The organism is Candidatus Bathyarchaeota archaeon (genome assembly GCA_026014685.1).
Classification (GTDB): Archaea; Thermoproteota; Bathyarchaeia; order Bathyarchaeales; family Bathycorpusculaceae; genus Bathycorpusculum.
Window position 1 is genome coordinate 57,672 of the sequence record JAOZHW010000023.1, and the last position, 41,572, is coordinate 99,243.

General features: G+C 45.0%; 40 protein-coding genes, 1 tRNA gene and 2 pseudogenes (1 of these 43 running past the window's edge). 20 read left to right on the forward strand and 23 right to left on the reverse strand.

Features of this window, described 5'->3' with window-relative positions:
- A protein-coding gene (locus NWE96_12295; protein ID MCW3984749.1) for a hypothetical protein crosses the window boundary here: on the forward strand, positions 1–1,418 show its 3' portion. The gene continues 454 nt to the left of window position 1, outside the view; 1,418 of the gene's 1,872 nt are visible here — the last part of the coding sequence; its start codon lies off the left edge, out of view; it ends in the stop codon at positions 1,416–1,418.
- On the opposite strand, the gene NWE96_12300 is transcribed toward NWE96_12295, so the two are convergent.
- Positions 1,397–1,475, reverse strand: a tRNA-Pro gene (locus NWE96_12300). The two genes, NWE96_12295 and NWE96_12300, sit on opposite strands and share 22 nt — an antisense overlap.
- Positions 1,476–1,608: 133 nt before the next feature.
- Entirely contained in the window at positions 1,609–1,938 is a 330-nt protein-coding gene (locus tag NWE96_12305; GenBank protein ID MCW3984750.1) for a LysR family transcriptional regulator, read from the reverse strand.
- A 180-nt stretch (positions 1,939–2,118) separates the two neighbouring features.
- Here NWE96_12305 and NWE96_12310 point away from each other — a divergent pair, with 180 nt between their 5' ends.
- Both NWE96_12310 and gltA read left to right on the forward strand, forming a co-directional pair.
- Positions 2,119–3,009, forward strand: coding sequence for a sulfide/dihydroorotate dehydrogenase-like FAD/NAD-binding protein (locus NWE96_12310; GenBank protein MCW3984751.1), 891 nt, complete (start codon positions 2,119–2,121; stop codon positions 3,007–3,009).
- Positions 2,994–4,421 carry an NADPH-dependent glutamate synthase gene (gene gltA, locus NWE96_12315; GenBank protein MCW3984752.1) on the forward strand — a complete coding sequence of 476 codons (1,428 nt, stop codon included), beginning with the start codon at positions 2,994–2,996 and terminating at the stop codon, positions 4,419–4,421. Before NWE96_12310 ends, gltA begins: the two co-directional genes overlap by 16 nt.
- Before the next feature lie 23 nt (positions 4,422–4,444).
- Here gltA and NWE96_12320 read toward each other — a convergent pair whose 3' ends face one another.
- Together NWE96_12320 and NWE96_12325 are read right to left on the reverse strand one after the other, a co-directional pair.
- Entirely contained in the window at positions 4,445–5,479 is a 1,035-nt protein-coding gene (locus tag NWE96_12320) for a phosphate uptake regulator PhoU (protein MCW3984753.1), read from the reverse strand.
- Positions 5,480–5,661: 182 nt separating this feature from the next.
- Positions 5,662–7,293: a hypothetical protein gene (locus tag NWE96_12325; protein ID MCW3984754.1), complete on the reverse strand. Its 1,632-nt coding sequence runs from the start codon at positions 7,291–7,293 to the stop codon at positions 5,662–5,664.
- Positions 7,294–7,440: 147 nt separating this feature from the next.
- On the opposite strand from NWE96_12325, the gene NWE96_12330 reads away from it, so the two are divergent.
- Positions 7,441–8,169, forward strand: a complete 729-nt coding sequence (locus NWE96_12330; GenBank protein MCW3984755.1) for a HisA/HisF-related TIM barrel protein — start codon at positions 7,441–7,443, stop codon at positions 8,167–8,169.
- Here the strand turns inward: NWE96_12330 and NWE96_12335 are convergent.
- On the reverse strand, positions 8,166–8,882 hold the full coding sequence (locus NWE96_12335; GenBank protein ID MCW3984756.1) for a hypothetical protein: 717 nt from the start codon (positions 8,880–8,882) through the stop codon (positions 8,166–8,168). The two genes, NWE96_12330 and NWE96_12335, sit on opposite strands and share 4 nt — an antisense overlap.
- A 102-nt stretch (positions 8,883–8,984) precedes the next feature.
- On the opposite strand from NWE96_12335, the gene NWE96_12340 reads away from it, so the two are divergent.
- The gene (locus tag NWE96_12340; protein ID MCW3984757.1) at positions 8,985–9,311 is read left to right on the forward strand and encodes a thioredoxin family protein; all 327 of its coding nucleotides are present in this window, start codon (positions 8,985–8,987) and stop codon (positions 9,309–9,311) included.
- 71 nt (positions 9,312–9,382) lie between these two features.
- Here NWE96_12340 and NWE96_12345 read toward each other — a convergent pair whose 3' ends face one another.
- Together NWE96_12345 and NWE96_12350 are read right to left on the reverse strand one after the other, a co-directional pair.
- Positions 9,383–9,778, reverse strand: coding sequence for a hypothetical protein (locus NWE96_12345; GenBank protein ID MCW3984758.1), 396 nt, complete (start codon positions 9,776–9,778; stop codon positions 9,383–9,385).
- 292 nt (positions 9,779–10,070) lie between these two features.
- Positions 10,071–10,733, reverse strand: a complete 663-nt coding sequence (locus tag NWE96_12350; protein MCW3984759.1) for a class I SAM-dependent methyltransferase — start codon at positions 10,731–10,733, stop codon at positions 10,071–10,073.
- A 157-nt stretch (positions 10,734–10,890) separates the two neighbouring features.
- Here NWE96_12350 and NWE96_12355 point away from each other — a divergent pair, with 157 nt between their 5' ends.
- The gene (locus NWE96_12355) at positions 10,891–11,208 is read left to right on the forward strand and encodes an RPA12/RPB9/RPC11 RNA polymerase family protein (GenBank protein ID MCW3984760.1); all 318 of its coding nucleotides are present in this window, start codon (positions 10,891–10,893) and stop codon (positions 11,206–11,208) included.
- Between the two features lie 870 nt (positions 11,209–12,078).
- On the opposite strand, the gene NWE96_12360 is transcribed toward NWE96_12355, so the two are convergent.
- The 3 genes from NWE96_12360 to NWE96_12370 form a co-directional block, all read right to left on the reverse strand.
- The gene (locus NWE96_12360) at positions 12,079–12,414 is read right to left on the reverse strand and encodes a hypothetical protein (protein ID MCW3984761.1); all 336 of its coding nucleotides are present in this window, start codon (positions 12,412–12,414) and stop codon (positions 12,079–12,081) included.
- A gap of 51 nt (positions 12,415–12,465) precedes the next feature.
- Positions 12,466–13,560 (reverse strand): mRNA surveillance protein pelota, encoded by a 1,095-nt coding sequence (locus tag NWE96_12365; protein MCW3984762.1) that lies wholly within the window; start codon positions 13,558–13,560, stop codon positions 12,466–12,468.
- 129 nt (positions 13,561–13,689) lie between these two features.
- The gene (locus tag NWE96_12370) at positions 13,690–15,858 is read right to left on the reverse strand and encodes a sodium-translocating pyrophosphatase (protein MCW3984763.1); all 2,169 of its coding nucleotides are present in this window, start codon (positions 15,856–15,858) and stop codon (positions 13,690–13,692) included.
- Positions 15,859–16,020: 162 nt separating this feature from the next.
- On the opposite strand from NWE96_12370, the gene proB reads away from it, so the two are divergent.
- From proB to NWE96_12385, 3 genes are all read left to right on the forward strand, one after another.
- Positions 16,021–17,145: a glutamate 5-kinase gene (gene proB, locus NWE96_12375; GenBank protein ID MCW3984764.1), complete on the forward strand. Its 1,125-nt coding sequence runs from the start codon at positions 16,021–16,023 to the stop codon at positions 17,143–17,145.
- Positions 17,142–18,383 carry a glutamate-5-semialdehyde dehydrogenase gene (locus NWE96_12380; GenBank protein ID MCW3984765.1) on the forward strand — a complete coding sequence of 414 codons (1,242 nt, stop codon included), beginning with the start codon at positions 17,142–17,144 and terminating at the stop codon, positions 18,381–18,383. Before proB ends, NWE96_12380 begins: the two co-directional genes overlap by 4 nt.
- 727 nt (positions 18,384–19,110) lie before the next feature.
- The gene (locus NWE96_12385; protein ID MCW3984766.1) at positions 19,111–19,809 is read left to right on the forward strand and encodes a restriction endonuclease; all 699 of its coding nucleotides are present in this window, start codon (positions 19,111–19,113) and stop codon (positions 19,807–19,809) included.
- A 447-nt stretch (positions 19,810–20,256) separates the two neighbouring features.
- On the opposite strand, the gene NWE96_12390 is transcribed toward NWE96_12385, so the two are convergent.
- Together NWE96_12390 and NWE96_12395 are read right to left on the reverse strand one after the other, a co-directional pair.
- A complete protein-coding gene (locus NWE96_12390; protein MCW3984767.1) occupies positions 20,257–20,475 on the reverse strand; it encodes an ATP-binding cassette domain-containing protein in 219 nt (72 codons plus the stop codon).
- A gap of 122 nt (positions 20,476–20,597) precedes the next feature.
- On the reverse strand, positions 20,598–21,035 hold the full coding sequence (locus NWE96_12395; protein ID MCW3984768.1) for a hypothetical protein: 438 nt from the start codon (positions 21,033–21,035) through the stop codon (positions 20,598–20,600).
- A gap of 1,620 nt (positions 21,036–22,655) precedes the next feature.
- Between NWE96_12395 and NWE96_12400 the strand changes: the two genes are divergently transcribed.
- Positions 22,656–23,072 carry a secondary thiamine-phosphate synthase enzyme YjbQ gene (locus NWE96_12400; protein ID MCW3984769.1) on the forward strand — a complete coding sequence of 139 codons (417 nt, stop codon included), beginning with the start codon at positions 22,656–22,658 and terminating at the stop codon, positions 23,070–23,072.
- Between the two features lie 521 nt (positions 23,073–23,593).
- Here the strand turns inward: NWE96_12400 and NWE96_12405 are convergent.
- A pseudogene (locus NWE96_12405) lies at positions 23,594–24,154 on the reverse strand (nicotinamidase).
- 718 nt (positions 24,155–24,872) lie between these two features.
- Here NWE96_12405 and NWE96_12410 point away from each other — a divergent pair.
- The 4 genes from NWE96_12410 (at position 24,873) to NWE96_12425 (ending at position 28,251) form a co-directional block, all read left to right on the forward strand.
- Positions 24,873–26,411, forward strand: a complete 1,539-nt coding sequence (locus NWE96_12410; GenBank protein MCW3984770.1) for an NAD(P)H-hydrate dehydratase — start codon at positions 24,873–24,875, stop codon at positions 26,409–26,411.
- Positions 26,383–26,961, forward strand: a complete 579-nt coding sequence (locus NWE96_12415) for a DUF367 family protein (protein MCW3984771.1) — start codon at positions 26,383–26,385, stop codon at positions 26,959–26,961. Before NWE96_12410 ends, NWE96_12415 begins: the two co-directional genes overlap by 29 nt.
- 69 nt (positions 26,962–27,030) lie before the next feature.
- On the forward strand, positions 27,031–27,663 hold the full coding sequence (locus tag NWE96_12420; GenBank protein ID MCW3984772.1) for a LysE family translocator: 633 nt from the start codon (positions 27,031–27,033) through the stop codon (positions 27,661–27,663).
- Positions 27,664–27,693: 30 nt separating this feature from the next.
- Positions 27,694–28,251: an O-acetyl-ADP-ribose deacetylase gene (locus NWE96_12425; protein ID MCW3984773.1), complete on the forward strand. Its 558-nt coding sequence runs from the start codon at positions 27,694–27,696 to the stop codon at positions 28,249–28,251.
- On the opposite strand, the gene NWE96_12430 is transcribed toward NWE96_12425, so the two are convergent.
- Positions 28,244–28,513 (reverse strand): hypothetical protein, encoded by a 270-nt coding sequence (locus NWE96_12430; protein MCW3984774.1) that lies wholly within the window; start codon positions 28,511–28,513, stop codon positions 28,244–28,246. The two genes, NWE96_12425 and NWE96_12430, sit on opposite strands and share 8 nt — an antisense overlap.
- A 66-nt stretch (positions 28,514–28,579) precedes the next feature.
- Entirely contained in the window at positions 28,580–28,876 is a 297-nt protein-coding gene (locus NWE96_12435; GenBank protein MCW3984775.1) for an Lrp/AsnC ligand binding domain-containing protein, read from the reverse strand.
- A 108-nt stretch (positions 28,877–28,984) separates the two neighbouring features.
- Between NWE96_12435 and NWE96_12440 the strand changes: the two genes are divergently transcribed.
- A complete protein-coding gene (locus NWE96_12440; protein MCW3984776.1) occupies positions 28,985–29,185 on the forward strand; it encodes a hypothetical protein in 201 nt (66 codons plus the stop codon).
- On the opposite strand, the gene NWE96_12445 is transcribed toward NWE96_12440, so the two are convergent.
- The 5 genes and pseudogenes from NWE96_12445 to NWE96_12465 all read right to left on the reverse strand — a co-directional run bounded on the left by NWE96_12445 (position 29,153) and on the right by NWE96_12465 (position 34,162).
- Positions 29,153–29,680 (reverse strand): adenine phosphoribosyltransferase, encoded by a 528-nt coding sequence (locus NWE96_12445; protein ID MCW3984777.1) that lies wholly within the window; start codon positions 29,678–29,680, stop codon positions 29,153–29,155. The two genes, NWE96_12440 and NWE96_12445, sit on opposite strands and share 33 nt — an antisense overlap.
- A 37-nt stretch (positions 29,681–29,717) precedes the next feature.
- Complete coding sequence (gene mtnP / locus NWE96_12450; GenBank protein MCW3984778.1) at positions 29,718–30,509, reverse strand: S-methyl-5'-thioadenosine phosphorylase; 792 nt, start codon at positions 30,507–30,509, stop codon at positions 29,718–29,720.
- Between the two features lie 190 nt (positions 30,510–30,699).
- Positions 30,700–31,908: a trypsin-like peptidase domain-containing protein gene (locus NWE96_12455; GenBank protein ID MCW3984779.1), complete on the reverse strand. Its 1,209-nt coding sequence runs from the start codon at positions 31,906–31,908 to the stop codon at positions 30,700–30,702.
- 144 nt (positions 31,909–32,052) lie between these two features.
- Positions 32,053–32,724, reverse strand: a pseudogene (locus NWE96_12460) (ABC transporter ATP-binding protein).
- Entirely contained in the window at positions 32,717–34,162 is a 1,446-nt protein-coding gene (locus NWE96_12465) for an FtsX-like permease family protein (GenBank protein ID MCW3984780.1), read from the reverse strand. The pseudogene NWE96_12460 and the gene NWE96_12465 overlap by 8 nt, the downstream one beginning before the upstream one ends.
- Positions 34,163–34,476: 314 nt before the next feature.
- Between NWE96_12465 and NWE96_12470 the strand changes: the two genes are divergently transcribed.
- From NWE96_12470 to NWE96_12480, 3 genes are all read left to right on the forward strand, one after another.
- Positions 34,477–34,779 (forward strand): winged helix-turn-helix domain-containing protein, encoded by a 303-nt coding sequence (locus NWE96_12470; protein ID MCW3984781.1) that lies wholly within the window; start codon positions 34,477–34,479, stop codon positions 34,777–34,779.
- A gap of 30 nt (positions 34,780–34,809) precedes the next feature.
- Positions 34,810–35,247 carry a hypothetical protein gene (locus NWE96_12475; protein MCW3984782.1) on the forward strand — a complete coding sequence of 146 codons (438 nt, stop codon included), beginning with the start codon at positions 34,810–34,812 and terminating at the stop codon, positions 35,245–35,247.
- A gap of 65 nt (positions 35,248–35,312) precedes the next feature.
- Positions 35,313–37,400, forward strand: a complete 2,088-nt coding sequence (locus NWE96_12480; protein MCW3984783.1) for a thioredoxin domain-containing protein — start codon at positions 35,313–35,315, stop codon at positions 37,398–37,400.
- A gap of 36 nt (positions 37,401–37,436) precedes the next feature.
- Here the strand turns inward: NWE96_12480 and NWE96_12485 are convergent, their stop codons facing one another.
- The gene (locus NWE96_12485) at positions 37,437–39,323 is read right to left on the reverse strand and encodes a hypothetical protein (GenBank protein ID MCW3984784.1); all 1,887 of its coding nucleotides are present in this window, start codon (positions 39,321–39,323) and stop codon (positions 37,437–37,439) included.
- A gap of 4 nt (positions 39,324–39,327) precedes the next feature.
- Here NWE96_12485 and NWE96_12490 point away from each other — a divergent pair, with 4 nt between their 5' ends.
- Both NWE96_12490 and NWE96_12495 read left to right on the forward strand, forming a co-directional pair.
- Positions 39,328–39,609, forward strand: coding sequence for a hypothetical protein (locus NWE96_12490; protein ID MCW3984785.1), 282 nt, complete (start codon positions 39,328–39,330; stop codon positions 39,607–39,609).
- A 359-nt stretch (positions 39,610–39,968) separates the two neighbouring features.
- Positions 39,969–40,337, forward strand: a complete 369-nt coding sequence (locus tag NWE96_12495; protein ID MCW3984786.1) for a PadR family transcriptional regulator — start codon at positions 39,969–39,971, stop codon at positions 40,335–40,337.
- A gap of 133 nt (positions 40,338–40,470) precedes the next feature.
- On the opposite strand, the gene NWE96_12500 is transcribed toward NWE96_12495, so the two are convergent.
- Positions 40,471–40,824, reverse strand: a complete 354-nt coding sequence (locus NWE96_12500) for a chemotaxis protein CheW (GenBank protein MCW3984787.1) — start codon at positions 40,822–40,824, stop codon at positions 40,471–40,473.
- A 10-nt stretch (positions 40,825–40,834) separates the two neighbouring features.
- Entirely contained in the window at positions 40,835–41,560 is a 726-nt protein-coding gene (locus NWE96_12505; GenBank protein ID MCW3984788.1) for a methyl-accepting chemotaxis protein, read from the reverse strand.
- Positions 41,561–41,572: the final 12 nt, after the last annotated feature.

Consider the following 41,572-nt stretch of genomic DNA (forward strand, 5'->3'; position numbering starts at 1 on the left):
ATGTAATTTTGATAAAATATACCGCGACAGATTTTGCCCACATGAACGTCGGAGTGAACTTACCTCAAGAACCCGTTTACAAAACCCTGTTTTTCTCATCCACCAGCGTGGAATTTAACAATAAAACTTACTGGACTGCAGAAGCCACCCCTTTAGCAAACTGGAAAGTAGGCGACCAACCGGCCCGCATGGCGGAGACAGTTTACCAAGTCATCCCTATAGAGGACTGCGAGCAGACATCGCCAGGCCAGGTTTCATGCAGTCTATCAACATTATTGCCCATCAAAGTAAGCATTGATTTTTCTTCAGCTCCAAAAGAAACTAATCGCTCTCTGCTGATTTGGGGAACAATAGAGCCAAACATCCCCAACTGCAACGTCACAATCTACGTCAAGAGCGAGGGAAACATACAATACAACAAAACCATCACAGATGAAAATGGAAATTACGCTTTCCTTTGGAATTTCACAAAAGACGGAACCTACTACATTAGTGCAACCTGTAGCGGCAACCAAACATACGCAGGCGCCGACAGCGAAAAAGTTGCAGTCTTGATCGGTCCGCCCCAGCTTTTGCAGTTCCAATCTGAAACCTACAATTATGTCGTCGGTATACCCGTTAGCGACATAGCAATTCGCCCCTACATGGGTGTTAAGGATTTTCTAGCTGCCCCAATAGAAGTTAACAGTTCTTTTAGTTACAGCTTTAACGTTCTCTCCACAGGGCAGAGCACTTCAGAGGTAAAAACTATGACTCTGACTTTGCCCGCAACAGAGCACACAATCAGAAGCCGAAACCGAATCATACAAACCATCCAAGTGCCCGCCAAAACCATCGTGGTTCCAGAGAACATACCACCGGGTTTGCAACCGCTTGCGTTACCCAACGATTTCAACGATACCATAAACAACCAATTCTGCTTTATCTTAAAGAAAACCGCCACTGGACAGTACAATTTTACTGCTCAAGGCTTAGCCAACCGCGACATAACCGCGTTAAAACAAGGCAACCTAAGCACGGTTTTCTTCAATGCCACAGACGCCATAAACATAGGCGAATGGTACACGGTTTTTACTGAAATTTCCAAAGACAGCTTAACGATAAAAGTCCAAGATAAAGAGGGAACAAGTCAACTATCTGAACCAATAAACACACTTGACAACGACCAAGTAGTATTGATAATGGCAAACAACGTGGACAGCGCTGTTGCATTGAAGAATTTTCAAGTTGGTGGCACAACAGAAAAAGCGGATCCCACCACTCAAATAGTTCGCTTTCCGACGCCTCCGCCAAAATCACTGTTGTTCTTTGGTGTTGCAGTAGTCATCATTGCGGCTGTAATGACCGTAACAGGTGCAGCTATCCGTGTTAGGAAGAGCAGAGGTGACCGAAAGGGTGGTGGGGCCGCTGGGATTTGAACCCAGGATCGCATGCGCCCCAGGCATGTATCCTAATCCATGCTAGACGACGGCCCCACGATTTATGCGCCATCGTTTGGGGATTTGAGGGTTTTTCAATACGTATATGAACTTAAATCTTCTGGATACAGCAAGCCCGGTTCTATGCCTGTTAGTTAAAGCCGTCTTGCATTTAGACAAATGTTGAGACTTAAGGCTGGCTTTTTACTGTCTCGCTTAACTTTGCCTGTGTTTTTCTGAAACGCATAACCATGTCTTTGCCGAACTGTGTAACTTCTGAGGAACCGCCGCCTTTTGCGCCTCCACGAACCCTTGTGACCAGTGATTCGCCTAGTCGTTCTTCGGAGAGTGTTAATCGGTGTAGGGCGTATCGGTAGGACATCCCCAATTTTTTGGCTGCTTCAAGGACAGAGTGGTGTGTCTCTATTTCTTCGAGTAGACGTGCTAGGCCGTCTCCGAAGACTGCTTGGTCTTTTTCGTTTACTATCCAGAGTTTGAATCGGTAGTTGGTTTTTTTCATGGGGCTCCCTGAATTTAATTGGTGTTTTGGCAATTAAGGGTAGTGCTGTTTGGTTGTGTGGGTTGTTGTTTTTGTTGTTGTGGTCGTTGGTTGTAGCTAGCAAGACTTTTATAGCATATATATTGTATATACGATTAATACCCGAAAAAGGGTTGCGTGTTAACGGGGAGAACGCAAAAAGTGACAGAAACCAATACGCAAAGTCAACTAAAACTCAACCAAGTTGTAGAAAAAAAAATCCTAAACTCCGTAACCAAAAAAATCACAGTCTACGCCCCAGATATAGCCGCAAAAGCACACGCGGGACAATTCGTGATTTTCAAGGTACGCCAAGACAGCGAAAGAATACCACTCACCTTATCGTCTTGGGACAAAGAAAAAGGCACAATCTCACACATCTTCCAAGAAGTAGGCTACTCAACAATCGAATTAGGTTCACTGCGGGTAGATGACAAAATAATGCACATAGCAGGCCCATTAGGGAACCCCAGTGAAATAAAAAATTTCGGAACCGCCGTTGTCATATGCGGTGGTTTGGGCACAGCAGTTGCGTACCCAGTTGCAAAGGCACTTAAGGAAGCAGGAAACAAAGTCATATCCATAGTCGGCGCAAGAAATGCAGAACTCTTCATTTTAGAAGACGAAATGAAAGCTGTTTCCGACGAAATCTTATTCACATCTGACGACGGATCAAAAGGACAAAAAGGCTTCGTCAGCGACGTCCTCAAAACGCTCATAGCGAAGGGCACCAAAATCGATATAGTCTTCGCCATCGGACCCCCCATTATGATGAGTGTCATTGCAGATATCACTCGTCCGTTGGGCATTAAAACCATCGCCAGCTTAAACCCGATCATGGTGGATGGCATGGGCATGTGCGGTGCTTGTCGTGTTTCCATAGACAACAAGACACAGTTTGCATGTGTAGATGGCCCAGAGTTTGATGCGCACAAAGTTAACTTCAAAGAACTAATCCAGAGGCTTAAATGCTACTGTAACGAAGAGAAAAATCTTTCATTAGCTTATCAGAAACCATCAGGAGAGAAAAGTTGCCAATGTCACGGCCAGTAAACAATACTGCAATCAATAACCGCTTCACAGCGGTAGAAGTCCCAAAACAAGACCCTAAAAATAGAACAAAAAACTTTAAAGAAGTCGTCTTAGGCTACACCGAAGAACAAGCCATAGCCGAAGCATCAAGATGCCTCAACTGTGCTGTGCCTAAATGTGTTGAGGGTTGCCCTGTTGGAGTACCAATTCCCCAATTCATAAAACTCATCAAGCAAAACGATTACGTAGCATCAATCAACAAAATCAAAGAACGCAACAGTTTACCCGCCATCTGCGGACGAGTCTGCCCACAAGAGGAACAATGCCAAAAAATGTGCATCGTCGGCAAGAAAGGTGACCCAGTTTCCATCGGCAGACTAGAACGGTTCGTTGCGGACTTGGAGCGCGAAAGAGGCATAACCGTACCCAAAGTTCCAGCTTGGAATGGCAAAAAAGTTGCAGTCGTGGGTGCGGGGCCTGCAGGCTTGACTGTTGCAGCAGACCTTGCCAAACTAGGCTACAAAGTCACGATTTTTGAGGCACTTCACAAAGGCGGTGGAGTGTTGGTTTATGGCATCCCAGAGTTCCGATTGCCCAAGCAGATTGTTCAAGCGGAAATTGACTACATCACTAAATTAGGTGTGGAATTTCAACCTGACTACTTAATCGGCAGAATATTCACAATTGACGAACTATTCAAGAATGGATACGAAGCAGTCTTCATAGGCACAGGCGCAGGTCTACCAAAATTCCTCTGCGTACCAGGAGAAAACCTAAACGGCATCTACAGCGCAAACGAGTTCCTCATACGCGTCAACCTCATGAAATCATACAATTTCCCGCAATCCAAGACCCCAATACGCATCGGCAAAAAGGTAGCAGTCATAGGCGGAGGAAACGTCGCTTTAGACTCAGCACGATGCGCACTACGCTTAGGCGCTGACAAAGTAACCATCATCTACCGTCGTACACGAAATGAGATGCCTGCCCGCCAAGAAGAAATTGAGAACGCGGAAGAAGAAGGCATAGAGTTCAAGTACCTAACAGCGCCGCTTAAATTCATCGGCGACGAACAAGGCAACGTTAAGGCTATGGAGATCATTTCCATGCGGCTTTGTGACGCAGACGACACAGGCAGACGCCAAGTTGCACCCATTGATGGTTCAGAAGCAACCCTAGACGTAGACACCGTGATCGTTGCCATTGGACGAACCCCAAACCCCATTATACAAAGCACCACTCCCGGACTTAAAACTGAACGCGGCGGCATCATAGCCAGCGACGAATCGTTCAAAACAAGCTTAGATGGCGTTTACGTCGGCGGGGACATCGCAACAGGAGAAGCTACAGTAATCAGCGCTATGGGCTCAGGAAAAATCGCTGCCAAAGCAATCCACGAATACCTATCGACCAAAAAGAAAGCTAAAGCTTAACGCATAAGCGTTGGCTAAATTTTTTATTCTTTTGTTTTTTGTTCTTCTATGTTTTCAGGTGTTTCTTCTTTAAAGGCGCGGTTTACGGCTATTTCAGCGATGCTAAACGTGCAGTGGGCGATTCTTTTTATGTTGTCGCGGATGGAGCATATGCCACAAACGAGTTCTGCGCTTTTCTGTGGGCCTGTGAATGCTTTGGATGTGATTTCTATGTCGAGTTTGTCGAGTTTATTTCGGTACTTCATTATGTCGACGGCTGCGTTTACGTCTTTGGAGAAGAAGGCTTCAAAGGCTTTGACATAGAGTTGGGCTACTTCTTCTCCTGCGGTAACCATAAGTGCACGAACATCGTCAGGTATTGCCTGTTTGGCTCCGTTTAGCATGATTATGTGTCGGGTTATGTCTGCAGCATAGTCGGATGCATGCTCCATGCGGGAGACAACCATCTGATAATCCATGCAATCCAGTGGGTCTATGCGTAACTCGTTGGCTAAATGTGGGTTTTGAGCTGCGTTACGTAGGATTCTGACTATGAAAAAAGCAAAGTGGTCTACGTCGTCGTCGAGTGAGAAACATGATTTCGCCAAAGCAACATCGTTAGTTTTTAGCGAAGTAAAAGCTCCTTCGCACATTGAACGGGAAATAAGATGCATCCGTTGCACAGCTTGGTGGAGGGAGGCTTTGGATTCATCCATTATGCTTTGGATGTATACGCCTTTGGCGTCTGCTTCCATGACTCGCATGTAGAGTCGGCCTGCGATGTTGCGGATAGCTTTTGTTTGGGGTACTGTGAATATGTTTTCTGATTTGAGCTTTATTCCCGTGTAGCCGTTGAGGTACGCACCTAGAACTTTTTGGGTTATGAGAGTTTCTTCTTCGTTGTTGGCTATAGTGAGAGTAATTTCTTTTAGTTCAGTTTTTTTTGCTGTGCTGGGGTAGATAACTAGGGAACGGTCGCGTTGAATGTTGAATGAGACGGTTTCGCCTTTTTTTAGGTCGTTTAGCTGCATCCACTCTTTGGGTAATGATATGACGAGTGAAGATTTTCCTAGCGACATTATTTTTCGTTCCAAACTTTTCCCAACTTAATCTGTGTATTAACTGTTTAATACAGAATCATCCAAATATATACTATGCGATGAATAGTTCACAAAATTCTCACAGAAGAGGCAAAAATATAGAAGCTAAGGGTTTCACTTCACATGCAGCGACATCAATTCCCTAAAAAATGGCTAATGCTTTACTTGTTTCGAAACTTCAAAAACCAGACCACTCCGCCGACCGCGCAACTCACAATCAAAGCAATGAGAATGTATAAGGAATATTTCACGTAAAGGGGGGGTTCTTTTACGTTTACTAGAAATTGTGGGCTTCCTGTTTTCCATAATGTTTCGGTTTCTGGTGATTCTGCAAGTATCGCCCAAGTTCCCGATTCGGTCGGTTGGATGTTGATCGTGAAGGACCCATCTTCTTCTAAGGGGCAGCTTATGGTTTCTGTGGTGTTGCTATTGAAGTACTGGATGTTAATTACAGATTTATTGTCAAATGGCGTTAGGGTTCCCGTGAGGGTTATGTTTTGGCCAAGAACTACTTCTTCGTGGGACACTGTCATCGTTAGGGTCGGTTGAGCTTTGACGGCGTAGCTACCTGTTGTTGAGATTAGGTTTTCTATTATATCTACTGCGTCGACGCGGTATTGCACTTTTGTGCCTGCTGCTTGGCCGGGTATGGTTACGTTGCAAGTTTGGTTGCTGACTTCCATATTTATTAGTTCTGTTGTTGCCCAATCGTCAATAGTGTACGTTAGGTTAGCTTCTCTAAGTACGGCGCCGTCACTTTGAAAAGACAAAGAAACTAGCTCGTCGGGGTGAACTTTTGTTGGCGCTTTAATCACGGGTGTCAAGGCAATTTCATCGAAGCGTGTCTTTATCAGAAATTCCACGTCGCCGGTGCCTTCCTCGCCGATTAACACCAGGTGATAGAGTTTGTTTCCTGTTGCGGTTGTTGTATAGTTGAGGAACATGTCTTGACCCGTGTATTCGCAGCTTGCATATGAGACACCTCGGTATTCTTTGGTTTCAAAGTTGTAGCCACCCACTGCACCCGTTTTGTTGCCGTATAGGCCGGCTTCCCATGGAAGTGGAAAATCGTTTATGCTTGGTGAGTTAGCGCCGCTCATCAGGTAGAGGCGGGCTTCGTACATGTCAAGGGTGTCGGGGATTTTTAGGTAAATCTCTACTTTGGATTCGTTTGTTACAAACTCATAGCTCCAACAGGTATGGAAGCGGGATTGGCTGTTGCTGTCTTTGCCCTCTACAAAGCTGGTGTACCACTTGTTGCACTCCAAGTTTTCAATTACCATAAAGGTAGCTTGCTGTGCACCTTGGCTTTCACGGGCGTCATTTTTTATAACAAATGAATAGTTTCCGCTAAGTTTAGGCGTGAAAAGAGGATCATCGCTTGTAGTGCCTAAGTGTTCAGGGAATCCTGCGGCTTCAGTGTGGGAGCTCTCCAGGTTTCCAGATGGGTCGTAGACGTAGATGTCGTAGTCGGTTTTTGCAGCGGAAGAAGTATTTACCCATGTTCCGTAGCAGTAGACGTGGTAGTTGTGGTTTGCCTCTAAAGGACAGGTGATGGTCCAGTTTTCCCCGATCTGAATCTGACTGTTGTTTATCAGGACGGGGTAGATGGGTTTGTCAATTCGGGTATAGTTTCCGCGTTCGGAGTTTATGTAAGTGTAGACGTGTTCGGTGTATTCTTGGGTGGTGATTAGTTGCAGACTGGAGGCTTGCGCTATGAAAATGGGGCTTATAGTTAAAACTATAATTATTGTTGCAACTATGTTGTTGTGGGGGATTTTTCTATAGCGCATGCCTATCCAGCTTGCAACCCGATATATGTACGTGGATAAGATTAACTGTTATGAACACAGAATCAATATTGTTTATACAACCTTCACTTCCCATTGATGCAGCTATGTTTTTAGGGCAAAAACAGGTTGTTTTTCACAGGGGTTAGCTTGAAAGTTGTTCCAGTAATTGACATCCTAAACGGCGTCGTCGTCCACGCAGTGGGAGGTTTCCGTAGCCAATACCAACCTATACAGAGCGCCATTACAAAATCAGCTGCACCCATTGATGTTGCCCAAGCATTCAAAACGCTTGGATTCAGTGAGTTGTATGTAGCGGATTTGGATGCAATTGTGGATTGCTCAAGCGACTTCGCACCAGTTAAGCGTATTGTAGATGAAACGTCTCTTATTGTGATGGTTGACGCAGGCATAACAAGCCAAAGCAGAGCAACATTACTGCTAAAAACAGGCGTCTCTAAAATAGTAATAGGCACTGAAACCTTAACATCAAAAACCTTCATATCCCAAGCATTAAAGCAGTTTGGTAGCGACCACATGGTAGTCAGTTTAGATTTGAAAGGCGACAAGGTGCTTACTAAACCTCAATTTGGCGAGTGCACCAATCCAATCTGCCTTTTGAAAGAGTTCAAAGCCCTTGGTGTTAAGGAGGTTATCGTTTTGGATTTGACACGTGTGGGCAGCGGTGAAGGCGTAAACATTGCTCTTTTAAAAGAAGCCATCGCTTTGGGTTTGGAGGTTTATGTTGGAGGAGGAGTAAGAGACATCCAAGATTTAATTGAATTAAGATCTTCAGGCGTAAAAGGTGCTTTAGTTGCAACAGCACTCCACAATGGTAAGATATCAATCGAAAACCTAAAGCGAGAAGGGTTTCTTTAAGCGCTATTTGCTAAGCAAACGATTCCGCCGAGTTGCATCAACCGAACTCCAGCAGCGGATTCTGAGTTGATTACGCGGGTTTTGATTTTTCTGTTCTGGGCGATCTGCATTAACCTGTGGAGACGGTTCTTTTGGCGGCATGCAGCGAGGTAACTGTCTGTTAAAAGCAGAAATTCGGGAATTTTGCTATGGGCTTGAGTGTTTAGGATGAGGTTTTCAGCTTCCTCCATTGAGAAAAACACGCGGTTTCCTGGGGCATTGAGGTATTTCTCGAGGATTTCGAGAATGTTTTCGGTTTCTTGTTGAGCGTTTTTTTGGATTAGCTCTTTGAAGGAGGCTTTTTGGGTTAAAGCAGCTACTTGAGGTGCTGCGCTGGCTGAACCAGCGAGTAGTGAGATTGTTGCTTTGTTATTTCCTGACATGAGCCAAGAGTGATGCCCGTGGATATGTATGTGGAGGTCTTGTGCAAAGCTGGTTCTCGGGGGCGCTACAATTATTATGCTTCTGACGCCTTCTTTGATTGTCGAGCGTAGCGCGTTTATTATGGTTTCGTGGAAGTTGTAGAGAGCTTTTTGGTCTCGCCTATCACTGAGCGGTATGGTTTGTTGTGGTTTAGCTACTTTACTGTAGATTTGCCATATTGCAGCGTGGTTTACTTCGACTCCAACGAGAACGGCGACGGGGTAACCCCGCCTGTAATTTTTAGGTTTCAAAGGGTTTCTGCTTATTCTGTACAGGCTGACTTATTTTAGGTATCGCTTCAAAAAAGCAAAGGGTTTATCAAACCCAAATTGGGCTTAACTCTAAGGATGATTATGATTAAAGTCTCCAGCAAACAAGACCTCGCCGCCCACCTAACCCAGAATAAAACCGTTTTGGCGCTGTTTTACTCGTCTTGGTGCCCTTACTGTATGCGGTTTGTGCCGTTTTTTGAAAAGAAAACTGCTGGAGGTAAATTCAAAGTTATTCATGTTCTTTTGGAAGATGATGATAACCCGCTGTGGGATGAATATGATATTCCTGCGGTGCCAACGGTAATTCTCTTTGAAGAAGGAAAAATCCGAGACCGCCTGAATGCACGTTTGGGAACTGGATTAAAGGAAGCGCAGTTCACGAATTGGTTGAATGCAATAGAAGCATGATATGGCTTGTCAATGCAGTTGCTTTATACTTAGGTTGGTTTGGAAAAGAAAAAAGGAAAAAGGTTTGGGTTTTAGAGTTGTTTGATGGGGCCGTCGGCAATTATCAGCATAATGCCTGGAATTACGCCTGCAAATATTAGAGCTAGAACTGCCCAAAGCATATTGCTTGTTGCTTTTAGTGTTGCGATGTCGCCTGCGTTGGCTGCTTTGTACATCTTGTAGATTCTCAGAAATACTATTACTGAAAAAGCGAACAGCACTAGATAGACGATTGCAGGGAGTAATACGAAGATTGCGAGCCCAAATACTGCAAGTGTTGCAAAAGCGGCTATAGTCCAGAGTGCAGCGCCGATCCAGACAATCATGAACAGCAGCGAGAATATGAACGCTATTAGCATGTAGGTTCTTATGCTGCTTAATTTCTCGTTGGATTGTGGTGGTGGAGGTGGGGGTGTTTCATAAGTCATTTTTTATCACTAAATCCGTGAGTACTAGAGTATATGGTTGAGAATTTAATATCTTTCAACCTCAAATGCTGCTGAGATTTTTTGGTATATTTGTGAATATTTAAAAATTTGAACACTGATTAATAATTTTAAACGTGAACTTTTACAGTTAGCTTGCAATAACTGGGTGTTTGCTGAACATGGATGTTTTTCATTCAGAACCTGAATACATTTTACAAAATTGATAATAAAATTGCAATGTATAAGTAACGAAGCAATTAAATAAACAAAAATCTATCAATCAACTAACAAACTATGGCTTAAACCCTGCCAATAGAGCTATCTCAAGCCATTTCCAATAGCAATCCACATCCACAAACCCAATTTTTCTGAGCCACCTCAACTGTGTCTCCACATCCAAAAGCTTGTTAGAGGGATCCTCTGACTCGGGTAACTGCCCAATCGCTAAAAAGAACCTGCGATGTAACCGCTCAGTAGGTGAAGATACATGCTCAAAATTGCAAAACACGCCCCCTGGATTGAGATGCTGGAATACTTCGGTGTAGAGTTGCCTTTTTCTTTGGTGCGTCAAGTGGTGTATCGCTAAACTTGAAACTACAGCATCAAAACAGCCCAAATCCTTTGGAAGCGGCAAGCTAAAGTCATGCTTGACGATTCGAACCCTATTGTCCTCTTGGAACCGCTCTTTTGCGCATCTTAACATCGGTTCAGAAAAATCTAACGCATACCCCTCCTTGATTTTTGGGTTGCTTGATAGAACAAGTGAAAGTAATCTGCCGTCGCCAGAACCTAAATCCAAAACACGCTCAGCACTGGGTGGTATTTGTTCTAGTAGCACCGTTTCCCCTTCAGTTCTATGTGGCAGTTTATGGGCTCGCGATAAATACTTTAACGCGTGCTTTTTGGTTTGCCACTCACTCTTTGAGGAATCTGGGGGGCTCAAGGTACGTCGCATTTCCTTGTTTTAAGAAGTGTTAAATTGTATTTGGGTTATTTTTACCTTAATCTATGGATTCCTACAAAAGAATCCTTATATCTGATCATTTAACACTATGGAAAGATAAAGAGAGGGATTCTTAAGATTGGAGTTTTGTCCCAATTGTGGTTCCCGTTTGGAACCCAAAAAGACTGGCGTGGGCAACGCCTTTGTGCTTTGCTGCGCAAAATGCAACTTCACTAAACAACCCGCAGACAGAAAAGCTGAAGCTCGCACTGGACCGATAATTCAGCCTAAACCTAAGCCTTTCATGACTGTCATAAGCGAGCAGGATCAGCAGATTACGCCTATGCAGACGATTAAGATGAAGTGCGAAAAATGCGATAACAACATGGTGTACGTTTGGCAAGTGCAAACCCGCGGCGGCGATGAGGCGTCCACTCAGTTTATGCGTTGCACTAAATGCGGACACACGTTTAGAGAATACACTTAGATTTGGAAAATTATTTAAATCATCGCAGCTATGGTATTTTGGAGTAAAATCCACAATGCCTAAAAAAGATAAACCGATGACAAAAAAAGAGCGCGACGAGAAAAGAAAAGCAAAGAAGGCACATAAAAGCAAAACCCAGACTTAACATTCTTGGTTTGCGTGTGTTCTTCTTCAAAATTATTTTTTTAACTATTTTTTCAGTCCGTGTGTAGGCGGTTGCTTTTTTGGGTTTTACTTGTATGTTGCTTTGCATTTTGGTTCGGGCAGTACGTAAAAAACAAACAAAGGCGTACCTGGCTCTTTGTTGATTGACTCCTTTATAGGCGTGCGCTCGCTTGTATCAAATGGTGCAATTGAAATCATTTTTGTGTCACTTTTGTCGCAAAATATATTACTTGCCGTGTGCAATAGGGTATTTGCAGGTCAGGGAGCAAGCTTTAGATGCAATGCACTGAGGCACAAGAGTACACCGGTTAAAACAGCGAAAAATCGGTGTGCGATCAAGACTTTGCCTCATTGGGCTGCACATTGCTTAATGTTGAAGCATCTGGGCTCTGAGCAGCAGGTTCAAAGCGGTACAAAGAACCTGTGGCGACCAAAACATAGCTCAGTTGGGCCGCGTCAACAATAAGGCTCAGACTTGACCTGCGTTTAAATGTTTCAGAGTGGAAGCATAACGGTTTAGTTGAACCGTGCTATTTTCCACTTTTTTATTATTCTAAGGTTTCTTGTGTTTGTTGCTCTCACAGACCTTCCCCCTTATATATACTCAGAAAAAAGGCTAATTCAATCATGCTAACTATACGACAACTGCAATAGGAAACAAACCCTATTGGCTTTTTACACCTAAGCACCATCTTGCAGGGTTGTTTAATGGGTCAAAGAAATCAAGTCGAATTTGCTTGGCTTAAACCCCGATGCCTTCAAGGACTGAATTGCCTTTAGGCGTGTTGGGTCGTTGATGGCTGACTCCAATAGTTGGCTTTCAAGTTCTGGTGTGATATCTGCTTTGTACACTTTGATGGTTGCCTGATAAATTTTTGCTTTCTTAACTTTGTCCAAATTGATTTCTTTTGAGGCGTTCATGCATAGAGACATTCCGCCGTCTAAATCGACTGCGTCCACGTGGCGTTCCTTTGTGTTAACCCGCGTGATTCTGATTCTTTTTTGTACGGTTTCTGTGTATTTCCAGTCAGGCGTCATCATACCAATCAAGTACCAAAATGCATGGCGAAGCTGGGTTTAACGATTTTGGTTTCAACTTTGAGTCGTTGCATCGCGGTATATTGGAAACCTCAGCAGCGCAGCTATCCCGCCCAGTGATAACAGCTTAAACCCCGCTTCATGTTCAGTGCTAACAACTGTAATCGCAGCTTGCCGTTTCTCAACTCCCCGCATGAGTTCTTCAAGTTTTAGGCGCTGTGCTTCATCTGCGTCACGTAGAGTTGTATCGGCTATTATCAGTTTTTCAATCGCACCCATGTTAGCGGCGTTCTCCACGGGCGCCAAACCGTAGGTTACCGTGCCTTCACCTTTGCCAAGGCGTTTCATAACTTCCTCCATAGCGTTAGTTTCATCCACTATTCGAAGTTCATGAGCCGCTTTTAACAGCACGCCTGAGCGGAGAGCTTCGTCGATGCCTGCAGTGCCGCCATTATTAACGCTTTTTACGTCTACGATTGCTTTGCATAGCTCTTTGGATTCGTCTTGAAGGTAATTTACAAAGTCGTTCTTAACATACCCTGCACCGATTACGACAATGGGGTTATGGTTTGCTGTACAGAGTTTTTGCAGGCTGTCCAAAGCCAACTTGAAGTAGCCTTTTGTCGCTTCGACACGTTTGTCTGCGTCCTGCTTGCCAGGTAAGCGTATGCGTTGTTCAACGCGGGTTTCGTAGCCGTACTGTTTGGTTTCGGCTATAGCGAAGCCTTCGTCGTCGATAGATATGATAAGCAGGGGCTTTTCGGTTTCACTTGCCTTTGTTAAGCGGTCTAAGATATGTTTTGGCCATTCTTTCTTGACAATGGTCATCTGCTGATTTAACGCGATGGCAAGCGTGTGATGCGCCCCCGTGGGGATAATGTCGGGAGCATGAATGATTAGGCCGTGAACTCGCAGTTTACCGAGGAACTTGTCCCAACTCACCGACTCAACCTTAACACCCATAAAGGCAGAAACCCTCTCGCCACTTTTGGGGCGGCTGGTGGCGGTGTCGCTTTTGATGGCGCGACTACTGTAAGCGTACGCTTCGTCGCCTTTGTAGATGACATTGTAGAGGTGCCATAGGTCGTCGGGGGTGTCGGGGACGACTTTTATGAAGCCTTGATGGAGATTTTTTTCGACAATTTTCAATTATGTACACTTCGAGTGATTAGCTGAATATCGATACGGGTAGAAATATACTGCGGAATAGTTCAATGTTTGTTAAAAAGGTAAATTAAAAAAATTAAGAGGGGGGAGAAAATCCCCCAAGGTGCTATTCTAAATCAGCTGCAGCAGATTGTAGAACAGCGGGATGAAGACAATTGACAGCGTGCTCAAGAGTTTGATGAGTACGTGGAGGCTTGGTCCTGCTGTGTCTTTCATGGGGTCGCCGACAGTGTCGCCTACGACTGCTGCTGCGTGAGCTGGGCTGTTTTTGCCGCCTAAATGTCCTGCTTCAATGTACTTCTTTGCGTTGTCCCATGCACCACCGCCTGTGTTCATGAGGAGTGCAAGGGGTACTGCTGAGAGTGTTGCGCCGATGACGAGTGCGCCGACTGCTTCTGGACCCATTAAGACACCGACTATAAGTGGTACAACTACGACGATCAGTGCGGGTACGACCATGCCTTTGAGTGCTGATTTTGTGCTGATGTCTACTGCTTTGCCGTATTCAGGTTTGCCTGTTCCTTCCATGATGCCTGGGATTTCTCTGAATTGGCGTCGGACTTCTGCAACCATTTCTGCGGCAGCTTTTCCGACAGCGCTGATAGCTTGTGAGCTAAAGAAGAATGGAATCATAGCGCCAATAAAACCTGCGACAAGGACTGCAGGGTTAGAAATATCTATAGCGATGGCTTGTCCGGTTTGCAGATGGACTTCTTCAATGTAAGTTTGGAACAATAATTGTGCTGCAAGTAGTGCTGAGCCGAGGGCGAAGCCTTTGGTGAGCGCTTTGGTTGTGTTGCCCACAGCATCCAGTGCTTCCATGGTAGCTTCTGCACCGCCTTCACCTGACATTTCAGCGATGCCTGCAGCGTTGTCAGCGATTGGACCAAAGCCGTCAAGGGCTAAGACCATACCCATGACTGCAAGCATGCCCATAGTAGCCAGTGTGGTGCCGTAGATGCCGCCTATGAATGGGTCAATGCCGATTTCTAAGCCGAATTGGGTTCCGAACCAGTATGAAGCGATAAGGGCAATTACCAAGGAAACTATGGGTAGTGCCGTTGTTTCTAAGCCTACTGCAAAGCCTGTGATGATGTTTGTTGCGCTGCCTGTTTCGCTTGCTTTTGCGATCTTTTTAACTGGTCCACGGTCGCGACCTGTGTAGTAGTCTGTGATGTAGTCGATGGCAACTGATGCTGCTAAACCTGCCAGTAGACAGTAAAACAGGTACATGCTTCCAAGCAAGAAGACGGTCGCCAAGAAGAACAAGATACCTGCAACGATTGTTGTTACCATAAGACCTTTGCGAAGCGCTTTCATTGGGTGCTTAGCTTCCGACTCACTGAGCTTCACAAAAGGCATACCGACTAATGTTGCGAATATACCGAGTGCTCTTGCAATGAGTGGGAAAACCAAGAAGATGAGGTTGCCTGTGGCGATGCTGATTAATCCACCGATGATCATGCCACCGATGTTCTCGCCTGTGGCTGATTCAAAGAGGTCTGCACCTCTGCCAGCACTGTCGCCTACGTTATCGCCTACGTTGTCAGCGATTACTGCAGGGTTGCGTGGGTCGTCTTCGGGGATGCCTGCTTCAACTTTGCCTACAAGGTCGGCGCCGACGTCTGCGGCTTTAGTGTATATACCGCCTCCGAGCTGCGCGAAGAGCGCAATTAGTGAAGCCCCAAAACCCATACCAACGATTCCGCTTGCTGCACTGCGACCTAACTCTGCTGCCTCTGTGACTGTTAATGTTCCAAACATTGCGTTGTAGCCGCCGTAGAGCAAGAACAGAAAACTTACACCCAACAAAGATAAACCGACAACCGCCATACCCATCGTGGCGCCGCCGTAGAACGCTGTTTTTAACGCTTTTTCTGCGCCGAACTGTTTGGCTGCCGCCACAGTTCTCACGTTGGCTTTGGTGGCGTTGTCCATGGCGATGTAGCCCGCCGCAAGGGATGCGACTGCTCCCACCAGGAACGCTGCCGCCGTGCCCACGCCGAACGGTCCTGTCGGCAAGGCGACCCACAGCAGCGCAAAAATGATTACTGTGATTATTGCGATTGTTTTATATTGCCTCTTTAGGAAGGCATAGGCGCCTTCGCGGATGGCGTTGCCCACTTCTACGGTTTTTGGTCCGCCTGGACTCATCTTTCCGATGCGTGCCATAAGTATGAGTGATGCAACAACAGCGATGACACCTGCAACTGGTGCTATCCAAAATACAAGGGGGTTTTCAATTACAAAATTAGTAAGAGTTTGTAGGGGTATGTACATGGTCAAGAACCCATGACTATTTTACTTATATATTTTGCTAGCATTTTCTTGCTTAAATTTTCGTGCAATTCATATTTCAACTTCAGAAAAACATTTTTCGCTGCGGGGGTTGGTTGCATTTTTAAGCAAGCTCTAAACATATTTCCCACAAAGGAATCTCTGATGCCTTCAAGATTAGTCGTCGTTAAAGTCGGCACAAACGGTATAACCGACAGCGAAGGAAACCTTGACCAAAAAGAAATGCAAAACCTTGCCAGCCAAATCGCAGCCGCCCACAAGCAGGGTGACAAAATAATACTGGTAACTTCGGGTGCGGTGTCAGCAGGCATCGCAGAGCTGGGTATCCCCCCTAAACCTAAAGACGTCGTTTTTCAGCAAGCTGCTGCAGCCGCGGGTCAAAGCGTGCTTATGGCGAAGTATCGAGAAATCTTCAAAAAGTATGGCCTTAAAGTTGCCCAAATTCTGTTAACTGCTGAGGATCTTTCAAACCGTGCTTCATATGTCCACACCTGTGATGTGCTTTCGTTGCTGCTTAAAATCGGTGTTGTACCCATCATCAACGAAAACGATGTTACTTCAGTTGATGAACTGATGCATTCAGAAGGTTACAAGATAAACTTTAGCGACAACGATAAACTCTCGGTTCTTGTTGCAGGAGCCTTATGCGCAGATCTTGTCATAATACTCTCCGATGTTGAGGGCTTATACACTACAGACCCCGCCAAACCAGAAGCTAAACTAATCCCAACCGTTGAAGCCATCACCACAGAACTCAAAGAATCAGTAAACGGCAAAAGCAAACGAGGTAGAGGAGGAATCCAAAGCAAACTTCAAGCCGCCGAAATCGCCACACAATGCGGTATACCCGTGATTATAGCCAACAGCAGACGCCCCAACGTCATACTGGACATACTCTCAGGCAAAGAAGTAGGCACCTACTTTAAACCTCAAAGCCGCATGCCAGCCGTTAAACGTTGGATAGCATACGGTGCAGCGGTAAAAGGTACGATCTACGTGAATGAAGGCGCGAAAAAAGCCATCCTTGAAGGCTCAAGCTTGCTCCCTGTCGGCGTCACCAAAATCGTAGGAACCTTCAGTGAAGGCGACGTAGTTAGCCTCGCGGACGAAAAAGGTGAATTTGCACGCGGAAACCCCAACTATAGTAGCACTCAGTTAAACCTAATTAAAGGGTTAAAGGTATCAGAGGTACATAAGAAACTCGGCACAGACAAACCAAAAGAGGTTATTGAGCACCGAAACATCCACTTAACCGAGGGAACACAATGATAGAAGAAATATGCATCAAAGCCAAAGCAGCTGCCTTTGAGATGGGAAAACTATCCGCGGAATCCAAAAATCTGGCGCTCTGCAAAATGGCCAATGCGCTGGAGGCAAATGTGGCGAAGATTTTGGCGGCAAACAAACGTGACGTCCAAGCAGCTAAAGCTAAAGGGCTTAAAGCGTCACTTCTTGACCGTTTAGCTTTGGATCAAAAGAAAATCCAAAATATGGCAAAAGAACTCCGTGAAGTCGCCGCACTGCCCGATTCCATCGGCACAGTCTTATCAACATGGACACGCCCCAACGGCTTAATCATCTGCCAAGTCCGCGTTCCCCTGGGCGTCGTTGGCGTTATCTATGAATCGCGTCCCAACGTTACATCTGACTCTGCGGGTATCTGTATAAAATCAGGCAACGCTGTGATTTTACGTGGCGGCTCAGACGCCCTAAATAGCAACGTAGCCATCGGCGACGTCCTTCGCGGTGCACTTGCAGGTACCGGTGTTCCCGCTGACGCTATCCAAATAGTGAATTCACCTGACCGTAAAGTTGCAGAAGAGTTGATGGGCATGCGTAAGTACATTGACGTGCTTGTGCCCAGAGGGGGCGCAGACCTAATCAACACCGTCATCGAGAAATCCCGCATCCCCGTCATAGAAACGGGTACAGGCAACTGCCACGTCTACGTTGAAGAAGACGCTGACCTCGAAAAAGCAACGCCGATTATTATTAACGCGAAGGTTCAACGACCCGGCGTTTGCAACGCAGCCGAGAAACTTCTCGTGCACAGCAAAATTGCCAAAACATATCTCCCCCTAATCATCGCTGAATTGCGTAAAAACGGGGTCGAAGTCCGAGGCGACGAAGTCACCCGAAAAATCGTTCCCGACGTCAAAGCTACCACACAGCAGGACTGGTACACCGAATACCTCGACCTAATAATCGGCGTCAAAGTCGTCAACAGCCTCGACGAAGCCATTGCCCACATTAACCAGTACGGCACACACCACAGCGACAGTATAATCACCCGCGACTTCGCTAAAGCTCAGCGGTTCTTAAAAGAAGTCGACTCCGCCGCAGTCTACTGGAACGCATCCACCCGCTTCACAGACGGTAACCAATTCGGACTTGGCGCAGAAATCGGCATAAGCACACAGAAACTCCACGCACGCGGACCCATGAGCATCCAACACCTAACAACAACCAAATATGTTGTCGTGGGTGACGGACAAATCAGAAAGTAGCAGCTACATTTTTTGTTTTCTTCTTAAATCCATTTTTTACCCTTGATCTATTAATTCTCTGAAAATCGGCGTAATTTATTCCCGTATACAAAAGCATCGCCAAAACACAGTTTATTTTTTTAAAATCGCCTCAAAAATAGCCAAAAAATTCGAAAATAGTCGAAGCTTATATAATCATACATAAAAAGCGGGAAGACTAGATTGAAATAAGCTTATACAGATGGGTAGAAAGTGTTTTTGCGTCAAAAAATGTGATTTTGAAATGTGTGAACGCTGTTTTAGTGACTAAAAAAGTGGACATTGACCTGTTTTGTATCCTTTTTCGTCGTTATTGTCTAAAAAAAGCCGCCCTTAATGCTTATGATAGAGGGTTACTTGACGTTGCTTTAAGAGTTTGGTCTGCGAAAAATAATCGAACTGTCACTTTTTACACTAAACAGTTAAAATTATCGCAAAAGCAATCATGAAAAGATACAAATAACAACAATTTGTCCATCAAAGACGCAATTTTGCCTAACTACGATTCACGAAATCACTCGCCAAAAAAAGAGTGCTGTCAAAAAAAGGTAGATAAACGTTATTTGGCTAAGACATGTTAAAATATTGAAAGTTCGCGCGAAAGGGTCGACGATGAGGTACGTGGGTTTAGAAATGTGTTTTGGTGATGCTTTCGTATACAACGCATGTTTTTTGCTTGAATTTTATCAACTTCACTGGAGTAAAGACCATGAGTGTTGAGTGCAAACTGTTAATTTCGCTGTTAAAACTAACCAAAGAAAACCCTGCTCTAATCGAAGATATCAAAACAACCGCCCGATTACCCATAGAAGTTTGTTTAGAGTTGCTCAAAAAACTGCAAAACGAAAACCTCATTTATCTCAAAACTGACAGTGTCGCTTTAGACAGCGCTAACCGCTTGAAAATCGCCGTTAAAGCCGCTACTTTAGGTGCAGATATCCAGACAATCAGCAACTTGCTCGGTTGGCAAGAATTTGAAGAAATGGCTGCTATAGCACTAAAAAGTAACGGCTACACTGTCCACAAAAACTTGCGCTTTAAACACTCAGATCGCCGATACGAAGTCGATGTAGTCGGCTGCAGAAAACCCTTAGTTATTTGTGTTGATTGCAAACGTTGGCAACACGCAATCGCAGCATCAGCTCTAAGGAAAATCGTTGAAGAGCAAACAGAGCGAACCAACGCCCTAGCTGACTCGCTTCCTAACCCTAAATTTAAGTTGGATTGTACACAATGGGGAAATGCAAGATTTTTACCTGCTGTACTCTCGTTGATGCCTGGCGCGTACAATTTTTACTACGAAGTCCCCGTCGTTTCGGTGCTTCAACTTCAGGATTTCATCAGCCAGTTGCCGTTTTATTTGGATTCAGTTAAGTGTTTTTCTAAGAGATTTAACAAGTTAGGTTAATATTTTGATTACGTTTTTTGAGACCTTAAAGTGGGTAAAAACATGGAGATGAAGCCAGAAATAGTTACAGCAAAAGATAGCGCGTTACAGGTTAGTCGCCAATTTACCTTCTAAACTTGCGTTGCCCACGCCTTTTTCCCAAACTTCCCTTCAATGTTGAAGCACCGCGATTTTTGGGCTTTTTGGTTCTAGTGTTCTGAGGGTTCATTCGCAAAATACCCTCTGGGTCTTTGGCTAATGCTCTGACGAAAGCGACTCTCTGCTGCTCTCCCCCGTTTAGTTGCCCGGAGAAATGGGTTGCACGGAGCTCAAGGCCCACTGTTTTGAGGAGTTAATTGACTTTTGTTTTTATGTCGTGGGGGTTTTTTCTTAGCCACTCCACGGGAAAAGCCACATTTTCTGCCACAGTCAAAGTTGAGACTATATTGTAGGCTTGAAAAACAAATTTCACATGGGCACCTCTGAATTCTGATAGGAAATCCTCGTCTTTACCGTTAAGTTCTTGCCCTGCGACGATGCTTGCCCTTTTGTCGGTCGGTCAATACCGCCAATTATGTTTAGCAGGGTTATTTTTCCCGACCCTGAAGGCCCACAAATCACGGCGAAGGTGGCTTTTTTGATTTGCAGCGTGACGTCTGATAGGACGGTGATTTTTCTTTCACCCACAGGTAGGTTTTAGTTAACCCCTGAGTGGACACCATCACCTCTTCTTGCTGCGTCATCACGATTCCTCACTACTGATTAACGAAAGTTAATTCTTAAGCATAATAGCTTTGAGGTACAATTCTTTACTGCGGGTAACATGTGTCGATGTTTAAGTTTCCCCTGTCCCGCTTTAAGATACGCACCTTCTCGGGCAGTTTATCTTTTTCCCAGTCTGTCCAGTTGATTTCTTTGAAGATCCACCGTTTTCCCAAATGCGCAGCCACAACTGCATGCTTCAACTCGTGACCTGTGGGTATAAACTCGTCGAGGAATCGGAACAGTTTGTCAATTTGCTGCTTGGGGAAGTATGCGTAGTAAGTGGCGTTTTTGACTTCGAATGCGTAGAGGTGTTGTCCTTTGCGGGCCATGATGTCTGGGAGAGGGTTGAGACTGGGATTACTTACGGGGACGCGGACGGCATGGTAGCCTTTTTTGTGTAGCAGCTTGACCAGTACGGTTTCGCTGTAGAAGCCCCTTTTACGCCAACGCCTAAGTCTGATGCGGTCCTCGGGGGTTGCCAACTTTTTCCCTCGCTGTTTGGTTATGGTGTTTTGGGTTAAAAAAAATGTTCTCTTAGGGAACAAAAAAGTGTGTTTGGGAGATGCTTTTGTATACTACATGTTTTCGTTGGTGGCGCTAGAAGTTACTGGTGAACATGCCACACAGCGATATTACCAATACAACCAAATCAACTGAAATAGAATTTCACAACATTGATATTTCAAAAATATGAGCTACATAGCCACCACTAACCGCTACAAAACTGTTGCTGAAGCCATCAACTCCCACCCAACAAAACCCCCAAAAACATGCAAACACACACCCTCTCGCAACAAAAAGGCTGTATACAGAAGCATCACCAAAACACAGTCAGCACCCACAAAACCCCAACTCAGCCACCACGTTCAAACGGCAAAAAGCAAACTTGCCATTTTCGTGAAGGCCCAGGCGCATTAGAATCCTGAATTTTTTACAAATGGGCAAAGTTTGCTACATGACTCCAAAAGTGCCTTTGAGGCACCCAAATGCTCGAAGTTTACCCGAAAAACTGGGAAGTTGCTATCTATGGAGATTTTCGTCAGTACTTTTAAGAGGCCCCGACATTCACCATGCCAAACACCCAAGGGAGCAACAAATCGGCTTAAATTAAGGGTATTTTGCCAATAGCGGCATTTTATTCAGTTTTTGTTTTTGTGTTTAGTGAAAAAACGTAGGCCATTTTTTCTCCGAACATATTTCGTGACCCAACAAACGTTAATTTAAAGCTTCAAAGCAAAATAAGGCTAATTTAGGCCCATTTTAGTCAATGGAGGGCTTCGAATTCCCGTAATTTTTTCAAAGTTGCGGGTCGCGAAAAAATTTTGGCGAAAGTCACTTTTCCTGAAATAAGCCAAGTCTTCGCTGTGTTTAACATTTATGCGACTATGTTCAACTTGGAAACTGGAACCAGCACGCTTAGCAGCATTTTATCATCAACTGGAGAAGTAGGCTAATTTTTTCTCTTAATACAATAGACAGGTCTATTCTTTTTTTGACAGGAGAAGTCTATTTTGGTTTGTCAATTTCCCTTTTTTGCTGGTGAGGTCGTTACTCAAAAATAAACAGCGGTCCCGTCCTCGTGGAACTCACCAAGTGCCTTTTGATTGATCTTGACTGAGGCCCAACTTAGGTGCACTTGAGGAATAGCTGCTGTTTTAACACTACTAATACTATCGTTAAAAAAGCTGTTATTGCAGGTTCACACGTTCACACCGCAACTCACACAACAGGGCGATTGTTTTCTGTGCAGAAAAACTCACAGCTCACACCCAAACAAGCCTAAAAAAGACGTAAACCCAAAACGCAACCACATCATTTCGACCGACATGGTGTGACGAAAAATCAGTACTAAAACAAAGAGAGACAACGCCGGAGATGTTCCTGTGGGTATGCGTTTTTTTTTGCTGTGTATAGGTGTCAGGACTTGTTAGATCATTTTAATCACTTCCTTATCTTTTGATGTGCTGTTTGCCGTATTGGCGAGGGTTCAGTCCGCAAAAATTCGTCTTTTGTATACAAAAGCATCACCAAAACACAGTTTTTTGCTCAACCAGAAACGTTTTTCAACCAAAAAGATCTGACTAAACAGGTAGGGATTGTGTATGGCTGACTTTAAGGTGGTAAACAAGACACTCAACTTTAGGACTAAAGGCGAAATCAGCTTTGTTGACCTCTCGGATAATGTGTTGGAAGTTGTCTCGAAATCTGGAATCAGAAACGGCATCGTCCACGTCTATGCACCTCACGCAACAGGGGTTTTGATTTTGACTGAGAACGATGAGGGTTTGCTGGCGGACATCAAAGGGTATCTTGAAGAGTTGGTGCCTAAGCATCGGAGCTACCATCACCCTTCCAACGCGCATTCGCATTTGCGATCTATGCTTCTACCGCCTGACAAAACCTTGCCTGTCGTTGAGGGTTGTGTTGAGTTTGGGACGTGGCAGTCGCTGTTTTTTGTGGAAACTGACGTTTATCCCCGTGAGCGTTCAGTGATCATTCAGGTTATGGGTGAACTGTAGGTAGTTTTCGTTATTCGTACCTAGAAAATAGAAAGGCTACATAAAAAGTTACAATTTAAGTGCGAAAAACTGATGTATATGCACGTGTTTTTAACTGTTTATAGTAAAAAATGTCCATTCGATAAAATTTCGCCTACAACAAACGGAACATAAGCAAACAAAGAGTAAATCAACAGCCAAAAGACCCCTGAAAAATCGAAATATGCGGCTCGTTTAGGCGACTTATGCCATTATTTTTGTGCCAATCTATTGATTTTTAGAACCAATTTACGCTTAATCAAGTAAAGAATAGCCAAAAACAATTATGCACCCGCTAAACTGCGGATGATTATTTAAGCTTCGCAGCTTTTCGAAGTTTAGCCGCGCTCGGTCTTCAGTCGCCGGTTAGCGGTCTTTGGTCGCAAACGAGCTTTCTTTTTGGCTCCACTGAGCAAAGAGGGCTTCGCAGCTAAAACATCAACCTCTGCTTCTCCGACAGGCAATGTTTCTTCGGCATCCAAAAAATCTGCGTCAAGAGCTTGTTCTGCACCGCTTTTAACCATGGCGTTAATTGCTCGTTCAACGTCTCCAGGGTTTGCGTCGATACCTAAGATAGCGTCCATAAGCACGACCGTTTCAAAACCAAGTTCACAGGCATCCAGAACCGTGTTTACAACACAATAATCAGTGGCCAAACCGCAGACAAAGAGGCGGTTGACGTCAAGTTTCTGCAGTTCATTGTCGAGGTTTGTGCCATCAAACGCAGAGTACGCTTCACGCTGTGGGTCTGTGGCTTTGGAGATTACTAGAACTTTTTTGGGAAGTTTCAGTGCTGGGCTAAACTCGGCTCCTTTGGTTCCCTGCACACAGTGAGGAGGCCAAAGTCCACCCTGCGCTTTAAAGGAGATGTGATTAGGCGGGTGCCAATCTCGAGAAGCAAAGATATTTGCTCCTGCCTTTTCGAAGCGTTTGATGTAGGTGTTGATTACGGGGATTATTGTGTCACCTCGGTCGATGGGGAGGGCGCCTCCGGGTAGAAAGTCGATTTGGATATCAGTTACTAGAAGGGCATCTTGTTCTGTAAGACTATATTTTTTATTCAACAGTTCCACCTTAGATCTGTTAAAAGCATTGGCTAATAGATTTAGAGCGACGCTTTGGAATAAACTTTTTCTTAAACAGACTTCTTCGAAAATTTGAAACCAATTTATGATTAGGTCGCATGGAAAAATATACATAAAAATACATTTTTGTAATGATTACTAAACACATTTTTAGCTATTTAATTTAAAAAGTGTACATTCGAAATTTTTTCGCACCAGCGAACTCGAAATAAACAGAAACTTTGACGCATATACACCCGCCAACCTAATTGCACCGAAGGAAAATAAAACATCAAAACAACAAAAACAAGACTCCGAGCAGACAAAGATGCGTTTAACAAACAAAAAACAACTAAACATCCACAACCAAACCCTTACTTGCACCTCTGCACCCTCAAGCGACAGCAGTGAAGGAAGAACTAAAGCAGCATAATGGCCATTTTAAATGGTTTCTCGGAGATTTTTTCGTGCAATGTTACCGTCAAACCGTTGTCTTTGTCTAAAAAGTTATTTGGCGTTCTATGGTGCTGAGGAATTCTGCTCTACAAATTTTATGTATATATAAGGTTCGTCTGTTTTCGAAAAAATTTGCTGTTTTTTTGATTTTTTGCGGTTTTGTGTTTTATTAGAAAAAGTGTGTTTTGGTGATGCTTTTGTATACGGAGTCAAAAAGATAGCCTTATCTTATAAAGAAACCAATACTAACAAGGCGCTCAGTATGCAACCAAAAAACAAAAACAGCTACATTTCAAGCCGCGAAATGCGAACCTTGGAAGTAAACGCAGAATACTTCGGCATAAGCCTGCTTCAGTTGATGGAGTTAGCAGGACATAACGTAGCCCATGAAGTGGTTTCGCGCTTTCCTAAAAACAAAAAAGTTGCAATCTTTTGCGGTTTGGGCGGTAATGGCGGAGACGGGTTTGTTGCTGCTAGGCACCTGTTGGCTGAAGGTTTTGATGTTACTGTCATTTTGGTGGGAAAGGGTCGCGACATCAGCCACGAAGCAGCCTTGAAGAACTTTGAAATTCTTCAATCTCTGCAGAGGGAAGTACCGATCCTTGAAATTACTGACAGCTTAGCCATACCTGATGTTAAAGCTGATGTAATTGTAGACGCATTACTGGGTACAGGAACAAAAGGGAAACTTAAAAATCCGGTTGCCCAAGTCGTCAACTGCATCAATGGATTAAGCGGCTTCAAGGTTGCCGTAGATGTCCCCACAGGTATCGATTCTGACACCGGCGACGTTTTAGGCTGCGCTGCCAAAGCTGATTTAACCGTGACTTTCCATAGAGCCAAAAAAGGAATGGAAAACGCCAAAAAATACACGGGCGAAATCGTCGTCGGCAGCATCGGATTACCCTTTGAGTTAGAGCGGTTTGCGGGTCCGGGCGATGTTCTTTTAGCTTCAAAACCGCGAAGTCCAGAGGGGCATAAAGGCGACTTTGGGCGGTTGCTGGTTATTGGTGGGAGCGAAGTCTATTCTGGCGCACCCGTCTTGGTTTCGTTGGCGGCTATGCGGACAGGTGTGGACTTGGTTTATCTTGCTACGCCCCAAAACAACGCCTACGAGATTTCGTCGATGTCACCCGATTTGATAACAGTAAAGTTGGAAGGCAACAACCTCAATTCAGGCAACCTCAAAACCCTCAAACCATACATAGAAATGGTTGACGCCGTTGCCATGGGACCTGGCATGGGGTTAAACCTTGAAACCCAAGAGTTCGCCAAAGCATGCATAAGCGAGATTGAAAAGGCTGGAAAACCGCTATTGCTTGATGCTGATGGGCTGAAAGCATTCGCAAAGTTCAAACGCCCATTGAAGGTGCCACTCGTTTTGACACCACATGGAGGCGAATTCGCCATACTCACAGGTGAATCGCTTCCTGAAAATCTAGAAGAGCGGATAGCTATGGTTCAGAAAAACGCCAAGAAACTCGAAGCGACCATACTTGTAAAAGGCAAAGTAGACATCATCTGCGACATTGAACGCATTAAACTCAATTTCACTGGTAACTCTGGCATGACTGTAGGTGGCACAGGAGACGTCTTGGCAGGTATCGTGGCTGGTTTGATGGCGCAGCGTGTTGAGCCGTTTGAGGCTGCTGTAGCGGGTGCTTTTGTTAACGGTGCAGCTGGCGACTTTGTTGCAGGCGAGATCGGTTACCACATGGTTGCAACCGACCTCATCGATTGGATTCCAAAGGTGTTTGAAGACCCAATGAGCCATGTGCAGGTGCGCAAAACTGGAAACTGACCCCAAAGATCAGCAACAGCCACTTCTTTCGGTCAGGATTTCTATTTATCATGCTGCCCAAGATGACCCCAAAAAGAACACCGCCCTTCGACTCAAACGCCGAGGATACGCAAGAATCGTCTCTAAGGCCAGGTTTCTTCCCAAGCGAGCCATCGTTTTAAATCCCTTTGGTGAAATTGCTTTTTCTCCAGCTGACCGCGAGCGAGTAGAGCAGTTTGGCATTGCCGCGTTGGATTGCAGTTGGGAGCACGCCCAAAAAATTATGGGCGACCACGTTCGGGGCACCAGCCGATGTTTACCTATATTGATTGCAGGTAACCCTGTTAACTTTGGGAAACTCACCAAGCTGTCAACCGCTGAAGCTATTGCGGCTGCGCTTTACATTGCAGGGTTCACGGTGGAAGCAGAGAAAGTTTTGTCGATTTTTCCTTGGGGGCATACCTTCTTTGAGCTTAATCAGATGCTGCTGGATAATTATGTGACTGCAAAGGATAGCGCGGACATTGTTGAGATGCAGAAGCGTCTTTTGAAGGGCAAAAAAGACCAATAGATTATGTCTGCGTTTCCTGAATCCTTATAGCTTCGAAAAATCTTTGAAAAACGTCTAGGAGAACCACAGGTGGAGTACATCACTGACTTTTCATTGTTCCTTTCCTCAGTGTTGTTAATTTCGCTTTCAGGGGTACTTATGCCTGGACCACTGTTTGCGGCTACAATAAAGAAAGCAGCCACCAGCAAGATTTCAGGAGCGCTAATCGCAGTCGGACATGGACTGGTAGAGTTTCCGTTGATGTTTCTGATTTTCTTTGTGTTAAGCCAATTTGAGATTCCCACTTTGGCGCAGGTTGCCGTTGGTTTAGTTGGAGGTGCATTGATGATTTTTATGGGTGTACAGGCTTTTCGGGGCAGGCATAAACGGGAAGATGCCTTGGTGAGTCCTAAACGGGATTCTGTTTTCGCAGGCGTCTACACTACAGCGGCGAATGCAGGCTTCATTTTGTGGTGGCTAACAATCGGTACAGCTTTGATTTTAAACGCCAAGCTGTTTGGCTTGTTGGGTTTCTCCATTTTTGCGGGTGTGCATTGGTTCTGCGACTTCGCATGGTACACGGCTGCGGCTTTTCTGATTTTTAAGTCTCAGCGCTTCTGGAATGATCGCGTTCGAATGGGGATTACGCTGTTCTGTGTAGCGGTCTTCATCGGATTCGGCGCTTTCTTTATGGGGTCAGCGGTGTGGTCGCTGTTAGCATAGTTAAATAGACTGCATGCAGTAGTGGTGTTTATGGAATTTAAAGTTGGAAACGCAACCCTACAATTGATCAAAGGCGACATAACCGAAGTTGAAGCGGACGCAGTGGTTAACGCTGCAAACTCGACCCTTCTAGGCGGCGCTGGTGTAGATGGAGCCATACACAGCAAAGGTGGCCCCAAGATTCTCGAGGAATGCAAACGGATCCGTGAACTGGAGTGGCCAGACGGATTACCTACAGGCAACGCTGTGATAACTTCAGGTGGGAACCTTAAAGCCAAATTCGTGATTCATACTGTGGGGCCGATTTGGCGGGGTGGAGTCCATGACGAGGCCAAGCTGCTTAGGCGGGCGTATTGGAATTCTCTCAAGCTTGCCGCTGCTAAAGGGCTAAAATCTGTTGCGTTTCCCTCGATTAGTACAGGGACTTATGGGTATCCAAAGGAAGAAGCCAGCAGAGTTGCGGTTGCTGCCGTTAGGGATTACTTGAAGTCCGAAGATAGACTTGAGCGGGTTGTGTTGGTTTTGTTTTTGCAGCATGACTTTGACATCTATGCTCAAGCAGCAAAAGAGAACATCAAAACTATGTGACTTCTTGGATTTCGCTTATTGAAGCTACAGGTATGTTGAGTTGCTCTTGCATGGTTTCTAAAATAGCCTCTTGACTTGGACCTTCAATTATGAACGCAGCGCGGTTCTCGTTGGTGCAACAATAGCATGATTTCGCTTCGATTCCTTTGATTTTGCCTCTGGCAAGCATTTTGGCAGCGCCCTCTGCGCAGCTTTTTGCGTCTTTTGAAGGACTTAGAATCGCAGAGTTAACCAAGTATCTGGGCAAAAAATCTACTTCCAAAATATGATAACCTTAAACTTGTTTAATGCTTCTTGTTGGAGGCAGATGGCAATCACAGTTTGCGGTTTAAACTACCGTAAGAGTCAAAGTTGATCTTACGCTGTTTATCCTTCTAATCTGCTTAAGTATGTATTCACGAATGTACTCCAATGAGTCCCCGTTAACTTTAGCTACAAGGTCATATGCGCCACGTGAGAGATAAACCTCTTCTACACCGCTGATTTTGCGCAGATCATCGAGTGCGATACGGCTAAGCTCTGAGTCTGCGGTTATAAAAATAAAGGCGCTTCTTTTAGTCTTCAAAGCCTCGGTTGAGGCTTGAGTGCCTATGGTTTCTTGTTGGTCAGCAAAAACGGTTTCCAAACTGTCAACTCCTATCTGACAACTACTTTGCCCAGTTTAGGTATTAAGTGTGCGTTGCTGTCTTGCTACAACAACAAAGTGATATAAAATCGCCAAGTGTAACCTATTATGCAGCTCATAAACAGCTGCGGGCTTGGCGAAAACCCGCTTTTAGCCACTGCGGAAAGCGCAAGAAAAGCAGTTGGGCCATTCGCAATTATTTTTTTCGCCAGCAGGGAGGAAGTGGAGGAATGGGCGCTTGACTTGTGCTTTCTAAGCCAAGCCCAAACCTCAACGTTAAACGTCAGACGGCGTTTTGTACTCTACTAAAGAGTAGATTTCATGCTTATCGCCGAGCAGTTTCCTGCCGCCTAAATATCCAAGCTCGATGAGAAAACCTATTCCTACTACTTTGCCGCCTAACTTCTCGACCAGTTCCACGTTGGCTTTGACGGTTCCGCCAGTAGCCAACAAGTCGTCGATGATGAGTACGTTCTGACCTTTGCGGATTGCGTCTTCGTGTATTTGGATGGTGTCAGTGCTGTATTCAGTTTGGTAGGTGTAGTCTAGGCATTTGTAGGGTAGTTTGCCTTTTTTGCGAATGGGTACAAACCCAACACCTAACTCGTATGCGAGTGGCGCGCCGATGATGAAGCCGCGGGCTTCGTTGGAGACTATGACGTCGATTTTTTTGTCACGGTAGTGGTCAGCTAGTTGTTTTATGGTTTCTTTGAAGCAGGCGGGGTCTTTTAGCAGGGTGGTTATGTCCCAGAAGACTACGCCTTTGAATTCGGGGATTCTTCGGATTTTGTTTTTTAGGTTGATTTTTTGGTCTGTCTTTTTCATTCAACTCTATCTCCTGTTATGCGAAGGCGCCGCTTAATGCGTGTCCACATTGACAGCTGCATTCGCGTGGCGTTTTTGCTACGGTTTCTGCTATTATGCGTTTGACGTTTTCTATGTTTTTTCGCATGGTTGTGACGATGTCGTCTACGCATACGGCGTGTTCTTTCCAGCAGTCATAGTCTGTGACCGTGGAGATGTTGGTGTAGCATATTTCCGCTTCCCTTGCCAAGACAACTTCGGGAACCATGGTCATGCCGATGATGTCTGCACCCCATTGCTGGTACATTTTGGATTCTGCTTTGGTGGAGAAGCGGGGTCCTTCGATGCAGACGTATGTGCCGGTTGGGTGCATCTTGATTTTTAGGTTTTCAGCAACCTCGATTACCGTTTTATGCAGTTGGGGGCACATGGGTTCCGCGACTGATATGTGGCATACTTTGCCTTCCGCGGCAGTGTAGAAGGATTGTTCTCTGCGGGTGGTTCGGTCGATGAATTGGTCAGCAAAGACAATGTCACCGGGCTGATAATCCTCCCTCAATGAACCCACGGTTGAGGCTGCAAGTATACGTTTGACGCCTAAACGTTTGAACGCCCATATGTTGGCTCTTACGTTTAGGTCTGTGGGGCGTATAGTGTGCAGTTTTCCATGGCGGGGCAGAAACGCCACGGTTTTGCCGCCTAGTTCGCCGATTGTTATAGCGTCTGAGGGTTTCCCGTAAGGTGTGTCTACCGTGATTTCTTGGATGTTTTTGAGAAGTTTGGGGTCGTAGAGACCTGTTCCGCCGATTACTCCAAATTCAGCTTGCATAAAAAGCTAATTTCGGCGCTGGACTTATAAAAATACCGCAAGCCTTAGCTTGATAGATGTGAATTTTCAATAGGCTCTTTCTTTAAAGGCGAAAACGAAAGCAACCAACAGTTCAGTGAACAACAAACAACATTGAAAATCACGTGACCTCTCACGCGGTACCTCCCCTCCCTTATATAAAGCCGAAATTTTAGGCTTTACCGATAGTTACCTGCACACTCTGTGTTTGGCCATTCCGTACTACTGTGAAGGTAACTGTTTGTCCGGGAAGCGTATGGCGTTCAAGGTAAGATAGCAAATCGTCCGTGTTTGCGATGCGCGTGTTGCCTATGGCCACTATGATGTCGCCACCGACAACAACGTTTTTGTTGAGAACTGCTTTGACTGTGTTTCCGCCCTGTAGTCCATTTTGTGCTGATACGCTTTCCACGAGGTAGCCGTATGTAACTGGTGCACCCATAGCTTGAGCGATTGGGTAATTCATGTCAGTTCCCACGGTGTTTATGGAGGGGTGCTGGTCGTAGCTGCCTGAACTAACAAGCGAAGGCAACACACGCATCAAGGTGGATGAGGGTATGGCGAAGCCTAACCCCTCCGAGTTGCTGATACCGGCAGTCGTTATTCCAACTACTTGCCCAGCGTAGTTGATGAGGGGCCCACCCGAGTTCCCAGAGTTTATAGGCGTGCTGGTTTGGATTGTGTCAGGTATTATTTGGTTATCCGAACCCACCGTTATTGTTCTGCCTAAAGCGCTGATTATACCCGTGGTTAACGTTCCTGACAAACCGTAAGGGGTGCCAACCGCCACAACGGGGTCGCCTACGTTGAGGGTTAATGAGCTAACAAGCGGCAACGCTTTCACGCCGCTAGGCATAGAGGTAACTGAAAGAACAGCTATGTCCGCTTTAGGGTCTTGCCCTACGATTGTTGCGGGGTAGCTGTTGCCATCAGAAAAGGTCACTGTTACGTTTATTGTTCCCGTAACAACATGATTGTTAGTTACTACATAAGGACGGCTGTTAACTTCAGCTACAAAACCTGAACCTTGTTGAAGCGTGTAAATTCGTTGACCAAACATGGTGAAACCTGGTGCTAAGTTCTGAATGACAACGACTGAGGATTTCACGTTTGAATAAAGCGTTGCGAGTGAGACGTTTTCGTTTAAAAGAAAGGTTGAACCGCCGCTGCCTTGAGACATGCCAAGCTGTGACTGCAAATTAGTGAGTTTACTGTTAAAATCGTTATAGGTAACTGCGTAGCCGATTAAACCTCCTGCAACTAAACCCACCAAAAGAAGCACAACTAACACTACGCCGCTAAACCGTCTCTTTTTTTCGACGGGAGGAGGGGGAATAGAGGGAAAAATTGTAGGTTGTGTTTCTGGTTGTGACTCCATCATTCACCACTAAGAGGCAAATAGTTCGTCAGTTTGGAACAGCGGCTTCTTGCATGCAGGGCAATTGTCGTCAGTCATTTTGATTGGTGCACCACAGTGAGGACATTTGCTGTTCTTCTTTGCTAGATGCAGACCTTCCTTCTCTTTAACTATTTTGCCATCTTTGAGTAAAAGCATGCGCTCGGTATGCATTGCAGCATTAGTATCATGAGTTACCATTATGATAGTTGTTCCTTGATTCAGGTTTAGGTTGGCTAGGAGTTTTATGATTTCTTGCTTGTTTTTTGTGTCAAGGTTGCCTGTGGGTTCATCAGCAAGGATTATAGCGGGGTCGTTTGCTAACGCCCTTGCGATTGCGACGCGTTGCTGCTCGCCTTGGCTGAGTCTTTGCGGTCTATGGTTCTCCCTGCCAGATAACCCAACCAAATTGAGGAGTTCACTTGCCCGTTTCCTGCGTTCTTCTCTGCTTTTGATTTTGCCTTCCATAGGTAATTCTACGTTTTCTCTGGCGTTTAGGTATGGAAGTAGGTTGAAGGATTGGAAGATGAAGCCCATCTTGTCGCGACGTACCTTGTAGAGTTTGTCTTCAGGGGTTTTTGTAACATTTATGTCGTCTAATATTACGGTTCCTTCAGTGGGTTTGTCGATGCATCCGATCATGTTCAGCAGAGTAGTTTTGCCTGACCCTGATGGGCCCATGATGGCTATGAATTCGCCTTTGTTCACGGTCAAGTTCAGGTTGGTGAGGGCGTTGACTGGGCGTTTGCCTAGCATGTAGGTTTTGTTTAGGTTTTCTATTTGCAGTACAGGTTTACTCATATTTCATCGCCTCCGCAGGTCTAATTTTTGCTGCTCTCCACGCAGGGTAAAGCGTGCCCACAACCCCGAGTAACACGGCTGCACCCAAAGCTTCTAGCATAAGGGTTGTACTCAAAGTCACAGTAGTAGCACTACCCGTTGCTATATTCATGAAACCCATCTGAGTTCCAACGGTTGGTAGTAACAGGGACGACAAAGTCGGCGCTGCGAAAGCGGCTATAGCGATACCTACAACCCCTGCGATTGTACTAAGAAGCAAACCTTCGACGAGGAATTGCCCCATAACCACTTTGTTGCTGAAACCGATTGCTTTGAGTGTCCCAATTTCTTTAGTCCGTTCCCTAACAGTGTACAGCATCACGAACAACACAATGAGGCTGGTTGCAGCCACGACTACGATTATTTCTTGAATTGCCGTTGCCTCGGTTGCCGCCAGAGAGGATTGGGCGCTCGCTAAAGCTTCTTCGTACATTGCTTGCTGCCGCTGTAGTTGGTCAAGGCGATCCTGCTGGGTGGTTACGGACAATTCGGGGTGTAGGGAAGATATGCTGCTTGCAACCGAATCTACAACTTCGCTGTTTGTAGTGAAAACTTTCAGGCTCGTTATGTAGCCGGTGTTGTTTGTGATTCGTTGAGCGTCAGAGAGGTTCATGTAAAGTGACTGAATGTTCTCAGTTGAAGAAGGAGAGTAAATACCAACTACCGTAAAGGTTTCGTTCACAATCGTGACTTCGTCGCCGACTCCGACATTGAAGAATTTCGAGTTGTTCAGACTTAGCAGGACAACTCCACTTTCACCTGCTTGGAGGTTTCTTCCAGAAGTAATGTTTGTTGGTAATATCGAGTAATTATCAACCAATTCAGAGACTAAAGGAATCCCTTGAATCGTGTAGTCAACTATTAAAGTAGTGAAGGTTCGACCCATGAAAGTAGTTGTTCGGTTGCTGCTGCCCTGAGAAGCCGTGAGTATCTCCTCTACAGCGGCTACACCGTTAATGTTTGCAATATCAGAATATAGACTTTGATTCATGGGAGAAGCTGTACCTGCAGCGGCACCGAACTGACCCCCACCAGCACCTCCGAATCCACCAAAATTCTGAGGTCCAGTAGCACCAGAACTTGACCCGCCACTACTCGAGCCACCGGTTCTATCGTTTGTGTTGGGCGACGGCGTGGCGGCTTGACTAAAACCAAAGCCCGCAAAATTAGCGGACATAGAAACATCTATTTGACTTAATGTTTGATTGATGGACTGGCTTGTTTGTGTGATTGTGTTTCCTAGATTGTTAGCCATTGCACTGGTTGACTCCTGATTAGCCATTAAACCTGCAGGAATCGAAACCATAATCGATAATGAAATGCTTAAGGCAACAATTACTAGCAGAGCTCGTGTTTTTCGTCTTGAGAGGTTACGTAATGCGCGACTAATTATTCCCATATACATCACTTGGTTTTATTGTAAATTCGAGACAACCAAGAAGGAAAATGAAGGGGTATTTTGGGCAGTTTGGGCTTATGACCAAATTGTAATTCACGTCCCTTCTTGGTTGTCTGCGCCCATTTTAGCGGGATTTATTATTAAACGATTTACCCAAATCTATCCCCAATCAATAACCACCACAAAATCCCCGCAAATTCGATTCAGAATTTTTTTATATTAATTTGACTGGATGGGATTTCAATTTGGGCACAACTTTATAACCTCAAGTTAACAAACAGTTCCCTTAATTCATCGCACGGAGCGGTAGGAAACTGTCAGCGAATGCACGTTCACTAAAATACCTCCTGGGCTGGCTCATCGCGGGTACCAGAGGCGGGCCGACTCGTGCAAAAATAATCGAAACACTAAAAGTGTCACCTCAAAACGCAAATCAACTAGCAACCCTGCTTCAGATGGATTACAAGACGATGCGTCACCACCTTGAGGTTCTAGAGAAGAACAAAATGTTAACTTCTGTTGGCGACCGATACGGTGCAACCTATTTTCTTTCGCAGATGCTAGAGGACAACTATGCTTTGTTTGAGGAGATTGTGAATAAAATCGGGAAAAAGTAATAAAAGGAGAACACAAAGAGGGTTCAGGTAATGAATAGAAAAAGAATGATTGCGATACTGCTTGCGGTTTTGATAGGGTTATCCGCACTTCTAGCATTTGTTATGACGTCCTATCAATTTCTAGAACAAGGCTTCGGTTTCCCGTTTTCACGAAGAGCCACCATGGTTAACCCAGGTGACATAGAGTTGTATTACACCGCAAGAACCATCCTCTCAACCGTAAACATTGTCCTAACAGTGGTTCTAATCTTCAACTACGTGGGGATTTACCTCAAAACTAAATCAGAATTCACCATCGGATTAACACTGTTCGCCACCTTCTTCCTCATAAAAGACATCGCATGGAGCCCCTTCATCATAGGTTTAGCTGGCTTTGGCATGTTTGGACTGGGGCCCTTCGCGTTCCTGCCTGACCTGTTTGAGATGGCGGCGTTGCTGGTACTCTTCTACCTAAGTGTCAAATACTAACACCTACCTTTTTTGGTTAACCTCTAATAAGCAGCGAAACATACTGTTTTTAGAGGAACAGTCTTTTGTCGGTTCAAAATCGAAAAGCTAACAAGCTAATCAACCAAAAAAGCCCCTATCTGCTTCAACATGCCTACAACCCCGTTGACTGGTACCCATGGGGAGAAGAGGCATTCGAGAAGGCGAAAGCAGAGGATAAACCTGTTTTTGTTTCAATCGGGTATTCAACCTGCCACTGGTGCCACGTGATGGAGAAAGAATCCTTTGAGGACGAGCAGGTAGCGGAGTTGATGAACAAAGCGTTTGTATGCATAAAGGTTGACCGCGAAGAACGACCCGACATAGACGCCGTTTACATGGCGGCTTGTCAAGCTATGGGCAGAAACTGCGGTTGGCCCCTAAACGTGGTCACCACCCCCGACAAGAAACCGTTTTTTGTCGCCAGCTACATCCCAAAAGACAACAACTACGGCACAGTAGGCATGCTAAGCTTGGTTCCTCAGATTCAGCAGATTTGGAAAAACCGTCGAGTTGAACTCGAAGCTATGGGACAAGAAATCACAGAACAAATCAGCATGCAGCCCGTATCGAAACATGAAGGCGAGTTGGGAATATCTGTACTTGATGAAGCATTTGATCAGTTGTTTTTGGCTTTTGACCATGAAAAAGGCGGGTTCGGGTCAGCACCCAAATTCCCCTCACCCCATAACCTGCTGTTTCTAATGCGCTACTACGTTAGGACTAAGCAGAATTCGGCGTGGAGCATGGTTGACAAGACCTTGCGTGCGATGCGTTTAGGCGGCATTTTCGATCAAGTCGGTTTAGGTTTCCATCGGTACTCAACAGACGCTCACTGGCTGGTGCCCCATTTTGAAAAAATGCTCTATGACCAAGCCTTACTTGCGCTTACCTACGTCGAAGCCTTACAGCTATCAGGTGCGCCCAGGTTTAAAGTCACAGCAAAAGAAACACTCGACTATGTCCTGCGTGAACTCACCTCTCCAGAGGGCGGCTTCTACTCCGCCGAAGACGCGGATAGCGAGGGAGAAGAAGGCAAATTCTACCTCTGGACTCAAGACGAACTAAAGCAGACACTTCCAGCTGACCTCGCAGATTTCGCCATTCAAATCTTCGGCGTTAAAGCCTTGGGCAACTACAGTGAACCATTCAAAGGCGGGAACGGCAAAAACATCCTACACCTCGCTGTGCCACTGGATCAAATGGCGTCACAAACTGGTTTAACCGTTGACCAAGTGATTGGGAAATTGGGAAAAATTGTTAACCTGCTTTTTGCTGAACGCTCAAAACGGGTGCGACCTGCCAGAGATGACAAAGTGCTTTTGGACTGGAACGGTTTAACCATCGCAGCGTTGGCGAGGGCAGGCGAGGTTTTTGGGGAACAAAAATACCTTTTAGCTGCAGAGAAAGCAGTGGATTTTCTCTTAAGCACCATGCAAACTGCAGATGGGCGGCTCTACCACAGGTACGCAAAAGGCGAAAGCGCCGTCTTGGGCTTCCTAGATGACTATGCAATGATGATTTGGGGGTTAATCGAGCTCTACGAGGCAGACTTTAACGAGAAGTACCTGCAGAAGGCTATCGGTTTGACTAAAACAATGATCGAAGATTTCTGGGACGACACCAACGGTGGCTTCTACTTCACGCCCAAAACAGCCACGGAGGTTCCACGAATGAAGCAGACCTACGATGGCGCGGTACCCTCGGGGAATTCTGTTGCGCTCCTTGATTTGCTGCGGCTGGCCCGTTTAAGCGGCGAAGTATCCTTTGAGCAGTACGCTAACAAGATGCTTAGCGCTTTTGGAGAGGACCTCAAGGGGTATCCGATGGGACATACCTTTATGCTCTCGGGGTTGGATTTCGTTTTGGGGCCCTCACAGAATGTTGTTTTAGCTGGCGAAATTACAGAAAAAGATACGCAGGCTATGCTTAAAGCCCTAAGAGAAAGGTATCTGCCTAACTTGACGGTTCGGTTATGGACTCCGCAGGTGGCTAAATCAGCAACTATTGGCTCAAGCTACGATTTGATTGAGGGAAAAGCTACAGCCTACGTCTGCGTAAACCAAACCTGTATGACACCCACCAACGACAAAAAAATCATGCTTGAGTATTTAGAGTCAGATAAACAAAAATAATTCAAAAAAAGAAGAGAAGGCCCAAGATTGGGCTCTTTAGTTTGTGAACCTATTTTGGGGTGGCGCTGGAATACCGTAATTAGCTGGGTCAGGCGCCGAGTAGTCTATAGTCCAAACGTTTGACCATGACGCGTCAGTCGAACTAAAATCTCCTGAATTCCAACTATTTGGCGTCGATAGCACGCCGTCTCTAGATTGCTCAATCCAGTATTCTTGTCCAGTCGTAGGATCCTTGAAGGCCAAGTATTTTACGTTTAAGTGCCATGTGATTGTTTGCGGTGTTGTTGTGCCACTGTGATCAGCGTAATACTGGACTCTTATCTGGTATCTTCCATAGAGGTTAGTTGAGCCAGGCAAGGTAGTGCCTTCTAAAGCATAGTAGTGTTCTGGGCCATATCCATAGGTGTTGTCTATGTCAAGGTACGGGTTAGAAAGCGAATCACCCTTTTTCCCGTAGTATATGTGTCGTCCTTCTGCACCAGGCTCTAAAACATGCAAGTCAACATCACTTTGATCTTGATCCCAAGATAGAGTCACTGTGAAGGAAGCTGGACTTGCAGTGCATCTTATTGTATCGCGAAGGAATCCTGCCCAGTTAGTAAAAGTGTTTTCATCAGTTGCTAAGATCACGATGTCGTTGTCTCCTACTAGCAATGGAACTTCTATTGAGAATGCGCCATCGACGACTGCTGCGGTAAATTTTTGGTTGGAAACAAAGACTAGAGTCGAATTTACTGCGCGGGTACCACCTGTTATTGTTCCAGATATGGTTGTTTTAGCCGCTGATGTATCACGTATGCCATCGTTGTTGGTGTCCGTCGGGGTTGTTCCTGTGGGTGTTGTGGTTTCATCTGTTAGGGTGATTGTTGGAAAAGTACTGCTGCCTTGGAATTTACTCTGTGCTGCATCATATAATCCACTGTAATCGCTTGGTGTTGAGGCAAGTTTTGAGCCAGCATGATAGAAGATGTTGAATTGAAGGCGGTCTGCACGTGTGGCTCCTGAAACGTAGATTTCTTTGAAACCATTATTGTAGTCAAAAGGTATCATTCGCATTGCGTCTGTGGGTGATGAGCCCGGGAAGTTAGGGTCGTAGATAAGGAAACTTCCGTCTTTATAACCGTAGGTCATTACTGCGTGAGCGTAATTTAACCATGTACCATCAGTGGTTCGAGCTTTGAGTCCAATTAGCTGCGGTTCACCTGTAACGATCATACCTGATAGCCAACTTAATCCGACTTCCCGCGCATTAGATATCGCCCAGTTGTATTCCTCTGTGGTCAGCGAGTTCCAAATGCCGCTGGTTGCTAAATGAGCTCTTGCGGCTAGTTGAATCGCTGTAGAGTCGTCACGCCATTGTGCTGGGTCGCCTTCCAGATATTTACTGTATAGTCCTGTGTCTGACTTGTGGTAAGTATAGTACCATTTTGAGTAGCTAACCATTCCTAGACACATTCCGCCAGGTGTCTGAACTGAACCATAATTAGGGATGAACCAACCGTTTGCAGATGGACGAAAACCTGTATCAACTGAATAGCTGGTTTCTCCACTGAGTTGCGAAAGCAATATGTCTACTTCAACAGCGAGAAAGTCGGAGAATGAAGCGGTAAGGAAGGTGATGGTGTGTTTACTTGTATCTTCACTTAAAAATCCAGTTGAGTCTAGTCTACCCGTCTGGGAATCGTACCAATAGAACCGAACTGGAGAGGTGTCGTCGTTTGCCACTGTAGAATCGTAAGGTAAGGTAACTTCGATTGGCTTGTCAAACATGTCGTATTTATTGAAGATTGTTGAGCCTGATGCATCGATAGTTATAAGTTTACTTGCAGGTGAAGCGCCTTGGGGTAAACCGTTAACGTTTGAGACATCAGCGTAACTAATAGAAAACTGTATGTTTTCTGATGTAGCTGCTGGAGGTACCACAATTTTGAGTCCATTTAAGGGACTTGACGTGTCAGTTACTTGGATTGTTCCACCATTAGAACCAATAGTTTGGGATGTAACAGGCACTTTTGAGCCTGAAGCAACAGAAACGCCGCTTGTGGGGTTGAATGTTCCGGGGGGGCCTGAGGAGGGATTTATTGGGGGCTGCGTTGAGGGCGGAGAATTTAAGTTGAATGTTCCTGAAAATATTAGAGCTGTTGGAACAAGGATTATGACGATCAATACGATTGCAAAGAGTGAAAAGATTTTTTTTCTTGATCTTTGAGATGGGGGCGGTGGTGGGGGTGGAAAATTCATGCTTAAGTTTATTCTTTGAGTATTACTTATCAAATTTTCAATAGCTCCTTTAGAAGCAAATTACTATGGAGAACGATTTTTATGTATTATGAATGGTGAATATACGCAAATTAGTTAATGTATTGAAACATGTGAATTAAGAATACAGCGATTAAAGATTTTATTTTGCAAATGAATATTCGAAAACCGAATAATAAACGCTAAACATACACAGTACCACAATTTTTGCATGCTTAACTAAAATCTAAATTACTTCTCGTTGCATACAATAATGTTAAAATTCATCTAAAAGTATAGGTTAAGAAACTTCAAAAGGGGACTAATCGTATGAGTACCAAAAAGGAAAAAGAAACCACCCAGAAATATGTCAGTGGATACTCACCAAAGGACATTGAAACACGTGTGGTCAAAAGTTTCCTAGACATCCTGTTACTAATCGAAATGAAGAAACAAAGCAACCTAAGCGGCTACGACCTCACTGCCTTTGTCAACAACAAATTCGGCGGCATATTAAGCCCAGGCACTGTCTATGCAACCATCTATACATTGGAACGGAAGGGGCTAATAAAAGGCGAATCCGATGGACGGAAAACAGTCTATCAATTAACACCTCAAGGAACTGAAGTAATAACTGAAATGATGAAAGAATTCAACCAACAGATGACTATTTTCGTTAAAAAATTCTTAATGCTCTAAAAAAAGGCTGCCTCGGTGTTCTCCGAGGATTTTTCGGCTTAATCAATTGGTTTTCTGAGATTTTCCGATTGTTTTTGCGATATCCAAAATGATGGTTAAGCGCGTTCCCTGTTTACCTACGCCTAAAATGGCGTCATCCAGTGTTGAGGTTACTTGAGTTTTTCTCAATATCCTGCTCGTGTATCGTTGAAACTTCAGTTACTGAATCTACCAATACGCCTATGGCGTGCTTTCCAAGGTCGATGATGATTATTTTATCTGAGTTGGTTTTTTCTGGTAGACCTAAACGCGTTCGAAGATCCATAACTGTAATGATTTGACCTCTTAGGTTGGTTACGCCCTTAACAAACGCTGGAGTACCAGGAACATGAGTAACAGTTTGCATATCTCTGACCTCACGGACTTGCTCCACTGGAACACCGTAGTTAACGTCATCTATTGTGAAGTTGACTATTTGCATGTCTCCTGATTGCATAACTGTTTGCAACAAACTTCACCTACTCAACTTTGTATTTTGATTTGAGTTCATTAAGCAAGTTAATTCGGTATTCCACGAGTTTTTGTAGGTTAACGTTTGTTTTTTCTGCCGCCTGAATTGCATCTTCGGCTTGATTTTTAACCGCTTCAGAGACTTCGGAGACCTTTGAGATCTGCACTTCGATTTCCTTGGCGGATTTTTCAACATTCTCAGCATCAGTACTTACCGCCACCGCGAGTTTTTCTACTTCTTCGGCGCTACTAACCACATTTTTGGATATGGTTTCTAGATGTTCAGCGGTTTCTGAAACTTCTTTGGCTATACCCGCCATTTGTTGTGCTGCTGCGGTTTGCTCTTCTACAGCTGAGGATGCCTCTTCAGATGCAGATGAACTTTCCTCAGCGATACTTGCAACTTCCTCAATGGTCTTTGTAACTGATGTTATGGCTTCCAAGCCGCGTTCGACACCGTTGGTTAGGTTGCTGACTTTATTTGTCATTTCACCCATGATTTTGGCGATGCCTTCAGATTCCTTAATTGCTCCCAAAACAATGGTTGCACCCTGCTCTGCCCCGACTTGTGATTGCTTTGATATATCGCTGGTTTGGTTGCCTGCTTCTTTGATGTTTTTGACCAAGTTGATTGCTGAGCCTGCAGCTTGCTTGGACTGCCCCGCTAAGCCTTTAACGGCGTCGGCTACGACGGCGAATCCCCGGCCAGCTTCACCAGCACGAGCAGCCTCAATAGCCGCGTTTAA

Bases quoted from the DNA above. Each gene is read 5' to 3' on its own strand.
- NWE96_12305 (MCW3984750.1), bottom strand. From the start codon at position 1,938: ATGAAAAAAACCAACTACCGATTCAAACTCTGGATAGTAAACGAAAAA.
- gltA (MCW3984752.1), top strand. From the start codon at position 2,994: ATGTCACGGCCAGTAAACAATACTGCAATCAATAACCGCTTCACAGCG.
- NWE96_12320 (MCW3984753.1), bottom strand. From the start codon at position 5,479: ATGTCGCTAGGAAAATCTTCACTCGTCATATCATTACCCAAAGAGTGG.
- NWE96_12325 (MCW3984754.1), bottom strand. From the start codon at position 7,293: ATGCGCTATAGAAAAATCCCCCACAACAACATAGTTGCAACAATAATT.
- NWE96_12340 (MCW3984757.1), top strand. From the start codon at position 8,985: ATGATTAAAGTCTCCAGCAAACAAGACCTCGCCGCCCACCTAACCCAG.
- NWE96_12345 (MCW3984758.1), bottom strand. From the start codon at position 9,778: ATGACTTATGAAACACCCCCACCTCCACCACCACAATCCAACGAGAAA.
- NWE96_12350 (MCW3984759.1), bottom strand. From the start codon at position 10,733: ATGCGACGTACCTTGAGCCCCCCAGATTCCTCAAAGAGTGAGTGGCAA.
- NWE96_12360 (MCW3984761.1), bottom strand. From the start codon at position 12,414: ATGATGACGCCTGACTGGAAATACACAGAAACCGTACAAAAAAGAATC.
- NWE96_12370 (MCW3984763.1), bottom strand. From the start codon at position 15,858: ATGTACATACCCCTACAAACTCTTACTAATTTTGTAATTGAAAACCCC.
- proB (MCW3984764.1), top strand. From the start codon at position 16,021: ATGCCTTCAAGATTAGTCGTCGTTAAAGTCGGCACAAACGGTATAACC.
- NWE96_12380 (MCW3984765.1), top strand. From the start codon at position 17,142: ATGATAGAAGAAATATGCATCAAAGCCAAAGCAGCTGCCTTTGAGATG.
- NWE96_12385 (MCW3984766.1), top strand. From the start codon at position 19,111: ATGAGTGTTGAGTGCAAACTGTTAATTTCGCTGTTAAAACTAACCAAA.
- NWE96_12400 (MCW3984769.1), top strand. From the start codon at position 22,656: ATGGCTGACTTTAAGGTGGTAAACAAGACACTCAACTTTAGGACTAAA.
- NWE96_12410 (MCW3984770.1), top strand. From the start codon at position 24,873: ATGCAACCAAAAAACAAAAACAGCTACATTTCAAGCCGCGAAATGCGA.
- NWE96_12415 (MCW3984771.1), top strand. From the start codon at position 26,383: ATGTGCAGGTGCGCAAAACTGGAAACTGACCCCAAAGATCAGCAACAG.
- NWE96_12425 (MCW3984773.1), top strand. From the start codon at position 27,694: ATGGAATTTAAAGTTGGAAACGCAACCCTACAATTGATCAAAGGCGAC.
- NWE96_12440 (MCW3984776.1), top strand. From the start codon at position 28,985: ATGCAGCTCATAAACAGCTGCGGGCTTGGCGAAAACCCGCTTTTAGCC.
- mtnP (MCW3984778.1), bottom strand. From the start codon at position 30,509: ATGCAAGCTGAATTTGGAGTAATCGGCGGAACAGGTCTCTACGACCCC.
- NWE96_12455 (MCW3984779.1), bottom strand. From the start codon at position 31,908: ATGATGGAGTCACAACCAGAAACACAACCTACAATTTTTCCCTCTATT.
- NWE96_12465 (MCW3984780.1), bottom strand. From the start codon at position 34,162: ATGGGAATAATTAGTCGCGCATTACGTAACCTCTCAAGACGAAAAACA.
- NWE96_12475 (MCW3984782.1), top strand. From the start codon at position 34,810: ATGAATAGAAAAAGAATGATTGCGATACTGCTTGCGGTTTTGATAGGG.
- NWE96_12495 (MCW3984786.1), top strand. From the start codon at position 39,969: ATGAGTACCAAAAAGGAAAAAGAAACCACCCAGAAATATGTCAGTGGA.